Source organism: Flavobacterium melibiosi, assembly GCF_048158545.1.
In the GTDB taxonomy this organism is placed as follows: domain Bacteria; phylum Bacteroidota; class Bacteroidia; order Flavobacteriales; family Flavobacteriaceae; genus Flavobacterium; species Flavobacterium melibiosi.
This window is the reverse complement of the sequence record NZ_JBLNKU010000003.1, coordinates 115,343-173,013: the sequence shown is the minus strand read 5'-3', so window position 1 is coordinate 173,013 and position 57,671 is coordinate 115,343. Positions and strand designations below refer to the sequence as shown.

The 57,671-nt window shown below is 33.1% G+C and carries 51 protein-coding genes, 1 pseudogene and 1 CRISPR repeat array (2 of these 53 running past the window's edge); of the genes and pseudogenes, 21 read left to right on the top strand and 31 right to left on the bottom strand.

Going from position 1 to position 57,671, the window contains the following annotated elements:
* Window positions 1-4,535: a CRISPR direct-repeat array (repeat unit 46 nt; unit sequence GTTGGGAATTATAAGCTAAAATACAATTTTGAAAGCAATTCACAAC) (it extends 294 nt beyond the left edge of the window).
* 394 nt (window positions 4,536-4,929) lie between these two features.
* The 4 genes from ACM55F_RS04730 (at window position 4,930) to hemN (ending at window position 9,527) form a co-directional block, all read left to right on the top strand.
* Window positions 4,930-6,951, top strand: coding sequence for a DUF349 domain-containing protein (locus ACM55F_RS04730; RefSeq protein ID WP_416852583.1), 2,022 nt, complete (start codon window positions 4,930-4,932; stop codon window positions 6,949-6,951).
* A gap of 144 nt (window positions 6,952-7,095) precedes the next feature.
* Window positions 7,096-7,443, top strand: coding sequence for a hypothetical protein (locus ACM55F_RS04725; protein WP_416852582.1), 348 nt, complete (start codon window positions 7,096-7,098; stop codon window positions 7,441-7,443).
* Window positions 7,444-7,555: 112 nt separating this feature from the next.
* Window positions 7,556-8,032, top strand: a complete 477-nt coding sequence (locus ACM55F_RS04720; RefSeq protein WP_416852581.1) for a hypothetical protein — start codon at window positions 7,556-7,558, stop codon at window positions 8,030-8,032.
* A gap of 130 nt (window positions 8,033-8,162) precedes the next feature.
* The gene (gene hemN, locus ACM55F_RS04715) at window positions 8,163-9,527 is read left to right on the top strand and encodes an oxygen-independent coproporphyrinogen III oxidase (RefSeq protein WP_416852580.1); all 1,365 of its coding nucleotides are present in this window, start codon (window positions 8,163-8,165) and stop codon (window positions 9,525-9,527) included.
* A gap of 73 nt (window positions 9,528-9,600) precedes the next feature.
* Here hemN and ACM55F_RS04710 read toward each other — a convergent pair whose 3' ends face one another.
* The 8 genes from ACM55F_RS04710 to ACM55F_RS04675 form a co-directional block, all read right to left on the bottom strand.
* Entirely contained in the window at window positions 9,601-10,302 is a 702-nt protein-coding gene (locus ACM55F_RS04710) for a sulfite exporter TauE/SafE family protein (protein ID WP_416852578.1), read from the bottom strand.
* A gap of 73 nt (window positions 10,303-10,375) precedes the next feature.
* Window positions 10,376-10,828: a FixH family protein gene (locus ACM55F_RS04705; protein WP_416852576.1), complete on the bottom strand. Its 453-nt coding sequence runs from the start codon at window positions 10,826-10,828 to the stop codon at window positions 10,376-10,378.
* Window positions 10,829-10,870: 42 nt separating this feature from the next.
* Window positions 10,871-12,289, bottom strand: a complete 1,419-nt coding sequence (ccoG, locus tag ACM55F_RS04700; RefSeq protein ID WP_416852575.1) for a cytochrome c oxidase accessory protein CcoG — start codon at window positions 12,287-12,289, stop codon at window positions 10,871-10,873.
* A gap of 76 nt (window positions 12,290-12,365) precedes the next feature.
* A complete protein-coding gene (locus tag ACM55F_RS04695; protein WP_416852573.1) occupies window positions 12,366-13,265 on the bottom strand; it encodes a cbb3-type cytochrome c oxidase N-terminal domain-containing protein in 900 nt (299 codons plus the stop codon).
* Between the two features lie 27 nt (window positions 13,266-13,292).
* Window positions 13,293-13,466: a cbb3-type cytochrome oxidase subunit 3 gene (locus ACM55F_RS04690; RefSeq protein WP_416852571.1), complete on the bottom strand. Its 174-nt coding sequence runs from the start codon at window positions 13,464-13,466 to the stop codon at window positions 13,293-13,295.
* Window positions 13,467-13,468: 2 nt separating this feature from the next.
* On the bottom strand, window positions 13,469-15,658 hold the full coding sequence (gene ccoN / locus ACM55F_RS04685; RefSeq protein ID WP_416852569.1) for a cytochrome-c oxidase, cbb3-type subunit I: 2,190 nt from the start codon (window positions 15,656-15,658) through the stop codon (window positions 13,469-13,471).
* A gap of 45 nt (window positions 15,659-15,703) precedes the next feature.
* Window positions 15,704-15,895 (bottom strand): cbb3-type cytochrome oxidase assembly protein CcoS, encoded by a 192-nt coding sequence (gene ccoS, locus ACM55F_RS04680; RefSeq protein WP_416852567.1) that lies wholly within the window; start codon window positions 15,893-15,895, stop codon window positions 15,704-15,706.
* 117 nt (window positions 15,896-16,012) lie between these two features.
* Complete coding sequence (locus tag ACM55F_RS04675) at window positions 16,013-18,418, bottom strand: heavy metal translocating P-type ATPase (RefSeq protein WP_416852565.1); 2,406 nt, start codon at window positions 18,416-18,418, stop codon at window positions 16,013-16,015.
* A 109-nt stretch (window positions 18,419-18,527) separates the two neighbouring features.
* On the opposite strand from ACM55F_RS04675, the gene ACM55F_RS04670 reads away from it, so the two are divergent.
* The gene (locus ACM55F_RS04670) at window positions 18,528-19,208 is read left to right on the top strand and encodes a Crp/Fnr family transcriptional regulator (protein ID WP_416852563.1); all 681 of its coding nucleotides are present in this window, start codon (window positions 18,528-18,530) and stop codon (window positions 19,206-19,208) included.
* Window positions 19,209-19,222: 14 nt separating this feature from the next.
* On the opposite strand, the gene ACM55F_RS04665 is transcribed toward ACM55F_RS04670, so the two are convergent.
* The 4 genes from ACM55F_RS04665 to def form a co-directional block, all read right to left on the bottom strand.
* Window positions 19,223-20,668 carry an APC family permease gene (locus tag ACM55F_RS04665; RefSeq protein ID WP_416852561.1) on the bottom strand — a complete coding sequence of 482 codons (1,446 nt, stop codon included), beginning with the start codon at window positions 20,666-20,668 and terminating at the stop codon, window positions 19,223-19,225.
* Window positions 20,669-20,787: 119 nt separating this feature from the next.
* Window positions 20,788-21,570 (bottom strand): nucleoside triphosphate pyrophosphohydrolase, encoded by a 783-nt coding sequence (gene mazG / locus ACM55F_RS04660; protein WP_416852560.1) that lies wholly within the window; start codon window positions 21,568-21,570, stop codon window positions 20,788-20,790.
* A gap of 81 nt (window positions 21,571-21,651) precedes the next feature.
* Window positions 21,652-22,131: a DUF5606 family protein gene (locus ACM55F_RS04655; protein WP_416852559.1), complete on the bottom strand. Its 480-nt coding sequence runs from the start codon at window positions 22,129-22,131 to the stop codon at window positions 21,652-21,654.
* Between the two features lie 89 nt (window positions 22,132-22,220).
* Window positions 22,221-22,808 carry a peptide deformylase gene (gene def / locus ACM55F_RS04650; RefSeq protein WP_416852557.1) on the bottom strand — a complete coding sequence of 196 codons (588 nt, stop codon included), beginning with the start codon at window positions 22,806-22,808 and terminating at the stop codon, window positions 22,221-22,223.
* 196 nt (window positions 22,809-23,004) lie between these two features.
* Here def and ACM55F_RS04645 point away from each other — a divergent pair, with 196 nt between their 5' ends.
* Window positions 23,005-25,218 (top strand): FUSC family protein, encoded by a 2,214-nt coding sequence (locus tag ACM55F_RS04645; RefSeq protein WP_416852556.1) that lies wholly within the window; start codon window positions 23,005-23,007, stop codon window positions 25,216-25,218.
* 65 nt (window positions 25,219-25,283) lie between these two features.
* Here the strand turns inward: ACM55F_RS04645 and ACM55F_RS04640 are convergent, their stop codons facing one another.
* The 3 genes from ACM55F_RS04640 to ACM55F_RS04630 all read right to left on the bottom strand — a co-directional run bounded on the left by ACM55F_RS04640 (window position 25,284) and on the right by ACM55F_RS04630 (window position 28,075).
* On the bottom strand, window positions 25,284-26,780 hold the full coding sequence (locus tag ACM55F_RS04640) for a malate:quinone oxidoreductase (RefSeq protein WP_416852555.1): 1,497 nt from the start codon (window positions 26,778-26,780) through the stop codon (window positions 25,284-25,286).
* A gap of 120 nt (window positions 26,781-26,900) precedes the next feature.
* Window positions 26,901-27,317 carry a Holliday junction resolvase RuvX gene (gene ruvX / locus ACM55F_RS04635; RefSeq protein WP_416852554.1) on the bottom strand — a complete coding sequence of 139 codons (417 nt, stop codon included), beginning with the start codon at window positions 27,315-27,317 and terminating at the stop codon, window positions 26,901-26,903.
* A gap of 23 nt (window positions 27,318-27,340) precedes the next feature.
* A complete protein-coding gene (locus ACM55F_RS04630; RefSeq protein WP_416852553.1) occupies window positions 27,341-28,075 on the bottom strand; it encodes a class I SAM-dependent methyltransferase in 735 nt (244 codons plus the stop codon).
* A gap of 146 nt (window positions 28,076-28,221) precedes the next feature.
* Here ACM55F_RS04630 and ACM55F_RS04625 point away from each other — a divergent pair, with 146 nt between their 5' ends.
* The 4 genes from ACM55F_RS04625 to ACM55F_RS04610 all read left to right on the top strand — a co-directional run bounded on the left by ACM55F_RS04625 (window position 28,222) and on the right by ACM55F_RS04610 (window position 31,990).
* The gene (locus ACM55F_RS04625) at window positions 28,222-29,037 is read left to right on the top strand and encodes a 2,3,4,5-tetrahydropyridine-2,6-dicarboxylate N-succinyltransferase (RefSeq protein ID WP_416852552.1); all 816 of its coding nucleotides are present in this window, start codon (window positions 28,222-28,224) and stop codon (window positions 29,035-29,037) included.
* A 35-nt stretch (window positions 29,038-29,072) separates the two neighbouring features.
* Window positions 29,073-30,053 (top strand): glycosyltransferase family 2 protein, encoded by a 981-nt coding sequence (locus ACM55F_RS04620; RefSeq protein WP_416852551.1) that lies wholly within the window; start codon window positions 29,073-29,075, stop codon window positions 30,051-30,053.
* Window positions 30,054-30,072: 19 nt separating this feature from the next.
* Complete coding sequence (locus ACM55F_RS04615) at window positions 30,073-31,137, top strand: glycosyltransferase family 9 protein (protein ID WP_416852549.1); 1,065 nt, start codon at window positions 30,073-30,075, stop codon at window positions 31,135-31,137.
* A 64-nt stretch (window positions 31,138-31,201) separates the two neighbouring features.
* On the top strand, window positions 31,202-31,990 hold the full coding sequence (locus tag ACM55F_RS04610) for a glycosyltransferase family 2 protein (RefSeq protein WP_416852548.1): 789 nt from the start codon (window positions 31,202-31,204) through the stop codon (window positions 31,988-31,990).
* Here ACM55F_RS04610 and ACM55F_RS04605 read toward each other — a convergent pair.
* Window positions 31,976-32,683: a lipopolysaccharide kinase InaA family protein gene (locus ACM55F_RS04605; protein ID WP_416852547.1), complete on the bottom strand. Its 708-nt coding sequence runs from the start codon at window positions 32,681-32,683 to the stop codon at window positions 31,976-31,978. The genes ACM55F_RS04610 and ACM55F_RS04605 overlap by 15 nt on opposite strands.
* Window positions 32,684-32,824: 141 nt before the next feature.
* On the opposite strand from ACM55F_RS04605, the gene ACM55F_RS04600 reads away from it, so the two are divergent.
* Complete coding sequence (locus ACM55F_RS04600) at window positions 32,825-33,895, top strand: glycosyltransferase family 4 protein (protein WP_416852546.1); 1,071 nt, start codon at window positions 32,825-32,827, stop codon at window positions 33,893-33,895.
* Here the strand turns inward: ACM55F_RS04600 and ACM55F_RS04595 are convergent.
* Entirely contained in the window at window positions 33,892-34,794 is a 903-nt protein-coding gene (locus ACM55F_RS04595) for a hypothetical protein (protein ID WP_416852545.1), read from the bottom strand. The two genes, ACM55F_RS04600 and ACM55F_RS04595, sit on opposite strands and share 4 nt — an antisense overlap.
* 257 nt (window positions 34,795-35,051) lie before the next feature.
* On the opposite strand from ACM55F_RS04595, the gene ACM55F_RS04590 reads away from it, so the two are divergent.
* From ACM55F_RS04590 to ACM55F_RS04570, 5 genes are all read left to right on the top strand, one after another.
* Entirely contained in the window at window positions 35,052-35,621 is a 570-nt protein-coding gene (locus ACM55F_RS04590; protein ID WP_416852543.1) for an L-threonylcarbamoyladenylate synthase, read from the top strand.
* Window positions 35,622-35,681: 60 nt separating this feature from the next.
* The gene (locus ACM55F_RS04585; RefSeq protein ID WP_416852542.1) at window positions 35,682-37,115 is read left to right on the top strand and encodes a CCA tRNA nucleotidyltransferase; all 1,434 of its coding nucleotides are present in this window, start codon (window positions 35,682-35,684) and stop codon (window positions 37,113-37,115) included.
* Window positions 37,116-37,156: 41 nt separating this feature from the next.
* Window positions 37,157-38,179 carry a COX15/CtaA family protein gene (locus ACM55F_RS04580; protein ID WP_416852541.1) on the top strand — a complete coding sequence of 341 codons (1,023 nt, stop codon included), beginning with the start codon at window positions 37,157-37,159 and terminating at the stop codon, window positions 38,177-38,179.
* A gap of 58 nt (window positions 38,180-38,237) precedes the next feature.
* Complete coding sequence (locus ACM55F_RS04575; protein ID WP_416852540.1) at window positions 38,238-39,011, top strand: CDP-alcohol phosphatidyltransferase family protein; 774 nt, start codon at window positions 38,238-38,240, stop codon at window positions 39,009-39,011.
* Window positions 39,012-39,249: 238 nt separating this feature from the next.
* Window positions 39,250-39,432: a CsbD family protein gene (locus ACM55F_RS04570; protein ID WP_302137346.1), complete on the top strand. Its 183-nt coding sequence runs from the start codon at window positions 39,250-39,252 to the stop codon at window positions 39,430-39,432.
* Between the two features lie 106 nt (window positions 39,433-39,538).
* Here the strand turns inward: ACM55F_RS04570 and ACM55F_RS04565 are convergent, their stop codons facing one another.
* The 6 genes from ACM55F_RS04565 to ACM55F_RS04540 form a co-directional block, all read right to left on the bottom strand.
* Window positions 39,539-40,294, bottom strand: a complete 756-nt coding sequence (locus ACM55F_RS04565; RefSeq protein WP_416852539.1) for a LytR/AlgR family response regulator transcription factor — start codon at window positions 40,292-40,294, stop codon at window positions 39,539-39,541.
* A 67-nt stretch (window positions 40,295-40,361) separates the two neighbouring features.
* Window positions 40,362-40,676, bottom strand: a complete 315-nt coding sequence (locus tag ACM55F_RS04560; protein WP_416852537.1) for a 2TM domain-containing protein — start codon at window positions 40,674-40,676, stop codon at window positions 40,362-40,364.
* Between the two features lie 4 nt (window positions 40,677-40,680).
* Window positions 40,681-40,977, bottom strand: a complete 297-nt coding sequence (locus ACM55F_RS04555) for a 2TM domain-containing protein (protein ID WP_416852536.1) — start codon at window positions 40,975-40,977, stop codon at window positions 40,681-40,683.
* 29 nt (window positions 40,978-41,006) lie between these two features.
* Window positions 41,007-42,341: a histidine kinase gene (locus ACM55F_RS04550; RefSeq protein ID WP_416852799.1), complete on the bottom strand. Its 1,335-nt coding sequence runs from the start codon at window positions 42,339-42,341 to the stop codon at window positions 41,007-41,009.
* Between the two features lie 74 nt (window positions 42,342-42,415).
* Window positions 42,416-43,036, bottom strand: coding sequence for a hypothetical protein (locus ACM55F_RS04545; protein ID WP_416852535.1), 621 nt, complete (start codon window positions 43,034-43,036; stop codon window positions 42,416-42,418).
* Window positions 43,037-43,237: 201 nt separating this feature from the next.
* Window positions 43,238-45,427, bottom strand: a complete 2,190-nt coding sequence (locus tag ACM55F_RS04540; RefSeq protein ID WP_416852534.1) for a TonB-dependent receptor — start codon at window positions 45,425-45,427, stop codon at window positions 43,238-43,240.
* Between the two features lie 179 nt (window positions 45,428-45,606).
* On the opposite strand from ACM55F_RS04540, the gene ACM55F_RS04535 reads away from it, so the two are divergent.
* The 5 genes from ACM55F_RS04535 to gloA2 all read left to right on the top strand — a co-directional run bounded on the left by ACM55F_RS04535 (window position 45,607) and on the right by gloA2 (window position 48,690).
* The gene (locus tag ACM55F_RS04535) at window positions 45,607-46,065 is read left to right on the top strand and encodes a YciI family protein (protein WP_416852533.1); all 459 of its coding nucleotides are present in this window, start codon (window positions 45,607-45,609) and stop codon (window positions 46,063-46,065) included.
* A gap of 4 nt (window positions 46,066-46,069) precedes the next feature.
* Window positions 46,070-46,420, top strand: coding sequence for an MmcQ/YjbR family DNA-binding protein (locus ACM55F_RS04530; protein WP_416852532.1), 351 nt, complete (start codon window positions 46,070-46,072; stop codon window positions 46,418-46,420).
* 18 nt (window positions 46,421-46,438) lie between these two features.
* Window positions 46,439-46,996, top strand: a complete 558-nt coding sequence (locus tag ACM55F_RS04525) for a sugar O-acetyltransferase (RefSeq protein WP_416852530.1) — start codon at window positions 46,439-46,441, stop codon at window positions 46,994-46,996.
* 208 nt (window positions 46,997-47,204) lie between these two features.
* Window positions 47,205-48,173: a lipid A deacylase LpxR family protein gene (locus ACM55F_RS04520; RefSeq protein WP_416852529.1), complete on the top strand. Its 969-nt coding sequence runs from the start codon at window positions 47,205-47,207 to the stop codon at window positions 48,171-48,173.
* Window positions 48,174-48,300: 127 nt separating this feature from the next.
* A complete protein-coding gene (gene gloA2, locus ACM55F_RS04515) occupies window positions 48,301-48,690 on the top strand; it encodes an SMU1112c/YaeR family gloxylase I-like metalloprotein (protein WP_416852528.1) in 390 nt (129 codons plus the stop codon).
* Between the two features lie 51 nt (window positions 48,691-48,741).
* Here gloA2 and ACM55F_RS04510 read toward each other — a convergent pair.
* The 8 genes and pseudogenes from ACM55F_RS04510 to ACM55F_RS04475 form a co-directional block, all read right to left on the bottom strand.
* Window positions 48,742-48,990: pseudogene (locus ACM55F_RS04510) on the bottom strand (peptidase M15); the annotation flags it as partial.
* Window positions 48,991-49,146: 156 nt separating this feature from the next.
* A complete protein-coding gene (locus ACM55F_RS04505) occupies window positions 49,147-49,629 on the bottom strand; it encodes a DUF2798 domain-containing protein (RefSeq protein ID WP_416852526.1) in 483 nt (160 codons plus the stop codon).
* 13 nt (window positions 49,630-49,642) lie between these two features.
* Window positions 49,643-49,960: a MarR family winged helix-turn-helix transcriptional regulator gene (locus ACM55F_RS04500; protein WP_416852524.1), complete on the bottom strand. Its 318-nt coding sequence runs from the start codon at window positions 49,958-49,960 to the stop codon at window positions 49,643-49,645.
* Between the two features lie 272 nt (window positions 49,961-50,232).
* A complete protein-coding gene (gene fbp, locus ACM55F_RS04495) occupies window positions 50,233-51,252 on the bottom strand; it encodes a class 1 fructose-bisphosphatase (RefSeq protein WP_416852523.1) in 1,020 nt (339 codons plus the stop codon).
* A gap of 247 nt (window positions 51,253-51,499) precedes the next feature.
* On the bottom strand, window positions 51,500-53,509 hold the full coding sequence (locus ACM55F_RS04490; RefSeq protein ID WP_416852521.1) for a glycoside hydrolase family 3 protein: 2,010 nt from the start codon (window positions 53,507-53,509) through the stop codon (window positions 51,500-51,502).
* A 260-nt stretch (window positions 53,510-53,769) separates the two neighbouring features.
* Window positions 53,770-55,650, bottom strand: a complete 1,881-nt coding sequence (gene uidA, locus ACM55F_RS04485; RefSeq protein ID WP_416852520.1) for a beta-glucuronidase — start codon at window positions 55,648-55,650, stop codon at window positions 53,770-53,772.
* A gap of 45 nt (window positions 55,651-55,695) precedes the next feature.
* The gene (locus ACM55F_RS04480; protein ID WP_416852519.1) at window positions 55,696-56,517 is read right to left on the bottom strand and encodes an SDR family oxidoreductase; all 822 of its coding nucleotides are present in this window, start codon (window positions 56,515-56,517) and stop codon (window positions 55,696-55,698) included.
* Window positions 56,518-56,582: 65 nt separating this feature from the next.
* A protein-coding gene (locus ACM55F_RS04475; RefSeq protein WP_416852518.1) for a RagB/SusD family nutrient uptake outer membrane protein crosses the window boundary here: on the bottom strand, window positions 56,583-57,671 show its 3' portion. 564 nt of this gene lie beyond the right edge of the window; 1,089 of the gene's 1,653 nt are visible here — the last part of the coding sequence; the start codon falls outside the window, past its right edge — the gene reads right to left on this strand; its stop codon occupies window positions 56,583-56,585.

Below are 57,671 nucleotides of genomic sequence, written 5' to 3'. Positions count from 1 at the left end.
ACATTATTAGGTTGGGAATTATAAGCTAAAATACAATTTTGAAAGCAATTCACAACGAGTCCATGATAATTATATGTTTTAATTATGTTGGGAATTATAAGCTAAAATACAATTTTGAAAGCAATTCACAACTACATCGCTGGATTTCGTAAGTGCAACCTCGTTGGGAATTATAAGCTAAAATACAATTTTGAAAGCAATTCACAACTATCACTAGTCACATGAGACGCGTCATCTAGTTGGGAATTATAAGCTAAAATACAATTTTGAAAGCAATTCACAACTATTTATTACATACGAAAAATAATATTAAAGTTGGGAATTATAAGCTAAAATACAATTTTGAAAGCAATTCACAACCTGCTGTTCCGGTTAAAAAACCTATATCATGTTGGGAATTATAAGCTAAAATACAATTTTGAAAGCAATTCACAACGGGTTTTTTCTTATATTTACAAAAATTTTTGTTGGGAATTATAAGCTAAAATACAATTTTGAAAGCAATTCACAACTTACTTCCTCCAATCCATAAGGAGTTGCCGGTTGGGAATTATAAGCTAAAATACAATTTTGAAAGCAATTCACAACTGTTTATTGCTCCGTTAATCGGAACACTTAGTTGGGAATTATAAGCTAAAATACAATTTTGAAAGCAATTCACAACTGTCTAGTAAATTCATATAAAAATCTAGTTGTTGGGAATTATAAGCTAAAATACAATTTTGAAAGCAATTCACAACTATACCAGCTTCAGTAGTTTCAGATTGTGGTTGGGAATTATAAGCTAAAATACAATTTTGAAAGCAATTCACAACGAAGCTGCTGGAATTAATGTAGAGTGGATTGTTGGGAATTATAAGCTAAAATACAATTTTGAAAGCAATTCACAACTCACTTTCCGCAATATGACCGCCATTATTTGTTGGGAATTATAAGCTAAAATACAATTTTGAAAGCAATTCACAACAGGAATTAATAAATAGTAAGTAATGATTTAGTTGGGAATTATAAGCTAAAATACAATTTTGAAAGCAATTCACAACGAAAGATTCCATGCTGTTAAATACAGAAACGTTGGGAATTATAAGCTAAAATACAATTTTGAAAGCAATTCACAACAGGAACCGCTCCGTTGTTACGGTACAATCCGTTGGGAATTATAAGCTAAAATACAATTTTGAAAGCAATTCACAACAAGATTTCATTTGTCGATGGATTTAAAGGGTTGGGAATTATAAGCTAAAATACAATTTTGAAAGCAATTCACAACTATATACATAATTAAATAATTAACTCTCTCGTTGGGAATTATAAGCTAAAATACAATTTTGAAAGCAATTCACAACCCTGCCCATATCCAAATAAAATAGAATTTAGTTGGGAATTATAAGCTAAAATACAATTTTGAAAGCAATTCACAACCCAAATGATGCCGTTCAGTTTGGGCAACAAGTTGGGAATTATAAGCTAAAATACAATTTTGAAAGCAATTCACAACTATATCCGTTGTCGATATAAAACTGATAATGTTGGGAATTATAAGCTAAAATACAATTTTGAAAGCAATTCACAACATTGAAAGATAAAGCTGACGGGATGATAAAGTTGGGAATTATAAGCTAAAATACAATTTTGAAAGCAATTCACAACCCGCATCTTAAAGTTTATGATGCTGATTCTGTTGGGAATTATAAGCTAAAATACAATTTTGAAAGCAATTCACAACTGAAGCATAAACTTAATATATAGAAAGATGGTTGGGAATTATAAGCTAAAATACAATTTTGAAAGCAATTCACAACAATAAGTCGATTCCTAAAAAGCCCGCTATTGTTGGGAATTATAAGCTAAAATACAATTTTGAAAGCAATTCACAACTTTGACGACCTTGTTGTACGAAGCCCACGAGTTGGGAATTATAAGCTAAAATACAATTTTGAAAGCAATTCACAACGCAAATGGCGTCGGGGATCATCATTAACGAGTTGGGAATTATAAGCTAAAATACAATTTTGAAAGCAATTCACAACAGGTTGCAAACTTCGTCCAAAACCACGTTTGTTGGGAATTATAAGCTAAAATACAATTTTGAAAGCAATTCACAACCAAACGTACCCACACTTGTAAATAAATTGGTTGGGAATTATAAGCTAAAATACAATTTTGAAAGCAATTCACAACGGACTCAGGACCGCTATTTAATTCGTTTTTGTTGGGAATTATAAGCTAAAATACAATTTTGAAAGCAATTCACAACTGCAGCCATGTTTTTAATTGCGTTGGGCTAGTTGGGAATTATAAGCTAAAATACAATTTTGAAAGCAATTCACAACTTGGCACTCGATAAGTATTTACCTTTGCTAGTTGGGAATTATAAGCTAAAATACAATTTTGAAAGCAATTCACAACAAAGCGATTTAGGTAAATTAGTTTTCGGGGGTTGGGAATTATAAGCTAAAATACAATTTTGAAAGCAATTCACAACGGTGGAGGTATGCTCCCCTTCGATATGCTCGTTGGGAATTATAAGCTAAAATACAATTTTGAAAGCAATTCACAACTTAAGGGCTAAAATTGAAGCGGTCATACGTGTTGGGAATTATAAGCTAAAATACAATTTTGAAAGCAATTCACAACAACAACTACATCGGTAATTCCGTTGTTAGGTTGGGAATTATAAGCTAAAATACAATTTTGAAAGCAATTCACAACCTGTTGTTAATGCTATTGCGGTGGAAATTAGTTGGGAATTATAAGCTAAAATACAATTTTGAAAGCAATTCACAACGCAGCGATTCCAGTGGGAGCAAGCACGGCTGTTGGGAATTATAAGCTAAAATACAATTTTGAAAGCAATTCACAACGACATTCTGATTAGCCCTTATCTTTATTTAGTTGGGAATTATAAGCTAAAATACAATTTTGAAAGCAATTCACAACACGACTTCGCAACATTAGAATTAGCAAATGGTTGGGAATTATAAGCTAAAATACAATTTTGAAAGCAATTCACAACCTGATCGGTCAAATAATGTCAGTACATTTTGTTGGGAATTATAAGCTAAAATACAATTTTGAAAGCAATTCACAACTGCAATGCGATAAATTCCTCGAGTTCTACGGTTGGGAATTATAAGCTAAAATACAATTTTGAAAGCAATTCACAACATCGATAGCGTGATTGCGTTCCCGCAGGACGTTGGGAATTATAAGCTAAAATACAATTTTGAAAGCAATTCACAACAAGCATTGATTCAAATGGTTCTCCATTTCGGTTGGGAATTATAAGCTAAAATACAATTTTGAAAGCAATTCACAACTGCAATGCGATAAATTCCTCGAGTTCTACGGTTGGGAATTATAAGCTAAAATACAATTTTGAAAGCAATTCACAACATTCTGTATTGTCTGGTTTAATATAATCCAGTTGGGAATTATAAGCTAAAATACAATTTTGAAAGCAATTCACAACCCTCTTTTTGAAGGTGCAAAGCCACATATCGTTGGGAATTATAAGCTAAAATACAATTTTGAAAGCAATTCACAACATTTACCTTGCTCTGAATATCCAAAGAAATGTTGGGAATTATAAGCTAAAATACAATTTTGAAAGCAATTCACAACTGAATATAGTTATGACCGTCACGGCTAACCGTTGGGAATTATAAGCTAAAATACAATTTTGAAAGCAATTCACAACTGCAAAAACTGAATCAGTGAAACATCGCTTGTTGGGAATTATAAGCTAAAATACAATTTTGAAAGCAATTCACAACACTGGGAGCATTTACCATTCATGCAGGTATGTTGGGAATTATAAGCTAAAATACAATTTTGAAAGCAATTCACAACATGATGCATCTTCGCCCGTCAATGGCTAAAGTTGGGAATTATAAGCTAAAATACAATTTTGAAAGCAATTCACAACAAGTTGATAGCCGAACTCTTAAAGTATCCTGTTGGGAATTATAAGCTAAAATACAATTTTGAAAGCAATTCACAACCTTGCCCTGATGCAACAAATAATATCCATAGTTGGGAATTATAAGCTAAAATACAATTTTGAAAGCAATTCACAACATTCTAACGTTGATGTTTACGATGATGAAGGTTGGGAATTATAAGCTAAAATACAATTTTGAAAGCAATTCACAACTCAGCAGCTCACAAAAACTTTGTTGGAACTGTTGGGAATTATAAGCTAAAATACAATTTTGAAAGCAATTCACAACAGGATTTACCCGCTGAGGTTGACCAAATTTGTTGGGAATTATAAGCTAAAATACAATTTTGAAAGCAATTCACAACACAGTCTGCATACTCACTGAAACCGCCTTTGTTGGGAATTATAAGCTAAAATACAATTTTGAAAGCAATTCACAACCGCTAACTAGGTTCTTGCAATAAAAGTCTGTTGGGAATTATAAGCTAAAATACAATTTTGAAAGCAATTCACAACAGTGCTCCTATTACAGGCTTAGGACAGACTGTTGGGAATTATAAGCTAAAATACAATTTTGAAAGCAATTCACTACGAAGGGAAAATTTGGAATAAATAATAGAAAAACCTCATTTTTCGTACACACACTTATGTAAGTAAAAAAGCCATTTTAAAAGAGTGGCTTTTTGTTTAAAATAGTGAACTGAAGTAAATAAAAAATCCTGATTAATTCCCAAAACCCTAGCCCTGATTACTTCACTTAGCTTCCATTTTTATAGGAGTTCAGTGAACTTCGTTTGCAGCGGCATCCTTTTTTATCCGTTTTTTAGGCGGATAAAAAAGATAGAGCGAATAGCAGGAAATTGCTTCAAAAAAAACAAAATTTTAACATAAAACGACTCTAAATAAAGGATTTATTTTGTAATTTCATGCTCCTTCACTATCTTTCGTGTTCGATACAAAAAATAAAAACCTTATACATTGAAAAAATGTTAGAAGAAAAGAATGATAACCTGCTGGAAGCAGATGGAAGTTTAGAGAATAATTCACTTGAATTAAATCAATCAGATACTATTATGGAAACTGAAACAATCGACGAAAGTAACGATAGCGTAGCTGTTCATTCTATTGGCGAAAATGTTATAACCCTAACAGGGGATGAGTTGGCAAATGATGAACCTACCATAGAAACTGAAAACCAATCGGTATTAAACGCAATTACTGAGGCTAATGCTGAAGAAAGCGAAGATCACACCTTGAAAGAGCGTCACGATATTCCGATGCAGGATTACGACACATTGTCTCTTGAAGCATTGGTAGAAGAATTGAAGAGTTTAGTTTCCAGTGAAAAAGTGATGTCTGTAAAAGATCATATTGAAGAAATCAAAAAAGCATTCTTAGCAAAATATAATCATCTTCTTGAAGAGAAAAAAGAGGATTTTCTTGCAGAAAATCAAGATCCAAATGAAGAATTTCAATATCACTCTCCATTAAAAACACAGTTTGACAAATATTACTCTCTTTTTAGAGATACTAAAAATACACATTTCAAGAGTTTGCAAACGAATCTAAAAACGAATTTAGAAAACCGTTTGGCTATTGTTGAAGAATTGAAAGAATTAATCAATCCACAGGAAAACATCAAGGACACCTTAAAACATTTTAATGATTTAAGAGAGCGATGGAAAAATGCAGGACCCATTCCTAAAGATAAATACAATCACGTTTGGAATAATTTCCATTTTCATGTTGAAAATTTCTATGATTATTTACATCTTGACAGAGAAGCGAGAGACTTGGATTTCAAACATAATCTAGAACAAAAACAAAAAATTGTAGCTCGTGTTGAAGAATTGGTAAAAGAAGCCGATGTCAATAAAGCGTTCCGAGAATTACAGGATTTACATAGAATCTGGAAAGAAGATATTGGACCAGTTTCTAGAGAACATCGTGATGAAATCTGGAATAAGTTTAGTGATTTGACTAAGCAAATGCATGATAAACGTGAAGTTTTATTTGAAAATCAAAGAGGAACAGAACTTGAAAATTTAGAAAAGAAAAAAGAAATTATCGCTAAAATTGAAGTTTTAGCTACTGAGAAAGTCAATGCTCATTCGCAATGGCTAACTCAAATAGAAAAAGTAGAAGCTTTGCGTACTGCTTTCTTCTCAGCCGGAAAAGTGCCATCGGATGTAAATGAGGAAACTTGGGCCAGTTTTAAAACTGCTGTTAGAAATTTTAATTCTTTCAAAAATTCATTTTATAAAGACATTAAAAAAGATCAAAACGACAATTTAAGCAAAAAAACAGCTCTTGTTGCCAAAGCCAAAGAATTACAAGAAAGTCTTGATTTTGCTGCGACTACTCCTATCATGAAACAAATTCAGGATGAGTGGAAACAGATAGGACATGTGCCAAGAAAATATTCGGATAAAATCTGGAAAGAATTTAAAGACGCTTGTAATCATTATTTTGACAAATTAAAAGAGCAAAAAAATGAAGAAAATAGCGAAGAAGTAGAAGCCTTTGATAATAAAAAAGCTTATTTAGAAACGTTAAGAGAATTCCAATTGACTGGTGATCACAAGACAGATTTAGATGCTATAAAATTACATATTGAAACGTGGAAAAACTTTGGAAAAGTTCCTTTCCCAAGAAGACATATTGAAGGGAAGTTCAATAAAATCCTGGATGCACTTTTTGAAAAATTGAGTTTGAGTAAAAAAGACACTGATATGATTCGTTTTGCCAATAGAATGGACAATCTATCCGAAAGTAACGATACGCGCAAACTGGACAACGAAAAGATATTCCTGATGCGTAAAATTGAAGAAGTTCAGAATGAAATTTTCCAATTGGAGAATAACATTCAGTTTTTTACCAATACCAGAAATGCAAAAAAAGAAAATTCTATTGTATTAGAAGTTCGTAAAAACATTGCTATCCATAAAGAAAGCCTTGATGTTTGGAAAGAAAAGCTAAAACAATTGAGAAATTTGAAAATAGAATAATTTTCAATAATAGTTAAAATCACAAACCTCGTTCTTAAATAGTTCGAGGTTTTTTTATACAACAGAGTTTCGGGTTTTAAAATTTTAACTTTCATTTATCAGAAAAAACTACCTAAAGTTAATCGTAAATTTTAAATTTGCAAAATGAATTCGTTCCGAAAAACACTTGTTTTTATTGGGCTTTTAGTAGCCTTTTTATTTGCCTTTAGTGCAAGTGAAGCTCCTATTCATATAACTCAATTAGAAAAATCCAGTTCTTCGATTTCTGATGATGGCATTCATTCTTCAGATTTCATACAACCTCAAGTAAGTAATTCTTTTAACTCCTATCATAAAACTCCTGATTATACCATTGCAAAATATCTAGAAAATTTTCTGATTGCAATTCCGGATTTTAAAATTAATACATTCTTTATTCGTTTCGCGAAACAAGACATCAATCGATGTGAGATGGTTTCGCTCCTACTCTTTCCTTTCCATTTTTTTTGGTGATTTAAAGCACTGAATTCGTAATTAGAAGATATATTTATCTTCCTTTTTGAATTGATTCCTTTTGGTTTCAGTTCAACTTATAATGCTTTACAAATAACTAAAAAATAAAAAAATGGATACATCCGTAACAATAATTGGCCTAATACTAACTTTAATAATTGCTATTCCTCTTTTCTATTCCATCAGGTCTACTTCAATTAACAAGACAAAAATTAAATTTATAAAACAAAAATTCAGCCAAAACAATCGCTTTAATTTTGAATTGACAGAAACACAAAACAAAAAAGTTTTGGCGTTAGACGAAAAAAACAAAGGATTTCTTTTGATTGATTTTAATGCAAAAGAAGAAGTTGTTTCTTTTGTAGATTTAAATACGGTTCAATCTTGCAAACTAGTTCCAACTACGGAGAATAATAGTGATACAATTCTAAAAATTGAATTCGAATTTCAATACAAAGAAGGTAAAAAAGTAGCGTTTATTCCATTTTACAAAATTGAGAATGATCAAATTGGTCAAGTTTGTTTGTATGAGGATCATCAACTAGCCAAAAAATGGGCGAAAATGATTCAGGATTGCATCACCGTCTAAGTAATTGATTTGTTCTGTGAAAGAGGCTTTTGAAGCCTCTTTTTTTTGTAAAAGGTTTTTCAATATGATAATTATCATTTTAATATTTGAGTAGTCGTTCTACTTTTGATTAATGTTAAATGACTCCGCTATGAAAAATTCTTTAATTCAAAAATACAATGTTCCAGGCCCCAGATACACCAGTTATCCAACGGTTCCCTATTGGGATGAAACTGATTTTTCAGATGCCATTTGGACTGAAACGCTAAAGAAATCTTTTATAGAAAGTAATTCTTCCGAAGGCATCAGTTTGTATATCCATTTGCCTTTTTGCGAAAGCTTATGCACTTTTTGTGGCTGTAACAAGCGTATTACCAAAAATCATGGCGTTGAAAATCCGTATATAGAGGCAGTTTTAAAAGAATGGACTTTATATTGTAAAATTCTTGGAGAAAAACCAACCATAAAAGAGATTCATTTGGGTGGAGGAACTCCCACGTTTTTTTCGACAAAGAATTTAGAGGATTTAATAAATGGTATTTTTGTTCATGCCAAAAAAGCCAAAGATCATGAGTTTAGTTTTGAAGGTCATCCAAATAATACTTCGCATGAACATTTGCAAAAGCTTTACGATTTAGGTTTTAGAAGAGTGAGTTTTGGTGTTCAGGATTATTCAGAGAAAGTCCAAAAAGCAATTCACCGTTTGCAGCCTTTTCATAATGTGGCAAAAGTTACATTCTGGGCCAGAGAAATTGGGTATACTTCCATAGGTCATGATATTATTTTTGGATTGCCATTTCAGGAAATAGAGCATATTATAGATACAATTGAGAAAACAAAATCATTACAGCCCGACCGATTGGCCTTTTATAGTTACGCGCACGTTCCTTGGATTAAGGGAAATGGACAACGCGGTTTTAACGACGAAGACATTCCAAAAGATGATAAAAAGAGAATGCTTTATGAAACCGGTAAAAAATTATTGTATGAAAACGGGTATCATGAAATAGGAATGGATCATTTTGCGTTGAAAACAGACAGTTTATATGAGGCTTTTCAAAATGGCACATTGCACCGCAATTTCATGGGCTACAGCTCTTCAAAAACACAATTAATGATTGGTTTGGGAGTTTCTTCCATCAGTGACAGTTGGTATAGTTTTGCACAGAATGTAAAAAACTTGGAAGATTATTATCAAATATTAGAATGGAATAAATTACCGGTTTTCAGAGGGCATTTATTGACGAATGAAGACCTCATCATCAGAAAACACATTCTGAATTTAATGTGTCAATTTGAAACTTCCTGGAAAAACAAAGAGGGTTATTTCAATGAAATTCCAGACGTTATACTTCAGTTGAAAGAAATTGAAAATGATGGATTAGTAATCATTAAAAACAATAGCATTGAGGTCACAGAAAAAGGGAAACCTTATGTTCGTAATATTTGCATGGCATTTGATTTACGCTTGAAAAGAAAAGCTCCGGAAACCGAATTGTTTTCGATGACAATCTAATGTTTCAAAACCTTAAAAATATAAAAGCACGCTGAACGGCGTGCTTTTATATTTTGTAAGATTATTTAAAAAATTAGTGACAATTCGGGTTAGATTGAATATACAAACTCATATTCGACGGGGAAATATAAGGAATCCCCAATCCCAATCCTCTCAAAATGAATAAGCAACCGATAACTACGGCTACATAAGGAATTGCTTTTTGGATTCTGTTTCGAATAGGCATCGTTAAAAATGAGTTGATATACACTACGCTGCTCATCAAAGGAACGGTTCCTAATCCGAATAAAATCATATACAAGACCCCTAGGCTTTCACTTTGCATGGCGATAGCACCAAACAAGGCAACATAAACCATTCCGCAAGGCAAAAAGCCGTTCAGTAAACCAATAGTGAATAGGGATTTATAACTCTTATTTCTAAACTGACTTCCTAAAGCCGTTTTGATTTTAGAAATTAATCTAAAAACCGGTTTTGAAAAATTGTATTTAGCAAAAATTTTATCTGGCGTTACAACTATAAGAATCATGGCTACACCAATGAATATAGATAAATTCTGTTGTAAACCAGCCATAAAAAAACCTTTTCCAAGTAGTCCAAAAACAAAGCCAATAGTGGCGTAAGCTATTAATCTTCCTAAATGGTAGGTGATGATTTGAGTTACTTTTTTAGCCTGATTCGTTCTGTCTACGGGTAACATCATAGCAATTGGGCCGCACATTCCTATGCAGTGAAAACTACTTATTAAACCGAAAATGAAGGCAGTGTAAAGCATTTTTTTAGTCTAATGTCATAAAGTCAAAAGTCTTAAAGCCGATTGATGGACTTTCTGACTTTCGACTTTAAGACTAATTGATATATATCGTTTCTTTAGACAAATACGATTTTCCATCATATTGCCATTCCATATTAATGTCCCATCGACCGCCTGCCAAACTTTTTTTAGGTATGAGCAAAGTAGTAGCATTAGATAGTGAAATTGGAATTTCAAAATCTAATTTTTTGTTAGACGGTCTGTAAAGGGACACTTTACCTTTGATTTTTTTTGGAACAAATACTTTTGGGAATGCTATTTCAACTCCATTTGAAACACTATTTATTGTTGGCTTTTCAGCCAAATTTGCTACATTTTGAATTCGTGCCATTTCATCTCCAAAATGCGCATCATGCTTGTAATATTCTTCTACAACTAGCTCATTATCATATTTTGAATCGGATTGTACCGTAAAAACAAAATACAAAATGAAGGTTATAAACAAACCAAAAGCAATTACAATTCCTGTTCCCCAGCTAATTTTCATGATCTATTTTTTTATAAATTCTAATCCTAGATTAAAAGGATATTAATCAAAACTTCGCGGACTCAAAAAGTTAGTGGTGCTGGTTTCAATTTTTTCATCTCCATTATAAACCTCAATTTTCAGTTTTGTTTTATCGTTGTCCAATAAATTTTGATTGATTTCAACAAACAGCGTTCCGCTATTCATACCTTGTTTTGGGACTTTTAAATCTTGCTTGCCAACCACTTTTAAAGTTCCTTTTATTCCAACAAGTTTAAAATGAATATCATCAAAATCATTGTTAGTTTTATTGATAATTTTAAAAGTATAAATATTACTGATATTCTCCCCTTTATGCTGAAACAATTGCCCTGGCAATCTCAAAATACTGGCTTCAACATCCGAACGTAAAAACAATAATCCAATCAGAATTCCTGTCAAAATGAATAAAACTGCCGAATAGCCTTTCATCCTAGGCGTGAACTTGAACTTTACTTTTTTCTCAATTTCATCTTCAGAAGCGTATCGAATGAGTCCTTTAGGCAATCCTATACCGTCCATAATCGTATCACATTCATCAATACAAGCAGTACAATTGATACATTCCATTTGTGTCCCGTTACGGATGTCAATTCCGGTTGGACAAACGTTCACACATTGTTTGCAATCAATACAATCGCCTTTTCCGGTAGCGGCTCTATCCTCTTGTTTATTGAATTTAGCCCTGCCCACTTCTTTTTCGCCACGAACAAAATCATACGCTACATTTATCGATTTATCGTCTAATAAAACACCTTGTAATCTTCCGTAAGGACAGGCAATAATGCAAACCTGTTCTCTAAACCATGCAAAAATAAAATAGAAAACTCCTGTAAAAATCAATAAAGAAACCAAAGTGCTGACATGGTTTTCTGGTCCTTCTTCAATCATTAAAAATAAGGTATCGCTACTGATAAGATAGGCCAGAAATACATTGGCAATAAAAAAAGAAATGATCAGAAATATAGACCACTTAAATCCTTTTTTCCTGATTTTCTCTGCATTCCATTCCTGTTTTTCCAATCGGATCTGAGCACCACGATCGCCTTCAATCCAATATTCAATTCTGCGGAAAACCATTTCTAAAAAGATGGTCTGTGGACAAATCCATCCGCAAAATATCCGTCCAAAAATCACCGTAAAAAGGATGACAAAAACGACGCCAATAATCATAAAAAGAACGAACAGATAAATATCCTGTGGCCAAAATGGAAATCCGAAAATATTAAATCGTCGCTCCAATATATTGAACATCATGAACTGATTGCCATTTATCTTTATAAAGGGATTCGCAACAAGTACAATCAGTAAAAAATAACTAACCCATTTTCTGTAATCATAAAATTTTCCTGAAGGTTTTTTAGGGAAAATAAATTTTCTGTTTCCTTCTTCATCAATCGTTCCAATTGTATCTCTAAAAGCTTCGTCTGGTAATTTTGACATTTTTTTTTATTTAAAACACAAGTTCAAAATAATTATTAAAATTCTTAAGCTAAATAAAAACGTGTGTTTCTAATTGTTATTTAACTGCAACTGTAACATTTTCTTCTATCCAAACTTCCCCTTCCGGAGCTTTTGGATCTACAGGATTACTTCCCTTCAATGATATAATGTAACTGGCCACTTTTTGCATTTCTTTTGGTTTCAGCGTTCCTTTCCAAGCAATCATTCCTTTTCCATCCCTACCGCCATTTACCAAAGTATGGAATATATTTTTTATGCCACCACCTAAAATCCATTGATCGTCCGTTAAGTTTGGTCCAATTTGTCCACCACCGTCAGCTCTGTGACAAGCTGCACAATTAGTGGTAAAAATTTCTTTTCCAGCTGCTAAATCGGCAGGATCTGTCAACAAGGTCACCGTTTTTTCATCCATCATGTCTGGAGCTGTTTTCATATATTCTGCAATATCAATTTTGGCTTGAGCAACTTCTTTTTTAAGTTCCATTTCCTGATTATCAGCCCCTAATACTTCATATTGCACCATATAAACAACCCCAAAAACGATACAAGCATAAAATAAATACACCCACCATGTCGGTAAATTATTATCTAACTCTTTAATCCCGTCGTAATCATGCTCCAATAACAATTGATCTTCATTCTCTAATGAATCTGACTTAGTCAACATTTTCATTAGATTTTTGTACCACTCACTATCCTTGAAGCTTAACTCATTTGCTGAATCTAACCTTAATTTCTGTTCTTCTGTCAATAAACTATATGTAATAGTATCGACTGCACCCAACGTAATTTCTATCGCTATCAGTAAAAAAAGAAATACAAATAAGAAGATCGAAACCATTGGAAATTTTATAAAAGCAGGTCTATCTCCTGAGTCAATAAAATATTCCATTGCCATCAATACAGCAAAGAAAATAACAGGTACTCTAACGTATACTGGAATTAATTTTTTCATTTTCTAAATTTTAAAAAATTATACTATTTAATTGTCTCTCAATGGAATTTGACTCAATTCATTAATCGTTTCTTTATTGTAAGATAAAACCCACACACCGAGACCTACAAAAAAGACGAAAAAAATTAATAATGATAGGATGGGATATATCGCCACACCTTCAATCGTTTCCATATTGTGTTTTATTTGTTCAAACATCATTTTTATTTTTTAGCAGTATCTTTTACTTTAATATCGGTTCCAAGTCTTTGCATATAAGCAATCATTGCTACAATTTCTCTCTCGTTCATTGGAACAAATTTCTCACCTCTGGCTTCGGCTTTTTTCTTGCTTTCTTCATAACTTTTTACGAAGTCAGGATCGTTTTTCAAGCTTTCTTCAATTGCAATAGCTTGTTTTCTTAAATCATCTAAACCGCTTGCAATCTGAGCTTCTGTGTAAGGAACACCAAGCGTAACCATAACCTGCATTTTCTTTTGAGTCAAAGAGACATCCATTGGTTTATTGTCAAACAGCCATTTGTAACCTGGCATAATGGAGCCAGCAGATATACTTTGCGGATTCCAAAAGTGGTTAAAATGCCAATTGTCATTGTATTTTGCTCCAACTCTTAATAAATCCGGGCCTGTACGTTTTGATCCCCAAAGGAATGGATGATCGTATACAAATTCTCCTGCTTTAGATTGCGGTCCATAACGTTCTACTTCACTACGGAAAGGACGAACTGACTGCGAGTGACAACCTACACAACCTTCACGAATGTATAAATCACGTCCTTCTAGTTCTAATGGAGAATAAGGTTTTACACTTGCAATGGTTGGAATATTGGATTTAACCATAATCGTTGGTACAATTTGGATAACACCACCTATTAAAATTGCGACAGTTGCCAAAATGGTTAACTGAATCGGTTTTCTTTCTAACCAAGGGTGGAATTTTTCCCCTTTTACTCTTCCTGCACTAATTTTTAATAATTCAGGAGCCTCTGCTAATTCATCTTCAATTTTAGAACCTGCTCTTACAGTTTGAATAATGTTATACACCAAAGTAAACATTCCAATTAAATAAAGAGTTCCACCAATAGCTCTCATCCAATACATTGGCATAATTTGAGTTACTGTTTCAAGAAAGTTACCGTACGTTAAAGTTCCGTCCGGGTTAAATTGTTTCCACATAGATGCTTGTAAAAAACCAGCAACATACATTGGAATCGTATATAATATGATTCCTAAAGTACCTATCCAAAAGTGGAAATTAGCTAATTTAAGAGAGTACAAATTGCTTTTGGTCATTCTAGGAACCAACCAATAAATCATACCAAAAGCCATGAATCCATTCCAAGCTAAAGCACCTACGTGAACGTGAGCAATAATCCAATCCGTGTAATGCGCGATAGCATTTACGTTTTTAAGCGATAACATAGGACCTTCAAAAGTCGCCATTCCGTAACCGGTAATCGCTACTACGAAGAATTTCAAAACGGGTTCAACACGCACTTTATCCCAAACGCCTCTCAACGTTAAAAGCCCGTTTATCATTCCACCCCAAGATGGCGCAATCAACATAATAGAAAAAGCAACTCCTAAATTTTGTGCCCAGTTAGGCAATGCAGAATATAATAAATGGTGTGGTCCAGCCCAGATGTAAATAAAAATTAACGACCAAAAGTGAACAATTGACAGTCTATAAGAATATACCGGACGATTCGCCGCTTTTGGAACAAAGTAATACATTAACCCTAAGAACGGTGTTGTCAAGAAAAACGCAACCGCATTGTGACCGTACCACCACTGCACTAAAGCATCTTGAACTCCTGCGTAAACCGAATAACTTTTCATTCCAGAAACCGGCAATGATAAACTATTAAAAATATGCAAAACTGCCACCGTAACGAATGTTGCCAAGTAAAACCAAATCGCAACATATAAATGGCGCTCTCTACGTTTTAAAATGGTTCCAATCATATTAATACCAAAAACAACCCAAATCAATGCAATTGCAATATCTATTGGCCATTCTAATTCGGCATATTCTTTTGAAGAGCTATATCCCAACGGTAATGATATGGCTGCAGCGACAATAATTAATTGCCAACCCCAGAAATTAAGATTACTCAAAAAATCACTGAACATTCTGGCTTTTAACAATCGCTGCAACGAGTAATAAATACCCGCAAACATTGCATTTCCTACGAAAGCAAAAATAACCGCATTGGTATGTAAAGGTCTTAATCGACCGTAACTCAACCACGAAATACCATCCGTAATATTTGGAAAAAGAAACATAAAGGCCAATGTAAGCCCCACTAACATTCCTACCACTCCAAAGACAATGGTTGCGTAAATGAATTTTTTTACAATTTTGTTGTCATAATAAAACTGCTGCATTTCCATATTTAAATTTGTTTTTATTTTAATTTTAGTGTTTAAAGTTGAATATTATAAAGTCGTTGAACTTTCGGTTTTCGGTTTTTTAACTTTCGACTGAATTAGCTCATCGTCAAATAGCATTCTGACGGATGGCGTATAATCGTCGTCATATTGACCGGTTTTTACTGCTCGAATAAAAGCAATAAAGAAACCAATGGCGACTATTATACTGATGGAGATTAATAAATAAATGACACTCATACCTTAATTTGTGTTAACAAAGTTACTTTGACGTTTTCGAGTAAAATATGACATTTGTCATACTTATTGATATATGTTAAATTTATGTGAAAGCGAAACTCAAAAATTTATACAATTCTATTTTTTATTTGCATAATAACTACTCATTACCGTTACAAAACTCACAATGGTTATAGTGCTCAACGGCATTATAATAGCTGCAACCAAAGGCAATAAATTACCGGTAATGGCAAACGATAATCCCACCACATTATACAATAAAGAAAGTGCGAAACTCATTTTGATTGTTGTTATGGAATTCTTAGATAATTTCAAGAAATAGTTCAATTTTTGAAACTCATTGGCATCCAAAATAGCATCACAAGCCGGAGAAAAAACATTGACATTTTCAGAAATTGAAATTCCAACATTACTTTGTGCCAAAGCTCCGGCATCGTTCAATCCATCGCCCACCATCATTACGTTTTTACCTTTGTCCTGCAATTTTTTAATGAATTCTAATTTTTGTTCCGGTTTCTGATTGAAAATCAATTCAGTGCCTTTCGGCAAAAGCTGTTCTAAAGTGTCGCGTTCACCTTCGTTGTCTCCAGATAAAACCTTGATTTGATAGTTGCTACTTAAGTTTTTGAAAAGCGCCTCAAGTCCTTCTCTGTATTGATTGTTAAAAATGAATTTTCCGTAATAAACATCATTTATCTTGATGTGAACCGATGTTTGCTGAATGTTATTTTCTTCTTTTTTATTTACAAAAGCTGCAGAACCTATTTGAATTTGGTGACCAAAAATCTGAGCTTGAATCCCTTTTCCTGTAATTTCTTCAAAAGCATCTACTTTCAACTTTTTAGTGTCATTTGCTGATTTATTTTGCAAAATTGGAATAGGCAAATAGTCATACAACATTCTGCTCAAGGGATGATTTGAAGCCCGCAATACATTTTTTATCAGCAACAAATTCTCATCCGAAAGAAGGGTTCCTTCATAGGAAATATTCGATTTTTTATTGGTGGTAATCGTTCCTGTTTTATCAAAAACAATCGTATCTACTTTTGCTAATTGTTCAATAACTAAAGCATTTTTGAGATAGAATTTCTGTTTTCCTAAAATTCGCAAAACGTTTCCAAAAGTGAATGGTGCCGTCAATGCCAAAGCACAAGGACAAGCAACAATAAGCACTGCCGTAAAAACATTGAAAGCGGTATTGGCATCAATAAAAATCCAATATCCAAATCCCGAAAAAGCAATCAGTAATAAAATTGGCGTGAAATAACGGCTGATGCTATCGGTAATCGTTTTGTGTTTTTGCTCCACATTTTTTTGGAACACATCATTACTCCATAATTGCGTCAAGTAACTTTGAGAAACAGAATATAAAACCTCCATTTCGATTACTTTTCCTATTTGTTTTCCTCCGGCAAATACTTTATCACCAGAATGTTTCGTAATAGGAATCGCCTCTCCCGTGACAAAACTATAATCGATTTCTGCTTTTTCTGAAATTAAAATCCCATCAACCGGAATCAGTTCTTGGTTTCTGATGAGTAATCGATCGCCTTTTTCAACTTCGTAAATCGCAACACTTTCTTCGGAAGCATCCGCATTAATTTTGGTAATTGCGATTGGAAAATAGGATTTAAAATCCCTTTCGAAACTCAAAAAACTATAGGTTTTGATTTGGAACATTTTCCCTAAAAGCATAAAGAAAATCAATCCGGTTAAGCTGTCGAAAAAACCGGAACCATAGTCCATGACGATATCAAACGTACTTCGCACAAACATTACAACAATTCCTAAAGCAATAGGAATATCGATGTTGAGCATTTTGGTTTTGATACTTTTATATGCCGAAACATAATAGCCACTCGCTGAATAAAAGAAACTGGGTAACGCTAAAGCAAAAATCAACCATCTAAAAAAGCCACGGTATTGGTCTAACCAATATTCTTTCACCTCAAAATATTCCGGAAACGAAAGCAACATAATATTTCCGAAACAAAAGAAAGCAACACCTAATTTATATGTCAAACTTCTATCGACATTATTACTTCCCGTTTCATAGTTTTCTAAACTGATGTAGGGTTCATAACCAATAGAACTCAACAAATAAACAATCGTTTTAATAGAAACTACTTCTGGATTGAATGTGATTCGGACTCTTTTTTCAGGGAAATTAACCTGCGAAGTGCTTATTCCTTTTTGAAGACGCTGTAGATTTTCCAAAATCCAAATACACGAGCTACAATGAATATGAGGAATGTTAAGTGAAATAATTGCGGTTGAATTTTCTTGAAATTCCAAAAGTTTGGATACAATACTTTCATTGTCTAAAAAATCATATTTACCATTAATGTCTTGCGGGGTTGCTCCAGGGGATTTTTCAAAATCATAATAACAAGCCAAATCATTGAGACTAAAAATTTCGTACACCGTTTTACAACCATTGCAACAAAAATTTCTCGCGTCAAAAATAATTTCTTCTTCTTTTATAATATCTAAACCACAATGGAAACAGTTTTGTGTGTCCATAACTTTGCTCATTTTACCTGGAACAAAGGTCATCAATTGAATACGTTAAAAATATGATATTTGTCATATTAAAGAGTTAGTTTTGTAATACAAATAAATCACAAACAATATGAGCAAATGCGAACAATGTATCGTCAGAGAATTTAGCTCTTTAAAAGCACTTACTAAAGAAGAGTTAGTAAAACTTTCTGACTGTAAAACATCCCATATTATTAAAAAAGGGGAAGTGATATTTGAAGAAGGAGAAAATGTGAATGGTATTTATTGTATAAAAGATGGTATTTGTAAACTGACTAAACTCAGTGCAAATGGTAAAGATCACATTGTAAAATTGGTTACAAAAGGTGAATTACTGGGCCAACGTTCCATGATTAGTGATGAACCCGTAAATCTAAGTGCTGTAGCTCTTGAAGATATGCAGGTTTGTTTTATTCCAAAATCAGAAGTGATGGGCTATTTTGACAAGAACAATCAGTTTTCGATGAACGTGATGAAAACTATTTGTGGTGATCTAAAAGAAGCCGATGATCACATGGTAAATTTAGCCCAAAAAACAGTCAAAGAAAGATTAGCCGAAACGCTTCTTTATTTACATGATACTTTTGGGAAAAATGAGGATAACTCTTTAAAAATACAACTCTCCAGAGATGAACTAGCCAGTATGATTGGTACTGCCACAGAAAGCTGCATTCGTTTATTATCTGATTTTAATAAATTAGGATTGATTGAATTGAATGGTAAAAAAATTGTTTTGAAAGACATTAATGCCTTAAAAAAATTAGCAGATTAATTCAATCTGCTTTACTATTTCTTGTTCATCACAAAATAATATACCGGAATTCCCAGCGCCACAATACACAATCCCAAGCCCGTATTGAACGTATCATAAATCAATAAAGTGAGACAAATTGCCACTGTAACAACAATATAAAGTGTGGGTACGAATGGATATCCAAACGCTTTATAAGGTCTATCTGCATTAGGTTCTTTTTTCCTAAGGATAAAAACACCCAAAATCGTCAAGATATAAAACAACAATGACGCAAAAGTAGCATAAGTCAACAAATCTCCAAATTTTCCCGAAATACAAAGTATGCAAGCCCAGATACATTGCACCCATAACGCTTTGGCAGGAACCTGATTTTTATTGAGTTCAGTAGCTTGTTTGAAAAATAATCCGTCTTTTGCCATGGCAAAAAACAATCTTCCACCAGAAAGAATCAAACCGCTATTGCAACCAAAAGTGGAAACCATTATTAAGCCAGCCATTACAAAAACACTTACATTTCCCATAATCATACTTGCAGCAGCCGCTCCTACTCTGTCATTACTGGCAAACATGATTCCGTTACTGGCAATATCAGTAGCGTTTGGAGTTCCCTGCATTGGCAACAAAGCCAAATAAGCAACATTCGCTAAAACATAAATAATGGTAACAATCAAGGTTCCAAGAAACAAACTTCGGGGAATATTCTTTTTAGGTTCTTTAATTTCACCTGCAATGAAAGTAACATTATTCCAGGCATCACTAGAAAACAAGGAATTGATTATCGTTGCACCGGCAGCACCCAAAATAGCCATTCCAGCTAATTTTGTTACCGTAATTGTTCCGTCAGGATTGACTACAGTCTTACTGGCTTCCCACATGTTTGCAAAATTATTAGACAAAACATCCGTTTGTAAACCAACATACAATCCTAAAATAATCAGCGCAAAAAGGGCAATTAATTTAGCCGAAGTAAAAATTAATTGAACTGTTTTTCCGCTTTCGACACCTTTGGTATTAATGTAAGTTAGCAGTATAATACTAAAAATAGCCAACACTTTTTGGTACGAAAAAACAAATCCGGTACCAATCGTAAAAAGTGTATGATCTAAAACAGGAAAGAAGATAGCGGCATAATTAGCAAAAGTAACTGCGATGGCGGCAATAACTCCGGTTTGAATTACTGTGAAAACGGTCCAACCATACAGGAAAGAAACTAATCTTCCGTACGCACGTTGTATGTAAACGAATTGTCCGCCCGCATTAGGCATCATTCCTGCCAATTCTCCATAACTCAATGCCGCAGCAACCGTGATTAATCCCGTTACCAACCAAATTACCAATAACCAGGCAGCAGATCCAATATCTCTTGCCATGGCTGATGTAACAATGAAAATTCCGGATCCTATCATCGAACCGGCCACTAAACTCGTGGCATCAATTAATCCTAAAGAACGTTTTAATTCGGTTTTATTTTCTGACATTGGATAATTTAATTATTTAATATTGAAGACTAAAAAACTGAACACTTAACAGTGAGTAACTACAACTTCTTCGCTTCTTCCCAAAATTGAGTTAATTGGAAATCATAGATTTCCAATTCCTATTTGTTAGGAAGACGCTTCGCTTCTTCCCAAAAAACATCCATTTCAGCAAGTGTCATATCCATTAAGGGTTTTCCTAATTCTCCAGCTTTACTTTCTAAGTATTGAAAGCGTTTGATGAATTTTTTATTGGTTCGTTCCAAAGCATCTTCCGGATTTACATTTAGAAATCGGGCGTAATTTATCATCGAAAATAAAACATCTCCAAATTCGGCTTCAATTTTATCTTGGTTACCAGCTTCAACCTCAACTTGTAATTCCTCTAATTCTTCTTGAACCTTATCCCAAACCTGATGCGATTCTTCCCAATCAAATCCAACTCCTTTTACTTTATCCTGAATTCGGCTTGCTTTAACTAATGCGGGTAAACTTTTTGGAACACCTTCCAGAACAGACTTTTTACCTTCTTTCAGTTTTAGTTTTTCCCAGTTTTGTTTCACTTCTTCCTCGTCTTTCACCACCACATCACTATAAATATGCGGATGACGGTGAATTAACTTTTCACAAATTTCGTTGCACACATCGGCCATGTCAAAATCGTTCGTCTCGCTTCCTATTTTGGCATAAAAAACAATATGCAACAACAAATCCCCTAATTCTTTTTTGACTTCGTTTAAATCGTTGTCTAAAATAGCATCGCCTAATTCGTAGGTTTCTTCAATGGTAAGATGACGCAACGTTTGCATGGTTTGCTTTTTGTCCCAAGGACATTTTTCTCGCAAATCATCCATAATGTCTAATAATCTTTCGAAAGCTTGTAGTTGGTGTTGTCTTGAATTCATTAGAAATGGTTTTTGGTAAAAATAAAAAAATCCTGTCCAGAAAAATAGCTGAACAGGATTAAATATTATTTTAAAGTAGAATTACTCTTTTTTAGCTTTTGCTTTTTTTGCAGGAGCTTTCACTTCGGCTGCAGGATTTTCTTCAACAACAGCAGCAACTTCTTCAGCAACTGGTACTTCATCTACAACTAATCCTTTTGCCTGAAGCATGTTATACCAGTTTAAAATTTTCTTGATATCTGATGGGTACACTCTTTCTTCATCATAATCAGGTAAAATTTCTTTGAAATAAGCCGTTAGTTTAGCATTGTCTTCTTTATGTGAAATTGCTTGACCTTTATTTTCTTTATCGGCAATTTTTTGCATGATTTCAGCCAATGGTTTTTCGCCTTCATACGTATAAATTGAAATTTCCGACAATAAACTCACATTGCTTTTCAAGTTTACTGTGATTTTTTTTCCATCTAATAATGATTCAGCAACAAACCCAGTACGTGTTTGTACTCTTAATACATATAAACCCGGTTTCCCAGAAATGGCTAATATTTTTTCTAAATTCATGTTTTGTGTAATTATTATTAAGAATTTGACTTATTTATTTTTTCATTTAGAACCAAAAATCATACCAAGATAAAGCTTTAAAAACTGTTTTATCTTCCTTTTTTAGCAAAAAATTTCATTCGGTAGTCTTGGAATGTTTTTCCTTCCAAAATGTTTTTCAGTTTCTTTTGGATCAATCGTTTTTTTAATGTCGAAATTTTATCTGTAAACAAAATCCCTTCAATATGATCGTATTCATGTTGAATAACTCTGGCGATTAATCCCTCGAAAACTTCTGTTTTCATTACAAAATCCTCTTCGCAATACTCAATAGTTATGGTTGGATTTCGATATACATCTTCACGAACATCCGGAATACTCAAACATCCTTCGTTGAAACTCCACTCTGTCCCTTCTTCTTTTATCATTTTTGCATTAATAAAAGTTCTTTTAAATCCTTTTAATTCCTTTTGTTTAGAATCGTCTAAATCTTCATCATCACTAAAAGGAGTTGTATCGATCACAAATAAGCGAAATGCTAATCCTACTTGTGGTGCGGCAAGTCCCACACCATAGGCATTATACATCGTTTCGTACATATTGGCAATTGTTTCTTTCAAGTTTGGATGTTCCGGTGAAAGAACTTCTCCTACTTTTCTTAAAACAGGATCACCATATCCTATAATTGGTAAAATCATTATTGTTGTATTAAGTATTATCTACTGAGAATCTAAATATAATCGAGTTAAATTCAGTTTGCAAAAATAGTAAAAAAATAGACAATGAATAATCCTCCATTGATAATTAGCTAATATTTACAATTTAGTTTAAAAGACCTCCGTTTATACTTTGAATAATTCGTACAATTCTTACCTTTGTATGTAATCCAATTCTATGATTTACAAAATCCGAAAATTTACCGACAGCACTTATTTTACCAATGCTTTAAAAGTAACAATAGCAGCAGTTATACCCGTTTTGCTTTTTTCCTTTTTTGGTGATTTTGAAATGGGTTTTACAATAGCTCTTGGAGCTTTTTTTACCTATCCAAGTGACATTCCAAGTAGTCTAAAGCATAAAATAAACGGTGTTCTCGTTACCGCTTTACTAGTTGCGGGTGTTAATTTGCTAGTGAATATTGTATATCCGTATTCCTGGATTTTTTATCCTTTTTTGGCCGTATTAATTTTCCTTTTATCTATGATTTCTGTTTATGGACAACGAGCAACAATGGTTTCTTTCTCTGCTTTACTTGCGATATCATTGGCTTTTGCAGATATAAATACAGGTTGGGAAATGGTACAACATTCGGGCTTGATTCTTACTGGAGGTTTATTCTATCTCGGCATTTCACTTACTTTTCATTATATCAGACCTCATCGTTATATCGAATTACAAATTGCAGAATGCATAAAACTTACGGCTAAATATTTAAAACTAAGAGGTGATTTATGGACCATTGACGCTGATAGAAAAGCAATCATTGAAAAGCAATTACATCTTCAGGTAGAACTGAATACCATTCGCCAAAACATAAGAGAAGTTCTTATTAGCAGCCATACTAATTCTGGTTCTTCCAATCAAAACCGAAAGATGCTTATCGTTTTTATTTCCTTGGTGGAAATACTGGAGCTTGCATTGTCTACAGCATTCGACCATGATAAATTGCATCAAAAATTTGACGAGCATCCAAAAGTGTTGCTAACATATCAACGTTTAGCGTACAACCTTGCAGCGAGTTTAAAGCAATTATCCAAAAGTGTAAAAAATCGAACTAAATATATTTCCAAACACACTTTACTTAGTGATTTAAATGCCTTACAACTTGCCATCACCGAGTACGAAAACAACTTAGGAAAAGGTCCCGCTTCCGAAGGTGTTTTTATGTTAACCACTATGCTTCAGTATGCTGAAAAACAAATTGAAAAAATAAAAATTGTGGAACGTGCCTTTACTTTGGCTATCAATTCACTGGATTTTAAAGGAAAGGACAAAGACTTAGAAAAATTTCTAACACCTCAATATTATCCTGTAAGTACTTTGATTCAAAATCTAAGTTTTTCCTCCACTATTTTCAGGCATTCACTCCGACTAACCCTAACAATCCTAGTTGGTTTTGTAGTTGGTCAAATTCTGCCTTTTCATAATGTATATTGGATTTTGTTAACTATACTTGTTATCATGCGACCTGGATATGGTTTAACGAAACAACGTTCATTCCATCGAATTTTCGGTACTATTTTAGGTGGATTAATTGCCTTTGGAGTTCTCTCATTGGTACACAATAACATTACAATCAGTATTCTTTCTATACTTTGTATGCTTTTAGGATTTGCATTTAATCAAATAAATTATAAGATAAGTGCAACATTTGTGACTATGTATATTGTTTTTATTTATGGAATACTGACTCCGAATATCGGTGATGTAATTCAATATAGAATTCTGGACACCGTTGTTGGAGCAACTTTAGCATTTCTTGCCAATTACTTTTTATGGCCTTCATGGGAATTTTTAAATATCCCCATACATTTGGAAAAATCGATTGAAGCAAATCAGAATTACTTGAAGGAAATCTCTATTTTTTACAACAAAAAAGGTTCTGTTTCCACTTCCTACCGATTAGCCAGAAAGAATGCTTTTATCGAAATAGGAAATCTAATGGCTTCTTTTCAAAGAATGATTCAAGAGCCTAAATCAAAACAAAAACAATTACCCCAAGTCTATAAACTAGCCATACTCAATCATTCACTACTCTCCTCTTCCGCTTCCCTGGGCACTTACATCCAATCGCACAAAACAACATCTGCTTCTGAGGCATTTAATGTCGTGGTCGATACCGTAATTAAAAATCTGGATAATGCCATTGCGCTTTTGAAAGAAAATGATTTGGACATCAAAGAAAACATGCCAAAAGAGGATTTAGCCATGCGATTTACGGAGTTAAAAAACATCCGAGAAAAAGAATTAAAAGAAGGTATTGCTATTGATGAGGAAGCATTTCAATTGAAAATGCAGGAAGCACAATTGGTTATAGAACAGTTAATCTGGTTAACCAATTTATCCAAAAACATTGTAAAAACGACAAAAGAATTAATGGATTCATAAATCAAAAAGCGCTGGAATTAGATTAAATATCTAAAAACCAGCGCTTTTTATTTTATATAAAATTTCTAATTATTCAGCTTTAAAATCGCTGCAGTATCTTTTCTGATTTCGGCTAATAAATCTGGATTAGTGTTCAAATTCTGACCATAAGAAGGAATCATCATTTTCAATTTATCTTGCCACTCCGGAGTTCCAATTTCCTCTTTAAAACATCTCCCAATTAAATCTATCATAATAGAAACTGCAGTTGAAGCACCCGGTGAAGCACCTAGTAAAACAGATAATGTTCCATCGGTAGTGGTAATAACTTCTGTACCAAATTCTAGTATTCCACCTTCTTTCTCATCTTTTTTGATGACTTGTACACGTTGCCCTGCACGCTCTAATTTCCAATCTTTAGATCTTGCACTTGGAACGTATTCTCTTAATGCATTAATCCTGTCTTTAGGAGACTGACGCACTTGCTCAATCAAATATTTTGTAAGTGGTATATTCTTTATACCAGCAGCAATCATTGGAATGATATTATCAGTTTTTATCGATAATGGCAAATCTGAATAGGATCCATTTTTTAAGAATCGAGTTGAAAACCCTGCGAAAGGACCAAAAAGTAATGCTTTTTCTCCATTTATCATTCGGGAATCAATATGTGGAACTGACATTGGAGGTGCTCCTACGCTAGCTTTACCGTATACTTTTGCCTGATGTTTTGCAATCACTTCAGGATTCGTACATTTTAACCATTGTCCACTCACAGGAAAACCGCCATATCCTTTTCCTTCAGAAACATCTGCTTTTTCTAATAATGGTAAAGAACCGCCACCTGCGCCAATAAAAACAAAATTGGTATATGCTTTTCTCTTTTGGCCAGTAGCCAAATCCGTAATTTTTATTCTCCAAGATTTATCCTCACGTTGTCTCAATTTTTTAACTTCGTGATTAAAATAAACCGTAACCCCTTCTAATTCTGACAAGTAACCAAAAATATTTCTGGTTAATTCTCCAAAATTTACATCCGTACCAATTGCCATTGAAGTTGCTGCAACTTTGTCAGACTCAGTTCTACCTTCCATAACTAGCGGCATCCATTCCTTTAACTGAGAAAAATCAGTACTAAAAACCATATCCTTAAAAAGAGGATTAGACTGTAAAGCCTCATATCTTTTTTTAAGGTATTCTACATTTTTTTCTCCCCAAACAAAACTCATGTGGGGAATACTTTTTATGAAATTTTCAGGTGATGAAACTTTTTGCTCTTGAACTAAATAAGCCCAAAATTGTCTGGATACTTCAAAAGATTCTGCTATACTAATTGCTTTTTTGGGATCAATAGTACCATCAGCACTTTCGGGAGTATAGTTAAGTTCACAAAAAGCAGAATGTCCTGTTCCGGCATTATTCCATGCATCAGAACTTTCGGCAGCAGCAATATCTAATCTTTCGTAAATTTCAATTTTTATATCTGGTTGTAATTCTTTAAGGATTAGGCCAAGTGTGGCACTCATTATTCCAGCTCCTATAAGAACTACTTCACTTTGTGAACGAATGGTTGTATCAGGCATAACAAAATTTTAAAGCGCAAAGATACTTCATAAAACCATAAAAATTATAACAAATAATTGTTAAAAAGTAGGAAATTACGAAAACATTATAGTCATTTTACTGCCTTAAAAACAACGCTTTTAAAATATTTTTCGAGTCAAATAATCCTGAAGCATTATCGTTGCCGAAATCTCATCAATCAGTGCTTTATTTTGACGTTGTTTTTTGTTCAGACCACTGTCAATCATCGTTTGAAAAGCCATTTTTGAAGTAAACCGTTCATCTACCCGAATTACTTTCATATCCGGAAAATGATTCGTGAAATGCGTTACAAAACCTTTAATGATAGAAGCGCTTTCTGAGGGTTCGCCATTCATTTGTTTGGGTTCACCAATAAGGACCGCTTCTACTTTCTCTTTGGAAAAATAGTCCTTCAAAAAAGCAATTGCAGTTGCGGATGGAATGGTTGTTAATCCTGAAGCTATGATTTGCATTTCATCGGTAACGGCAATTCCGGTTCGTTTTTGTCCGTAATCTATGGCGATAATTCTTGGCATTTTTTTATTTTTTTCAAAGGTAACTATTTTAATTTCCCGATTCTTAGCAACAAAGGAAAAGTCACTTTCTTATCGCTTTTCTGCCAAGAGGCTTTCAAATCATTATAAATCAAGTCCAAAGGATTTTGATTATTTTTTGAAATATAATGTTGTGTTGCTGACCATGTTTCCAGATACCCGATAAGTTCTTCAAAAGTCCATGTTAGCTTATTTTCGAAAGGTTCCACAACAATTTCATCAAATGGGAATGGTATCGTTTTGTAATTTTCATCCAGATACTTTCGCTCCGCATCCCAATACGGCCCTATTATATTGTAATAGAAATCTTTTACTATTTTATCCGACTCCTCATTGGTAGAAAACAATCCATAACCTATAACTGCAAAGATTCCGTCTGGTTTTAAAATTCTGCATACTTCTTTATAAAACAAATCAAAATCAAACCAATGAACCGCCTGTGCTACAGTTATTAAATCAAATTCCTGATTTTTGAAAAAGGTATTTTCTGCAGAGGCTACTTTATAAATTATATTCTCTCTTGGAATGGCATTTTCAAGTTGATTCTGGCTAATATCGACTCCATAAACCGTTTCAAAAAATCTGGAAAGTTTGTGTGCGACTTGCCCATTTCCGGTTGCAATATCTAGCGCAACCCCTTTGTTTTTGACAAATGAAACCAAATAATCAATCATTTCATCTGGATATTCTGGTCGGAATTTAGAATACTCAGAAGCTTGTTTGGAGAAATTATCTTTCATGTTCAGATGATTTTCATTTATTCGTCAAATTTACAACATTTGAAAAACATTAAATACACTACAAGTTAAATCTGTAACATTTTTCAAATCAATTTGCGTTTTTGATTTTAGTTAAAAAACATATCTTTGTCAAAAATCTAACTAAAATGAATCCATTACAAACAATTATAGAACAAGCTTGGGAAAACCGTGCTTTGTTACAAGAAACTACAACTACTGATGCTATCAGAGCAGTTATCGAATTATTAGATACCGGAAAATTACGTGTTGCCGAGCCAGTTGGTGAAGGATGGCAAGTAAACGAATGGGTTAAGAAAGCAGTAGTGATGTATTTCCCTATTCAAAAAATGGAAACATGGGAATCTGGAATTTTCGAATACCATGACAAAATGTTGTTGAAAAGAGGCTATGCCGAAAAAGGAATTCGTGTAGTTCCTAATGCTGTAGCGCGTTACGGTGCTTACATTTCGAGTGGTGTTATTTTGATGCCAAGTTATGTAAACATTGGTGCTTATGTTGATGAAGGAACTATGGTAGACACTTGGGCAACTGTAGGAAGTTGTGCTCAAATTGGTAAAAACGTACACTTAAGCGGTGGTGTAGGAATTGGAGGTGTTCTTGAACCTTTACAAGCTGCTCCAGTTATCATTGAAGACGGTGCTTTTGTTGGTTCTCGTTGTATTGTTGTTGAAGGTGTTCATGTTGGGAAAGAAGCAGTTCTTGGCGCCAATGTCTGTTTGACTGCCTCTACAAAAATTATCGATGTAACCGGTGAAACTCCAGTTGAAATGAAAGGATACGTTCCTGCTCGTTCTGTTGTAATTCCTGGAAGTTACACTAAAAAATTCGCTGCTGGTGAGTTCCAAGTGCCTTGTGCTTTAATCATTGGAACCCGTAAACCTTCAACTGACTTGAAAACGTCATTGAACAATGCTTTACGTGAATATGACGTAGCGGTATAATCCGTTTTCGTTTAAAATCTTTATAAAAAGACCTATTGGATATTTCAATAATTATTGTCAATTACCGTGGTTGGAAGGCCTTACAAGAATGTTTAGAATCTATTGATACAATTATTTCGAAAACATTCTCATTCGAAGTTATCATTATTGATAATTTTTCTAATGACGGACAATTTCCTGTTTTTAAACAAAAATATTCCAAGTTTACATTTATAGAAAATTCTGGTAATAATGGTTTCTCAAATGGTTGCAACTTTGGTGCAAGCATTGCTACGGGAAACCATTTCCTTTTTTTAAATCCAGATACAAAACTTACTCTTGAAGCCTTGGAAACCCTTTTACAAACAGCAGTTTCACATCCTGAAATTGGAATTTTATCCTGTTTGCAAATAAATGAAAATAATGTTTTTTACAAACAGAATAATTTATTTCCAGCTTTGGGACGCTTTTTCGGAATCTCAAGATCTCTTTTTAGAAAGTTGAATAAAGCAAAACTGGAAAGACGTTTTAACAACGACAATAATTTGTTTCATCCTGATTGGGTTACCGGAGCGGTCATTTTTATAAGCCGGGAATGGTTTAACAAAATTAACGGATGGAATGAAGATTACTGGTTGTATTTTGAAGATGTTGATCTTTGTAAAAAAATACATGATACTGGAGGAAAAGTTGCTGTTACCCGAAAAGCAACCATATTTCATCAGCATGGCGGTGCCTCTCGATTAAATGTCAAGACTAAAGCACTGACAAAAACAGAAGTGATTATTTCTAAGCACGTGTATATCAGCAATCAATTTTCAACAGGAATACAACTATATTTGCATAGTGTATTGATTTTAGGAGTACTTAGTGAGAAAATAATTTTGACGATTTTAAGCCTATTTTTATTTTTTATTCCAAAATTAAAAGTGAATCGGTTGATACTTAAAAATCTATCTGTTTATTATTTTAATGCAATACAAAAACAAACCTGGATTAGTCCTCGTGCAATGAATTACTTGAAAACAAAAGCATAATTTTTCAAATTTACTTCGAATGAAAATACTTGTAATTCAACAAAAAATGATTGGAGATGTTTTAGTAAGCTCCATATTGTGCGACAATTTGCGTAAAGCCTATCCAAAAGCGCAAATTGATTATATGGTTTATGAATCTACAATTGCTGTTTTACAAGGAAATACAAGTTTCGATAATCTCATTCTTTTCAAAGAAAAACATCAAAAAAGCAAATGGGAATATTTCAAATTATTGAAATCCATTCGAGCTGAAAAGTACGATGTCGTTATTGATGCGTATTCCAAATTAGAAAGCTGGCTCGTTGTATTATTTTCAGGTGCAAAACAAAAAATATCCTATTGGAAAAAAGGAAGAACCTTTCTTTATACAGATACTGTAAAAAGAAAAAAAACAACCAATTCTAATTTAGGTTTAATTATTGAACAACGATTAGCATTATTGAATCCTTTGCATCTGGATATGGAATTAGAAACTTTTCCCAGAATTTATGTCACCAAAGAAGAGGATGACTTTGCGATTTCGCTTTTTGAATCCCATGGAATAGACCCATCTAAAAAAACGATAATGGTTAGCATCATTGGGAGTAGTGCAGATAAAACCTATCCATTGGAATACATGTCGCAATTAGTGGATTTCATTGCAGATAAAGGTGCAGTGAATATTCTTTTTAATTATTTTCCAAAGCAAATTGAAGACGCAAAAGCAATCTACGACGGATGTAAAGAAAGCACTAAACAGAAGATTCATTTCTCCGTTTTAGGAAAAAACATCCGAGAATTTATAGCCATCATGAATCACTGTACTATGATAATTGGTAACGATGGCGGTGCAATAAATATGGCAAAAGCTTTAGAAAAACCTTCATTCATTATTTTTTCACCTTGGATTGATAAAAAAGGATGGGCTACTTTTGAAGATGGAATTAATCATGTTTCGCTACATTTAAGAGAGTTCAAACCAAATCTATTTGAAGGTAAAACGGCTAAAATAATAAAAAAAGAAACCGTTTTTTTCTATAAGGAATTTACTCCTGAGTTGATTTTCCCTGCATTAAATACTTTTTTAGAAACACATTTAAAATAGTACTTAAAAAAACAAAAAAGGAAGTTCATCACAATGCTTTATTTTTGTAAAACAGCCAAAATTAATGAAATACAATCACAACACTGAAATTTCAGTTTTAATAATCACATTAAACGAGGAAAAACAAATGAAAGCACTTTTAGCTGATTTGGGTTTTGCTGACGAAATTATTGTTGTAGATTCATTCAGTGCAGATAATACTGAGGCGATTTGTAAATCATTTGAAAATGTAAAATTTATTCAAAACAAGTTTGAAAATTATTCGGATCAAAGAAACTTTGCTATTTTACAAGCAAAAAATGATTGGGTTTTATTTCTGGATGCAGATGAAAGATTAACTCCTGAATTGAAAAATGAAATTCTAGTTACTGTAAAAAATAACGAGACATACGCTGCTTTTCTATTTCCAAGAACTTTTATGTTTGAAAACAAAGTATTGCATTTCAGCGGAAATCAAAATGATAAAATATTTAGACTTTTCCATAAAAAGTATGCTGAATATATCTCAGACAGACTGATTCACGAAAAATTAAAAGTAGATGGGAAAATTGGCATCCTTAAAAACAAACTCATTCACTACTCGTATGCGAACTATGATTCCTATAAATCAAAAATAATACGCTACGGTAAATTTAAAGCTCAGGAAAAGTTTATAAGGAAACAAAAATCATCCGATTTACTTCACCTTTTTCATCCGATTTATAATTTTTTATACAATTACCTAATCCGTTTGGGTTTTCTTGATGGAAAAAAGGGAGTGCTCATTTGCTATCTAAATGCGTATTGCATTCACATTAGATATCAAGAACTAAAACAACTTTGGAACAAGAGAAAAAAACTATCTCCAAAATAATAGTTTCTTTTTCCGTGCTATTTTTCTATGAAATTTCAGCTGAAAATCGTTCGTATAAAACCACATTTTGTCAAAAACGGCATCGTATTTCTTATTATAAAGTCTTGCATACTCCTCGCTCATTACAGCAATCATTTCGATTTTGGGCGTAAGCCTGTGAAAATTTTTCATACGGGAATCAAAATCCATATCGTCATGAAAATTCATTCGGTTTAAATCCACCAGGAAAAATTCATACTGATCTTGGGATCCTTTTTTAATCAAAGTATTTCCTGGTGAGTGATCCAGAAATTCGATTCCTTTTTGATGTAAATCAAAAGTAAACTTAGTAAACTGTCTCAATATATTTTCATGATCAGGATAATCAGGGTTTTGCACTAATTCTCTAAAAGTCAGTTCCGCCTGAAGATGTTCACTGCAATAAAAACTTTTTTCTAATCCTAATAATGTAAAATTTTCAGCGTAAGCTAAAGGTTGTGGCGTTCCTATGCCATTTTCAAGCAATTTATTCGCATACTCAAAAGAGCGTTTGGCTTTCGATTTTCTGAAATATTTATAAGCAACCTGATTAATAACGTTAGGTATTTTAAACGATTTAATGTTAACCGTTTTACCCTCCAGATCAAACAGTTTAATCGTATTTCTTTGACTATCACCAAAAAGAACACCACTTGAATCGAAATCTTCAATCATTGTCAACAAATTCGACTTATTTTTCAGGAAATTGGGGTGGATATTTATTTGCATCAATACATTATAAGTGTAAACAAAAGTAGCTATTGCTTTTTATTTATCCAATTTAAGGTTTACTTTTACTTCATTACAATGCTATTTATGTCAAAAACTATATTTTTAGAAACGCATAACCTTAAGAATAAGGCAACTGGATTAGGAACTTTTAATTATGAGCTAATTAAAGGGCTGTACCAATTAGATTTTAATGATTTGAAATTAACATTAAATGCTAAAAACCCAGAAATTCTTGAAGCCGAATTTGGTAACAAATTCAGCTATAACAAGTACAACAATTTATCGCGTCATAGTATTTTCAGAACTCGGAAAAAACATGATCTATGGCATTCCGTAAATCAGAATACAAAAGTAGAACCATTCCGCGTCAATAAGTATTTACTCACAATCCATGATGTGAATTTTGTGGAGGAAATTTCATCTGACATGAATCATAAAGCAAACAAACTCTTTCTTGCAAAATTAGAAAAAGCTACAGCGATTACTTACATCTCAGAATTTGCAAAAAAACAAACGCATCAACATTTTAATGTACCCAATGTTCCTGAATATGTAATTTACAATGGAAATCCTATTACGACCATTTTAGACACTTCTGAATTTATTTCTGAAATCCCTTTAGACAAGCCTTTTTTATACTCTATTGGTGATTTTTTAGAACGAAAAAATTTCTTGTCTATAGTAAAAATGATGATTCACATTCCTGATTTCAATTTAATCATATCAGGAAATAATAATAAGCCCTATGGAATTGAAATATCAAAATTCATTACTGAAAATAATTTGCAAAATCGCGTTTTTCTAACCGGGAAAGTGGATGATATCGCTAAACATTTTTATTTATCAAAATGTTATGCTTTTCTTTTTCCTTCAATTCGTGAAGGTTTTGGATTACCACCCATAGAAGCCATGCATTTTGGAAAACCCGTATTCTTATCCAATAAAACCTCCTTACCGGAAATAGGCGGAGAACATTCTTATTATTGGGATAATTTTGACCCTGAATACATGAAAACCATACTATTTGAAGGTTTAAATCATTTCTATAACAATCAAAACGAAATGGAATTACTTATGAAAGAAAGAGCCGCAAGTTTCAATTGGAAAGTTGCAGCGGCTGACTATTTGAAAGTGTATGAGAAATGTCTTTTTTAAAAATATTTTTCAAAAGTTACTTTCTTGTTTAGTTTGAAAATTTTGAGATGTTTAAACCACTGACCAAAGTTTTTCTTCATCAAAAATGATTTTGAAACTTTCATATCCTCTATTTTATCAAAATAGGCTCTAATTTCAACTGGATCTTTTGTAGGAATGTAACCCAATTCTTTCCATTGTGTTGGTTCTAAATAAAAAACATCCTTGATTTCTTTGTAATTATCCTTGTTGGCTCTCTTCCACTTATCCAAAAAAGTAGGATTTACGTCTTCACGATGACCCCAGTTTTTTAGTTTGTATTCCAATTCATCGACAGACCTGGATAATGATTCGTGAAGAGTTAAAGAATCTACATAAACGATTCGTTCTCTGCTTTGACGAGCCAATTTATAGTTTGGATAATTTGTTGCCAGCAATACTTTACACGTATTTTTTACATACAAAACTCCGTCATCCAAATATTTATAGATATCAATATGGTAACCAGAAATTTGTATCGGATGATTTTGTGGACTATCTAAATATCTGTCGAATTTTCGAAGTGATTTTACATATTTTTTGAAATCTAAAAAATATTCATCACTATCTACCTGAACAAGCCAATTTCCTATTCCCATTTTTAAAGAAAGTAAATGTCGTTCTCGGGTATCCATTTGAATTCCTGTAAGATTTGGAACATAGAAATTATCTCTATAAATTTCAATTTTATTGTCGGTATCAAAAGTTGCTAACCAATCGAAAAAAGAAGAATCAATTTCAAATTTATTACCGGACCAAGTCTTTAAATTTTCATCTATTGCTATAAAAATTCTGTCTGCTTCTTTGTAAACTGGAGGAATCGACAACTTTAATTTATCATAATCGTATGACAATAAAAAACCTACGTGAATTTTTTTCATAAACTATTTTCTAGAAATCTCAATAATAAATTTTAATTTAATTTATTATTTGAAATCTTTGTAAACTTAATATTAAATTTTTGTTTAAAAAAACAAATGCAAATTCCAAAAGAACTAATCCTAAAAAAGACATACTAATAGAAATATAAAGAATAAAATTAATTAGGATATAAAACCTCAAATGAAGTAATTTTACAAGCTATAAGCTACAATAATAAATCGTTAAGATATTTGAATATTATTACTAATAAAAAAATATGGAAAATATATCAGAAGAAGTTCACAAAGCCTACGAAGTCATAAAAGAAGGCGGAATCATCCTATATCCTACTGACACCGTCTGGGGAATAGGCTGTGACGCCACAAATGCTGAGGCTGTTGCTAAAATATACAAACTCAAGCAAAGAGCCGAAACCCAAAGCATGATTGTTTTGATGAATGGTGAAAAAATGATGTACAATGTTTTCAAAGACATTCCAGAAGTAGCCTGGCAAATCATTGATTTATCCGAAAAACCAACTACCCTGATACTGGACAAACCCAGAAATGTAGCTCCCAATATAATCTCTTCAGATAATTCACTGGGAATCCGTGTTGTGAAAGAACCTTTTTGCTTTAAATTAATGGAAAAGATGAAAAAACCATTGGTTTCGACATCTGCAAATATCTCAGGACAACCCACCCCTATTGCCTTCAAAGATATTAGTCCGGAAATTATAAAAGGTGTGGACTATGTTGTAAATTTGCACCGTGAAAAAATTGGCGGAAAACCGTCAACAATTATAAAATTGACGAATGATTCACAGGTAAAAGTGATTCGAAAATAGATTGCAGTATTCAGTTTTAAGTTTAGCAACTTTAGACTTTAGACTTTAAACATTTTAAAAATGAGCATTAAAACTTCATATAAAGAAGCATTAAATAATAAAATTTTCGAAGTCATTTCTCAAGCTTCCCAAGAACTTAACATTGAAAGTTATGTTATTGGTGGTTTCGTGAGAGATTTACTTTTAAATAGAGACTTTAAAAAAGATATTGATATTGTTGCTGTTGGCAGCGGAATCGAATTGGCTTTGAAAGTTTCGCAATTACTTCCAAAAAAGCCAAAAGTGCAGGTTTTCAAAACTTACGGAACGGCAATGTTGCGTTTTGAAGATACTGAAATTGAATTTGTAGGTGCTAGAAAGGAATCCTATCATTTTGAGAGCCGCAATCCTGTTGTAGAGAACGGAACGCTTGAAGATGACCAAAATCGTCGTGACTTTACCATAAATGCGTTGGCATTATCATTAAACACGACTAATTTTGGAGAACTTTCAGATCCTTTTAACGGATTGGAAGATTTAAAAAATAAAATAATTAGAACACCTCTGGATCCAGATATTACTTTTTCTGATGATCCGTTGCGCATGTTGAGAGGCATTCGTTTTGCAAACCAATTGGGGTTTGAAATCGAAGGAAATTCGTTAAACTCCATTACCAAAAATGTCGAACGAATTAAGATAATTTCGGGGGAACGTATCGTTGACGAATTGAATAAAATCCTTTCGACAGATAAACCTTCTGTTGGTTTTTTACTATTGTTCAAAACAGGACTTTTGGATATTATCCTTCCCGAATTGACGGCATTAAATCAAGTTGAAGAAATAGAAGGCCATACGCATAAAAATAATTTCTATCACACGCTGGAAGTTGTCGACAATATTTGTCCGCATACAGATGATGTTTGGTTGCGCTGGTCGGCATTATTGCACGATATTGGAAAAGCACCAACGAAACGCTTTAATAAAAAACAAGGCTGGACGTTTCATGGACATGAATTTCTTGGTGGAAAAATGGCAAAGAAAATATTCGAACGCTTACACATGCCTTTAAATCACAAAATGAAATTTGTGCAGAAAATGGTCATGATGAGTTCGCGTCCCATTGTTTTATCACAAGACACAGTTACGGATTCAGCGGTGCGCCGTTTGGTTTTTGACGCTGGAGAAGATGTTGAGAATTTAATGACGTTGTGCGAAGCGGACATCACTACCAAAAACCCAAATAAATTCAAAAAATACCACAATAATTTTGAAATCGTCCGCAAGAAAATTGTGGAAGTCGAAGAGCGCGATCAGGTACGTAATTTTCAACCACCAATATCAGGTGAAGAAATTATGGAAAAATTCAACTTAAAGCCTTCAAAAGAAATTGGAATGCTGAAAGAAGCAATAAAAGAAGCTATTTTAGAAGGAGAAATTCCAAATGAATATGAAGCTGCTTTTCAATTTATGCTAAAAAGAGCAGCAAAAATTGGATTAAAGATTAACGCTTGTTGAATTAACATTTAAAATATCTTTGCAAAAATTAATTTCATACGATGAAAAAGGAGAATAATTACGTTATTATTTGGTTGTTATCAGGATGCTTATTATTGTTTATGATGGTTGTAGTGGGAGGAATTACCCGATTGACCAATTCCGGTTTATCAATGACCGATTGGCACTTAGTAACCGATACTTTTCCGCCTTTAACAGAAGAAAAATGGTCACACGCTTTTGAAGAATATAAAAAATTTCCGGAGTATCAAAAAATAAACATCCACAATGATTTTACGTTAAGTGATTACAAATTCATTTATTTCTGGGAATGGTTCCATCGTTTTATTGGGAGAATAATTGGTCTTGCGTTTATCGTTCCATTTGTGTATTTCTTGTTCAAGAAACGTCTTTCGACAGAAACCATAAAAAAATGTGTTGTTCTACTATTCATGGGCGGTTTTCAAGGATTCCTAGGCTGGTTTATGGTACGTAGCGGATTAATCGATAATCCAGACGTAAGTCATTTTAGATTAGCATTACACTTAACATTTGCTTTTATCACGTTTGCTTATACACTTTGGGTGGCTTTAGACTTACTGTATCCAAACAAATCATCTGTCATAGTTCCATTGCGAAAATTAGCACGCGTTGCATTAGTATTTCTAGTCTTACAAATTATCTACGGCGGGTTTGTTGCCGGTTTAAATGCGGGTTTAATTCACAATCACTGGCCTTTAATGAGTGACGGGCAATTCATTCACGACAGTGTTTTCATAGAAAAAAGCACCTTATTTTTGAATCTAATCGAAGGAAAAAGCGGCGTTCAGTTTGTACACCGAACCATGGCATATGTTGTAGTTGGATTAATTCTTGCACTTTATTTCACTAGTAAAAAATACACTCTTTCCTCGTTACAGAAAAAAGGAATCAACATCTTGGTATTAATCGTATTTTTGCAATTCACATTAGGTGTCTTTACTTTGCTTTACAGTGTTCCACTTTGGTTGGGATTATTACATCAAATAATGGCTTTCTTTTTACTGACGGCAATGACATTCACTTTACATCGATTATCAAAATAAAAGTATAACAACTATTACACCTGACTATATTGTCGCATTTCTTTGTTCATAAACATAAATGTCTAAACTTGCCGCTCAAGATAAATTTTTAGATTTATCAGATTATGGAAGACCATTTGGAAAATTTCTTGCCAATAAATTAAAAAATACTCGGTTCACGCCTATTCATGTCACCTTACTTTTTGGTGTTTCGGGCTTGATTGCTATTTACTGTATTCTGCAAGGAAGTTACTATTTAGCCAGTTTTTTTATCATTCTAAAATCAATGATTGATGCTGCCGATGGCGAACTGGCACGATTAAAAAACACGCCTTCTTATACCGGAAGATACTTAGACAGCGTATTTGATATCATCTTGAACTTTCTGTTTTTAATGACCATTTGTTATGTTTCAAAAACATCATTTTGGTTTACTATTTTGGCTTTTATTGGTATTCAATTACAAGGAACTTTATACAATTATTACTATGTAATTTTAAGAAATAAATCAGTTGGCGGAGACACAACCAGTAAAATATTTGAATATAAATCTCCGAAAGCTTTGCCCGGAGAAACCCAAAAATCAGTTGATATTTTATTCCGGATTTATACCATTGTCTACGGTACTTTTGATAAAATAATTCACACACTTGACAAAGAAGCTTACAAAGTAAAAACGTTCCCAAACTGGTTTATGACCGTACTTTCTATCTACGGTTTGGGTTTTCAACTATTGATAATTGCGGTAATGTTACCTATGGATTTAATAGAATATATCATTCCATTTTTTATAATTTACACCGCACTAATTTTTGTCATAATTGGCATCCGAAAAGTATTTTTCAAGGTTTAAATTCACCATAGATATAATCTATATCTAAAGCACAAACAACACGTTATCAATTTTTTAAAAATTAATACCTTTAGTTATAATTTAACATAAATATCATTTGTATTCAGTAACGTATTACAAAACACAAACGCACAATTTATTAGAATTATACAATAATCCCCCAGAATTGTATAACATTTTTACAATTTAAAATTCCCAAATTTGTAAAGAACAAATAGTAATTTAAAACTTAGATATTATGCCGAATTCAAAAGAGATTGAAGGAAACTGGAATGAGTTAAAAGGAAAACTTAAACAAAAATTTGCCGATTTAACAGATGACGATTTGCTGTATGACGAAGGTAAGGAAGATGAAATGTGGGGTAAATTACAACAAAAATTAGGCAAGACACAAAAAGAAATTAAATCATTATTTGATTAATTCTTAAACCTAAACTTACTTAAACTGTTTCAATTGCTAGAGTCAAAATCTTTTTTTTTAGATTTTTTGAACATGCATTTGAAACAGTTTTTTTTATAACCTAAAACTACCCAATCCAATTCTTAAAATCAGAAACTTTTTCCCTGCTTACAATCACTTCATCTTCTTTATAAGAAGGTAAAATCACCTTTAAACGGGAGTTACTATAGACTACAATTTCTTTAATTGCTTTAAGAGGAACTATGAATTTTCGACTTACTCGATAGAAATCTTTTGGATCTAATTCTTGTTCCAAAAGCTCTAAAGTCGTTTCAATCAAATAATTTCTATTGTCGAAAGTATGAAGATACGTTCCTTTATTTTCACTAAAAAAACATTCGATTTCATCGGTAGCAATCACTTTTAAGTGTTGCCCTATTTTTACGGTAAAACGTTTTTTATGATTCTTCTCAAACGGATTAGAGAGCATTTTTTTAATCTGCTCAAAATCCAATTGCAAGGTTTCTTGTTTTGGCAAACGCGCTTTAAATTTAGAAACAGCAATTTCCAAATCATCTTCGTCAATGGGTTTCAAAAGATAGTCGATACTATTCAATTTAAAAGCCCGTAAAGCATATTCATCATAAGCCGTTGTGAAAATCACCGCACTCTTAATCTCAACTTTTTCAAATATTTCAAATGACAATCCATCCGACAATTGAATATCAAGAAAGATCAAATCCGGATGTTCATTTTTGGAAAACCAATCAATGGCTTCCTCCACGGAATGTAACATGACTCCTACTGTCAGATTTAGTTTTTCAAGTTTCCGCTGCAGCAAACGTGCTGCAGGCTTTTCGTCTTCTATTATTATTGTTGTCATGTAATATTGAATCGTTTATTAGGTTATTTGGTTAACTGAAAATAAAATTAGTACTGAACACTTACTTTTATTCCCATTTTTCACTTTTCTCTTTCTCCATAAATTCCTTGATTTTTTTCTCTTCCCAATTCTTTCCAAAAATCCAATTAGGCATAAAGGTAGAAAGCGCATGAGATGTTAATCCGATTCCCCAAAAGAATGCCGTGGTGAAATTCCGCCATTGCCAGTAGCTTTCGCCAACATCTAAATCTTTAATATTTAGCACCACTATCATTAAATTAACTACTATATAAACAATTAAATGGGTGTAAAATCCTTTTATTTTTTTTACACGTGCGATCGCTTCCTTATACTGTAACTCTGCTATTGCATCTGTTTTCATGATATTAGCGGTTTTGACTTTTATCTTTTTCCATCAACTCATTAATCTTTTTTTGTTCCCAGTTTGTTCCCAGAAAAGGCATGTAATTGAAGACCTTCATACCATGAAAAACCAATCCGATTCCCCACCAAAATAGCGGCCAAAAAAACCATAAATATTGAGGTGATGTGGTCAAGTTAATGATTGCCAAAGAAATTATTACGATACAATAAGCCGTTAGGTTCCTATAAAATCCCTTTATTTTATCGACCTGTGCTTTCGCTTGAAAATATTTTTCTGATTCGTTATTACTAATTTTCATAATTTATTTATTTTGAATGATTTTAGGATTTAATTCCATTTACTGTTTTGATTGTCCTTTTTTAAAATTTCATTAATCTTGCGTTCTTCCCATGATTTCCCATAACCAAAAATTTCCATCGCATGCAAAGTAAGTCCCATTCCCCAACCCAATAATGGAAACCAAAACCATTGAAATTTAGAGCCATAACTCAAATTGATAAATATCAAAAATGGGATTACAAAACAATATGAAATTAAATTCCCGTAGAATCCTTTCAATTTTTTTACGTATTCTGTTGCTCTCAAATAAGCCCCAGTTTCGTCGTATCTATTTTGTGCTTCCATAACCGTAATTTGTTTCGTTAAAATGGGGATTTTGACCGTAAATGTTTTTTCGTTTTGAATAATCAAGACTTTTCTAGTAGTAATGATTCCGTATCTGTTGACGATATTTTGCAAACCTACACCTTGCCGATCCTGCAAGACTTCTTTCTTTTGATAATCGTTTTGAACAGCCAGATAATCACCCTCAACATAAATCCGAATGTGCAACGGTCTTTGTTCACTAACTACATTATGTTTCACTGTGTTCTCTAATAAAAGTTGTAAAGAAAGCGGAACTACTTTGGCATCTGGATTTATAGCTGTCGTTGGTAATTCATAAAATAAACTGTTCTCAAAACGCATTTTCAATAAATTCATATAGGTTTTGGCGAAAGCCAATTCTTCTTCAACCGAAACCAACTCTTTATCTTTTTGTTCCAATACATAACGATAAATCTTGGATAACGAGGTTGTAAATCGTTGCGCATTATCTGGATTTTCTTCGATCAAAGAACTTAACACATTCAAACTATTAAAAAGAAAATGAGGATCTATTTGATTTTTTAAACTTTCAAACTTCGCCGAAGCGGTTCCTGCAATGATTTTTTGTTCTTTGACTTTATTTTCATTGTAAGCTTTGTAAAAATGTAAAGCATGAACTCCTAACAATACGATAAAAGCAATAATTGAAGATTCAATATAATTTGAAGGAGTTTCATTTGCTAAAAAATCTGTCATTGATTTTTTTTCTACGATAACTTTCAAAAAGATACGAAGCAAAAAAATTACAAATAAGGAAATAAAGAAAGAACTGACAAACCCAATAATTATTCGTTTTGTAGAATACATATTATCTTTAAATGTTTTGTCCAAAAACATAAACAACGCTGCATTAACAAGGTATAATGTAACACTATAAATCATACAGTATAAAAAATACGTATATAACTTAGGACTAATAGCCTCATTTCCAAATGTAATGAATTCAATTAGAAAGGACACTAAAAAAATCACAACCCCTATAAACAAAGCTTTAAGCAAATGTGGTTTTATATACATCATTCTCTTTTTTCAATAGTTACTATTCTCTATTTTGTTTCTTAAAAACGAATAATTAGAAACAATCAATAAATTTATTTACAGTTTTTCAATGCTGCTGTAGCTCTTTCTAAACCCCATTTTGGAGAGAAAGGCGTTTCAGGTTTAAAAGTAGCAAAAAGTCCAATAGCTTTTTCAATTTGTACACACATTGGTTTAGTGTCCGTTCCCCAAAATTTAGCGCCACCAATTTCAAATTCTGCTTTACCAAAAACAACTCTTGGGTTTTCCGGAGCAATTGCCTGTGCTTTTCCGTACAATTCCATAACCGTTCCGGATAATTTTTGTCCGTTTGTCATTGGGTCAAAAGCAATCCAAGCGGTATGAATCATCGCTTGCATAATCAACAATTCGGCATTATTTGGATTTTTATCCATTTCTATATCCAATGATTTTTGTGCTTTCGAAAGTAATAAATTCATTTGATCTTTATCTTTTGTTCTAAAAGCAGTCGTGGTATTCACTAATGCAACATAATAATTTGGCAACCAACTTGTTTTTTCAGCACCAGCAATTCTTTCGAATAAATCAGAAGCTTCCGTGTTTTTTCCTTCGCCCCAAAGTTGGAATGCTTTTCCCATTCCTTGCTGGAATTGCCCTTGAGCCGATAATAAACTACAGATAAAAAATGCGAGTGTGGTGATAATTTTAGTCATGATTTCTTGTTTTAAAATGGTTGTTTTTTGATGATTGAAACGTTGTGTTATTTATACTTCAAAAGTATCTCGGTTTTTATTGGTTTAAAATTTATAGATACTGAACTGTAGAATTTGATGGATGAATTGTTATTGGAATTAAATTTCGAATAGTGTCATTGCTATTCTTATTGTTATTGTCATTGTTATTGTTATTGTCATTTATAAATTCTTCAACTGATTGTCTTTTTTATCATTGCTGATCGTCCAAAAGAATCCTACAAAGAAAAAACGATCAGCCGTGGGAACGATTTCCTTTCTGTTGTAAAAGCCTGCATTATCTGGATTGTTGGCGTATTCGTATCCAAATACATTTTGACTTCCTAAAACATTAGAAACCGAGAAATATAAAATCTTTTGCTGTGACACTAAATACGCCCAGTTGAAACTCAAACTGTTGTACGATTTCGTTTTTCCATTCATGAATTTTGTTTCATTTGGGTTGTTGTATGGTCGTCCCGAACTGTATAAATTCGTAAAACCAATTTGTGATTTCCAGTCGTTTATCCAGTATTTAGTAACAATTGACAAACTGTGATCCGCAACAAAACTAGGTGTCACTTGGGAACTGAAATTTTTATAATTTCTCTCTGTGTCGATGTACGAATAAGAAACCCAATATTCTAAGTTTTTGATTGATTTTCCGTCTCTCCAAAATAAATCCAAGCCTTTCGCATAACCAGAACCCGTATTATCATAAATCGAATTATAAACGGCTCTTTCTGTGTCGAATTTCACTAAATTGCTATAATCTTTAAAATAGGTTTCAGCACGGAACGTTTTTCCATTTTTATTGTATTGAAAATTCAAAATGTAATGTGACGCTTTTTCGCTTTCAAACTGATGGTTGTTAGAGTATTTAATGTATTCCGCATTTGGAGTTTGGGTAAAATCGCCATAAGCAAATGAAAACTGACTATTTTTAGCCATTTTATACGCAAATGAAATTCGGGGTGAAATAGCAGTTTCGTTCAGAAAATCGTTATTCGAAGCTCTTACTCCTACTTTGGCAGCCCACTTTTTAGAGAAGAAAATATCAGCTTCCGTATAAACAGCTGCAATGTTCGCATCGTACCCATTGGTGAAAACCGAACCTGAATTTTCCTTGAAATCTTCATTGAATTGGGTAACAAAATAGTCGGCTCCAAAGGATAATTTCAATCGGTCAGAAAAATTTTTTTTCAATTTTAATTTCAAATGAGCCGTATTTTCATCATTGGCCACTTTATCTAAATCCAAATTTATTTTGTTGTTGCTATAACCATAACTCAACCCGGAAGTAATTTGCCAGTTGTTCCCAAAAACGCCTTTGTAAGACGAATTCAAATAGAAATTATTATTGTTTAAATCGACTCTGATTTTCTCTGGCGAATTGATATTTTCCTGATTAATATCAAATTTTGAAGAGTCAAAAGCAGCGTATACTTTCAAAATTCCATTATTGAAATTATAGCGATACACCGTTTCTCCAGACAACGATTGAAAAGGACTGTTCCAATCTGCATTTTGTGGAATCAATGTCTGATACGGCGCTAAATTCATGTAATTCGCATTGACGCTCAACGAACTTTTTGTCCATTTTTGGGTATTTCCAATTCCTAAACCTACTGTCATGAGTGCTATTTCAGTTTTATTTTGGTCTGGATCATCTTGAGTATTCAACAATAAAACACTGGATAACGCTTCGCCATATTCCGCTGAATATCCGCCAGTAGAAAATGACATTCCACTAAATAAAAAGGGTGAAAATCTGCCGCGTGTAGGTAAATTATTTGTGGTTGCACCATACGGTTGCGCCACCCGAATCCCATCTACAAAAGTTTGTGTTTCATTGGCCTCGCCACCACGAACAAACAATCGCCCGTCCTCGCCTACCGTTTGTGTTCCTGGCAACGTTTGCAAAGCCGCAATAATATTTCCCGCAGAACCCGCTGTAGTTACGATGTCTAATGGTTTCAAAACCGAAACTCTTGCTTTATCGCCCGCTTCTAATGTTCCTGCTGTAATCACAACTGCATCGAGCGACGTCACACTTTCTCTTAATTTGATGGTTTTATTTTGGAAATTAGCCACATCAATTACTGTTTTTGAAGTTTCATAAATCAGGAAACTCACTACCAAAGTTTGATTTCCAGTTGTTGTGGTCGTAAAACTAAAATCACCCGTTTCAGTACTGGAAGCGCCATCATAAGTTCCTTTAATAAAAATATTAGCACCTGAAACCGGTTTTCCTTTCTCATCTACCACTTTTCCCGAAATTGTATTTTGTGAAAAAATAGTCAAGCTGAATAATAAAACAGCAAAAGTGAAAATCGAGGTAAGCCTTCTGTTCGAATGATTTGATGGTTTCATGATATTTGATTTTGATACAGCAAATATCTATTGGAAAAATCAGAATCAAAAAAAGTTAGTACTGAACTGTTGAAATTACAGGATGAGTTGTTTTACCCAATATATTTCGAATTTGAAATCATGTATTTTTTATTTTATAATGAAAACCTTAGATTTGTGTTCAATCAAATTTTGAAAAAATGAAAAAATCAATCTTATTCCTTTTATTGTTCTCTTTTAGCACTGCGATATTTTCTCAGGAAACCGAATCAACATTTGATGAAAAACTGGCAAAATCTTTAAATGCCGACGAATATGGCATGAAGAAGTATGTTTTTTGCTTGTTAAAAACAGGAAGCAATACAACTGCAACAAAAGAGGAAACTCAAAAACTATTTGAAGGACACATGGCTAATATTAATCAATTAGCAAAAGAAGGAAAACTGGTTGTGGCGGGTCCTTTCATGAAAAACGAACGGAATTATAGAGGCATTTATATTTTTAATGCCAGCAGTATTGAAGAAGCTAAAACATTTGTGGTGACAGACCCTGCAGTACAATCGAAACTTCTGGAAGCTGAACTAACGCTTTGGTACGGAAGTGCGGCACTGCAAGAAACATTAAAAATTCATGATAAAATAGCTAAAACTAAAATCTAATTTCATGAATATTGAAGAATTACAAGTTATTTGTAAATCAAATGAAGCGGTGACTGAAAGCATTAAATGGGAAAATGATTTGTGTTTTTGCATAGGCGAAAAAATGTTTTTAGTTATTGGCTTGGACGAATCTCCAACATCAGCAGCGTTTAAAGTTTTGGACGAAGAGTTTGAAGAAATCAGCAGTCGAGAAGGTTTTAAACCTGCGCCTTACACTGCACGTTACAAATGGGTTATGATTAACGACATTAATGAAATGACCAAAAAAGAATGGCAGTTTTACATCAAACAGTCTTATTCATTAGTCAAAGACAAACTTTCTGTCAAAATAAAAAAACAACTTGGTTTTATATAAAAGCAAAAAAATTAAACTATGATAACTGAAAAAGAAAAAATGATTGCCGGAGAATATTATTTGGCAGGCGATCTTGTTTTAGTAAAAGACAGAAGAAAATCTAAAAATTTGCTCCACCGATTAAATGTTACAGAATATCGGGTCACAAAAAAAGCGAGAGAAATATTAAAAGAACTCATTCCTAATGCAGGAGCAAATCTTTATATTGAACCTCCATTTTTTTGCGATTACGGATACAATATCAGTTGTGGCGAAAATGTTTATTTCAATGTAAACTGTGTTGTTTTGGATTGTGCCAAAGTCACTATTGGTTCCAATGTCTTTTTTGCTCCAGGAGTTCAATTGTACACCGCCACACATCCGCTGGATGCTGAACTAAGAAAAACGCTGGAAAATGCATTACCAATAACCATCGGCGATGATTGCTGGATTGGCGGAAATTCAGTTATTTGTCCAGGTATCACTATTGGAAATGGTTGTGTAATTGGCGCAGGTTCAGTAGTTACAAAAGACATTCCTGACAATTCTTTGGCAGTTGGAAATCCGGCAAAAGTGATTCGGAAACTGAACGAATAAATTCTTTTGGAGACACTCAAAAATGTTCCTTCAAAAACCATAAAAAACGATTAGAAAAACAAGGCCTATCTTGTTTTACGGGGGAGATATATTATTGCAAATTAATTTCTAATATTTTAAAAATGAAACACTTATAACATTTTAAATGATTAATTTTGTTATTTACATCTAGGTAAAAAAGTACTGTTTTTTTTTACATAAGTGAATAATGGAAAGTTTACCCAAAAAATATTACACCATTAGTTTGCTCGTTTTATCTGTACTATCATTTGCTCAAAGAATTGACAACACAGCATCTTTTAGAGAAATAAAAAGCAAACACTATTTTCGTTATCATTATGATAACGACTATTTTACTGCAACTGATTATTTCTACACCCAAGGTGCAAATTTTGAATTGGTAAGTCCAAAACTGATTCAGAATCCAATAAATAAGTTGTTTAAACAATTAAAAAACGGTGAACAGCACTATGGATTGGCGTTAGAACAAATGGGCTTTACGCCAACAAGTCTCAAATCTGATAAAATTCTTTATAATGACAGGCCGTTCGCTGCAGCGGTAATGCTAAAATCATTCTTAGTTTCGACCAATGCAACTCATAAAACCAAACTTTCCTCTATTCTAAGTATTGGAATCCTTGGTCCTTATGCTTTTGGTAAGGAAATACAAACTGAAATTCATAAATGGATCAGTGATGAAGTTCCCCATGGTTGGCAACATCAAATCAAGAATGATGTCATACTAAATTATGAAATTGCACACGAGAAACAATTGTATCGCTTCGATAATTTATTTGCATTAAATTCTAATGCAAAGCTTCGATTGGGAACGATGAACACAAATATATCTGGAGGCTTAACAACTACTTTCGGAAAAATCAATTCCCCTTTTACTTCCCTGAAAAACAAAAATGGTTTTCAAATTTATGCTTATTTACAAGCTTTTGTAACTATCATCGGATATGATGCCAGTTTACAAGGCGGACTCATTAATCAAAAAAGCGCTTACATCATTACTAGTCAAAACATTAACAGATTCACTTTTCAAAAAAATTTTGGGATAGTCATGCAATACAAAGCCATTTATCTTGAATATAGCCGTTCGGAGCTTTCAAAGGAATTCGAAACGGGAAAACCTCATAAATGGGGCGGATTTAGAATTGGGTTCAAGTTATAATTTTTCAAACCAAAAAATCTAAATATAAATTTTACCTTTGTTTTTCAATAAATAATAACTTCAGGTTGAATCCTTTAAAGAGAAAAACCGTAAGTTATTTATTATCAATAACTTATTTAAAAAAATTATGCTCGTTATAAACAAAGTACACCATATTGCTATCATTTGCTCCGAATATCAAAAATCTAAAACTTTCTATACGGATGTTTTGGGACTAACAATTATTCGAGAAATTTATCGTGAGGAAAGAGAATCCTACAAACTTGATTTGGCTTTAAATGGCGTTTACATCATTGAACTTTTCTCATTTATAAATCCACCGCAACGTACTTCAGGACCTGAAGGTACTGGATTACGTCATTTGGCATTTGAAGTAAATGACATCGATCAAACGATTGATTTTTTATCTTCAAAAAATATTGAATCTGAAGCTATTCGAATAGATCCTACAACAAATAAACGCTTTACTTTCATTGCTGATCCAGATAACCTTCCAATTGAGTTTTATGAAAAATAAGGGTATCTTAAGGACCTAAAAAAGCGTAATTCTTAAAAAAATCATAAAAAATAATGATTCCACAGTTTTTAATCGTAAGAAACATTCGGCACAATCATAGACCTTTGCCTTTAAAAAATTATCCTGTGTGGCATATTTCATATAATAAACAAAATCGGCGCTGTACGCCTTCAAATTTACAAATGTAGTATCACTAACTACTTTTGAAGTCTCTAATACAGAAACAGCAATTTGCGATTTACTGGAAACAAACCAAAAAAGAGAACACAGAAGAATAAATGTTTTCGGTTGGAAATTCATAGGTACTATTTTTTATAAAAATAGGGGATAAGTAAAAACACAAAACCCTTCTCGATTAAGAGAAGGTTATTGTGAACCATATGGTACAAAATTCGAACCTTTTACTCGAAGATTTAAAACTATTGAACGAGATATTATAGATTTGAAGACGATGTGTTAAACCTCTTCACTAGGCACAACTATCGTTCCAATGGGAAAATATTTTCTAAATACAAACCCTACTAAAGGTCCTGCAATAATTAGTTGAAGCGGAAAAGCCATAGCGAAGTTAATTGGTATACCTTTTACCCATATTTCAATTAAATCTGATGACAACCCATTGGCAATTAAAGGCCCCAAAAATGACATCAGAACAACCATTCCCGTAACGAAGCAAAGAGCTGTTATTAGTATTTTTTTTAGCAATAAATCATCCTCTTTTAAAAAGTTATGAGAGAGCTTCATGGCTAATTTACCGACCAAAAACCACTCGCATAAAAAGGCTGCAACAAATGTAAAAGGAAAGGTCAACCATGCTATTTTCAAACTTTCAACTGAAAGTCCGTTATGTAATACTACATTATAAGTTGTCATAACACTGGCCATAAATAGAACCATCAGGAATGTATATACTAAATGTTCAGTCTTGTTAACTGGCATTTTATTCATATTCTTATTTTGATATTAAAGTTTCAGCAATTTGTTTTAATTTATCTAGCGAGTCGTAAAAATCTTTCAACTCTTTATCAGTTAGCACTTTTATTTTATTAGAAAAATGACTTTCCATACTATCCTCCACTTTTTTAGTAAGTAATTCTCCTTCTTTTGTTAAAAACAAGCGAACTACTCTTTTATCTGAAGAAGATAGTACTCTTTCTAATAATCTAAGTTTTTCTAATTTATCAACCGTTTGAGAAAATGGACCTTTTTCCAAGCCTATAGCTCTTGAAATGGATACCATAGATACATTAACAAAGTTTTTTACAGTCATTAAATTCTTTCTTGGGTAAGATTGAGGTATACTAACTCTTCTGGCAAAGAATAATCTTTGAACAATGCATATTTTATAAGATCTACACTATTGAGCTCAACAGATACTTTTCTTTTCATTTTTTTAAATTAGTTATAATTATAATGGTTACAAATACAACTAAAATTAAATAACTAAAAAAAATTAATCATTCTTTCAAAAATTGTGCGAGAATTGAATTAGAAATAGCAAACACAATTCAATCTATGTAGCTTTTTATGCAACTGTTTCAACTAATATTTGCTCAATTTTGCTTTGTGCATAAATTCTTCTGCTTTCTCAACCATGTTATAGCTACCGCAAAAGAAAGAAGTCCTCTCATGTAAGGCCGTTGGTAAAATTTCCATTACTCTAGAAAATCCATCAGAAGCTTTTCCTCCTGCCTGTTCTACAATAAATGCCATAGGGTTACATTCATACAACAATCGCAATTTACCTTTGGATGCATTTAAACTCGTTGGGTACAGATAAATTCCTCCTTTGATCATATTCCTATGGATATCGGAAACAAGACTACCAATATATCTCGAAGTGTAAGGTCTATCTTCTTCTTCTAATTGGCAATATTTAATATAGTCCTTGACACCTTGTGGGAAATGAATATAATTACCCTCATTTATCGAATAAATAGTACCATCAATTGGAAATTTCATATTTGGATGAGAAAGATAAAAAGTGCCAATGGCAGGATTTAATGTAAATCCGTTTACGCCATGACCCGTAGTGTATACAAGCATCGTCGAGGTCCCGTAAATCACATAACCGGCAGCAACCTGATTGATTCCAGGTTGCAAAAAATCTTCCAAGGTTACTGGCGTTCCATTTGGCGTTATTCTTCTATAAACAGAAAAAATGGTACCTACAGAAACATTAACATCAATATTTGATGAACCGTCCAGCGGATCTATCAGCACGATATATTTATTGTTGTGATCATTATTTACACCTCCAACAGTAATGAAATCATCGTTTTCTTCAGAAGCAATCCCGCAAACAATTTCTCTATTTATTAGAGTTTGAATAAAAGTCTCATTAGCATAAACGTCTAATTTTTGCTGATCTTCACCTTGTATGTTTTTCTCCCCTACAGCTCCAACAATATCTACCAGTCCCGCTTTATTAACTTTATAACTAACCACTTTTGCGGCCAGTCGAATAGAATTAAAAATTCGCGATAATTCACCAGACGAATATTTAAAATCATTTTGGTTTTCAATAATAAATTCTCCTAAAGTTTTGTTGCTTTCGTCCATTTTTTAAGCCTTTATGACATTTTTTTTAACAATTCGTAGTCTGGGTTTACTATATTTTAGGTCTAAACGTAATAAATAAAAGCGGCTTAAAAAACCGCTTTTATACTAACAAAACATAAAAACCAAACCAAACATCAATTTTAACCTTTCTATTAGTTTAACCTATTTATACAAACCTTATTCTTATTCTCAAACCTATTTAATGATGGGTATAAATTTTATTTTTCATTTTCTAATAATACAAAGATTAATACCCTAACCCTTCATTAAACTTAAATAATGCGTAACCACTTGGTTTTAAATACCCTGGAACATCTGATTGATTATCCAATACTGCCTGACGAGATTTTGGAGTAGTAAAAGGCATTTTTCCGGTTGGATTATATTTTCCCGTTAAAACATCCAATAAGGCATCTGAGGAAGTTCCAAAAGTAGCCAATACCGTTTGTAAATTTTTAGTGTCAATTTCGTCAATCACCCATGGATTCGAATAATTTATAACGACTACTGTAGGTTTGTTGGAAGTAACTTCATTGATATACGCGACATCAATTTTATTATCTGATAATTGTAATTTTATTTCAGCACCTGTACTGCTAAAAAGACTGCCAGCAGTAGGTGTAAGCCATAGGACAACTAAATCAGCATCTTTTTTATCTTTGACAAATTCAATACCTAATTCATTAGCCAGACTAGTTGAAACAGGAGTATTTGTTTTACTATCATTATATATTGACTCCAGATATACTTTAGTTCCTTTTTTAATTGGCAATAATTTCGTATCATTTCTTAATAACACAATAGATTTTCTAAAGGCTAGATCTCCCCTTTTCTGAAATTCACTGTTTCCAACCATTTTTTCGGCATAAGAAACATCAACATACGGATTTTCAAATAAACCTAATTTAAATTTTTCGGTTAAAAGCCTTTCTATCGATTGATTGATTCTCGATTCAGATACCATACCCTTTTTAACAGTCTCCAACAATAAAGTAGGATCTCCCGTACCTGAAAATAGATCTACACCACAATCAATTGCTTTTTGATAACGTTCTAAAATAGTTAAATTTTCAACACCCCAAGGCATCATTTCTATAGGTCCAGTATCCGAATTGATAATACCCTTGAAGCCCATTTTAACCCTTAAAAGATCATTAATAATAGCTTTATTATAAGCAAAGGCAACCGCTTCATATTGTGTATTTATAGGCTTTGCATAATAGGGCATAATAGATGAAGTACCCGCATCGATAGCTGCCTGAAAAGGTTTTAAATGATAATCGAACATGCTCCCTGGATAATGTTGATCTTGACCCCAAACAAAATGCGGATCTTGACCATCTACTTGTGGACCTCCACCTGGAAAATGCTTTATCGTTAAGGCGACAGAACCTGTTTCTAATTCATTCTTTTGAAAACCTAAAGTTATTTCTCGTATCATTGAAGCTGCCAAATCGGCATTTTCACCAAAAGTCCCTTCTACTCTTTGCCAGCGTGGCTCTGTAGCAAGATCAGCCATATACATATATCCTTTACGAAGACCAACTGCAGCCCATTCTTGTCTCGCAATATCTGCAAACTCTCTTGTCAATTCTAAATCCCGCATGGCAGCAAGTCCCAATTCTCCGGGCCATTTTGAAAAAATTGTGGTTCCTACGCTTAGACCTAAAGAGGCATCCACTGTGATATGATTTCTTGGATTTGAAGCAACTATAGCCGGAATTCCCAATCTTGAAGATTCACAAAGTCGCTGCAGATTATTACTCCATTCCGCCATGTTTTTTGCGCTAGTATTAGCTCTAAGAATAAAATGCCTAAGATTATATTGCGTTACAGCCTTTGTAGTCCCAACAGCTGACATTACTGGCACTGGTAATGGTTTTTTGGAAAACATATTAATGTTTTGAACCAAGTCCTCTTCATTAAATCCACTTTTTATTTCTACTTTTGGAGCATCCTGTTGAAATGCGTAATCACCTTCCATTCTTGTGGTACTGATTAGCATAAAACCTATTTTTTCTTCCAAAGTCATTTGAGAAATCAAATCTTTAACCCTAGTTTCATTTGGTAATCGCCAATCTTCATATCTATCCAGTTTACCATTTTTATTCAAATCTTTAAATTCGAACCCTTGTGATTTGATGATTTGAACCCCTTGGTTTCCTAATTTTAGTTGCACAGGACTTTGAGCAAAAGTGACAAATGAAACCAAAGTAAATGATAAAATTCTTGTAATGTTTATGTGATAATTAGTCATAATCGTGTTTTATGAAATTAATGTCTTAAAAAAATTGAAATACTGTTTTAATTTCAATTTTTAATATAATGGTTCTACCAGAAAAGATGTGAAACATTTTTAAGTGTAGTATCTTTTTTTAAGCATGTTAGGAATTTAAGGACATGCATTATAAAAGCATAAAAATGATTTTATTTTCACAAAAAAACCAGAAGAACCAATATAATATTAAGAGTTATAGCGCATATTTTATAAGATGTTTTTTAAACTTGTAACCCTTGCTATTTTTTATCTTCCGGCTTTTTTGTCCATCTTTCTCTTAAATAATGAGCTGCCATTTTGGGTTTTCTGTCCCTTGTGAACACCCCTTTGTAATTAATTCCTCCAAATCGAATAATCGCCTGACCGGTTTTAAAATCTGAAAAAGCCCAAACATGCATTCCTGCCACAAAATCTTTTGTATCTGCTACATCAAGATAAGCCTTAATGAATTGCACCTGATACTCTTCCGTAAACATCTCTGCCTGATCCGCATGCATTCCAGGAAAGGTGTCTGCTCCAAACTCCGTAATAACGATTGGCTTCTTTAATTTACTATATAAATCATCTAATTCATCGCTAAGCATTTTAGCTCCGGTTTTAATATCGCCTTGATTCGTATACCAACCCCAATAGCGGTTAATACATACCACATCCGATAATGCCAACCATTCTACTGGTCCACCCATTACTCCAACAAGTGTTTTTAGTCTGGTAGGATCCAATTTTTTTACAAGGTCAAATAATTCTTTAAACAAAATCACTGATTGTGGATCTGCTTTTTTTACATCTACAGGTGATAAATTAATCCCTTCTGGAAAAGGTTCATTAGCAACACTCCACATCACTACTGATGGATGGTTTTTATCTCTGGTAATAAGTTCCTCGATATACTTTTTACAGGCAATTTGTCTCAATCTTAATTCTTCTTTATCACCATGAAAATACAAACCAACAGCTGGAATTTCATTGATGATTAATATTCCTTCTCTATCGGCCATATTCATATATTCTTCATCATAAGGATAATGCGATGTTCTGTAAGAGTTCGCACCTACCCATTTCAACAAGGAATAATCTTTTATAATTATCGGGTTTGCCGTCCCTCTTCCAAAAACAGGAAAATCTTCATGTTTACCAAATCCTTTTAGAAACACAGGTTTTCCATTTAAAAGTATTTGTTTATCATTAGTCGAAATGGTTCTTACCCCTGTTTCCAATTCATAAGTATCTATAATACGATTGGCATCACTGATACTAACTGACACTTTATAAAGAAATGGGTCTTCTGTGGACCATAGTCGTACTTCAGGAATTTTAACAAGCACATTTGCAGTGTTGCCATTTAGAACAAATTCAGATTCGTATACTTTGTTATTTCCAGAAATAGTAACTTTACCCTTGGTAGCTTTTCCTTCAGTATCTACTTTTACATTAACAGAACCTGTCGTGTTTTCAAATCCTGTTTGTACGGTTAGATCCTTAATATTAGCAACTGACTGGACGCTATACAAAAATACATCACGCTGTAAACCTGCATAAGGGAAAAAGTCGAAATTAGCTTTTGGATAACTATTGAAGAATCCTCCAGCTACACCACCACCAGTGGGAACACGAGTTGGTTTTAATACATTCTCCAATTGAATCGTTATTCTGTTTGCTACATTCCAATTTATAAGTGTCGATATGTCAAAAGCAAAAGGCAAATTCCCTCCTTCATGTGTACCTACCGGTTTTCCATTGAGATACACTTTAGAAGCATAATTAGCGGAACCAATTCTAACATAAATTTTTTGACCTTTCCAAGAACTAGGTATAAATATTTCTTTTTCGTACCAAGCAGTCCCAAGATAATCTCTACTATCCGTAAACTGCTCGTTCCAGCTTCCCGGAACGGCTATAGAACGAGTATTAGGCAAACCATTCTTCCAATTTTGAGCTTCTCCAACATCTAGAGAATCTTTCTGAAATTTCCATATACCTGAAATATTCTCTTTATTTCTGAACTCATTTTGTTGCGGAAATAAAGCAATATCTTTGGTCTCAGCTGTTTTAAAATCCTGGCCTACCGCCTTAATGAACGAGACAAACAGAATCGCTACTATTAAAATTTTATTTTTCATAAGTAATCTAATTTTATTAATTAATTGATTGTTTCTTCTTTTATTTTAAACCCCGCTATTTATTGTAAATCCACCGTCAACACCAATATCCATTCCGGTTACAAATTTAGATGCATCACTTAACAACCATACCAAAGCTCCAGCTAATTCTTCTGGTTTCCCAAAACGTTTAAATGGCGTTTGTCTTATAATTGAATCCGCTCTACTGGTATAAGACCCATCAGGATTAGTTAGTAAGTTGCGATTTTGTTCCGATAGAAAAAAACCCGGTGCGATAGCATTTATTCTGATGGAATCCTGATATCTATTAGCCATTTCAACGGCAAACCATTTTGTATAGTAATCTATAGATGCCTTACCCATACTATATCCCAAAACTCTGGTTAGAGCTCTTTTTGAACCTACTGAGGAAATATTGACAATAGAACCATTTCCTGTCTTAGCCAGAGCAGGTCCAAAAACTTGATTGGGTATAATAGTGCCCCACAAATTAAGTTCCATAGCTTCCTTCATCCCTTCAATGTTCAAATTGAAAACATCATCGTCTGGATTTAGAATCCCTTCTGGGACATTACCTCCTGCTGCATTAACTAGACCGTCAATCTTACCGTATTTTTGAGTTATTCTTTCTTTTGCATCCACTAGTTGCAGTTCGTCTAGCACATTAACCTTTAAAAATATAGCTTCTCCACCATTTAGCTTTATTTCTTCAACTTGAGCATTTCCTCTTTCTTCATTCAATCCCAATATGATTACAATACCTCCGGCTTGAACAATTGCATTTACAAAATGGCCTCCCAAAACACCCGTTCCTCCCGTAACAACAATCACTTTATTGTCAAGCGAAAAAATATTCTTTTTTGTCATTTTATCATATTTTTAATAATTAAAACGAAACAGATTTAAATTGTTTCGTTTTAATTAAACAACTTTTAATATCCAGTATTTTGCTCTAAAACAGCATCTTTATTCAAATTAATTTCCGTTTGAGGAATTGGCAATAGTAAATTAGTGGCACTAATTCCTGTAATTTTTTGACCTCTCCCAATTACTCTATTTACAAGTTGACCCGTACGCATCAAAGTCATTCTACGATTTTCTTCGGCAAGAAGTTCTCTTGCTCTTTCATCAAGAATAAAATCTATTGTAACATCACTACCAGTAACCGGAGCGGCATTGGCACGGCTTCTCAAAATATTGATTGTTTGGGCTGCTTCTGAAAGTTTTCCCTGTTTAAACTGTGCTTCTGCTTTTAGCAGGTAGGTCTCTCCCAATCGCATAATAATGATATCTTTTATCATAGCAGATCCAAAGGGATCTTTAGGATCGTATTGATTCCACTTATTGGTCTGAGGCACAATAAATCGCTGGGTATTCACTGATGGATCATTGATATCTACTTTTTGCCCAAACTTTGCAAAAGTAGGGTCGTTATAGTAATAATCTCTTCTTAGATTGTATTTTGAATTTCGCATGTCACCAGGGGAATAAAGACTGTTCAATACCCAATTAGTCAAAGCAATTCTGCTGATTCCTCTTCCTCCCAAAGAATCACAAAGCAACATCCCTTTTTGTTGGTGGTAGCGAGATCCCCAAACTCTTCGGTGTTGTGGAAATCCAATTTCATCGGTTGTTCCTGCAGGCAAACTTGATCCTGTACCTCCTACCACTGATGATGGGTTTTCAATCTCTAATACCCAGATTGCCTCTTTGTTTCCTTGAGATCTCCTTTGGTTTCCATAAATAAACATATCAGAAAATGGATCTCCAGGCTGATTTGCTTTAACACCATATCTTTGGTTTACCAAACTGAAATCACCGCTATTTATAATCGCATCACAGGCAGCCTCTGCAAGACTGTTTTGTCCCATTCTCAAATAGGCTTCGGCAAGTACCTGCGAAGCCATTGCAGAATGGGCTCTTGAGTACATCTTTCCTTTTACATTACTGCTGACATTGTTGACAGTAGGCAAATTTGTTTTTGCAAATACTAAATCATCCACAATAAGTTGGTTCAAATC

What these genes read in the sequence shown, in the direction of transcription:
- ACM55F_RS04545 (WP_416852535.1), bottom strand. Translation starts at nt 43,036, where the DNA reads ATGACTAAAATTATCACCACACTCGCATTTTTTATCTGTAGTTTATTA.
- ACM55F_RS04710 (WP_416852578.1), bottom strand. Translation starts at nt 10,302, where the DNA reads ATGCTTTACACTGCCTTCATTTTCGGTTTAATAAGTAGTTTTCACTGC.
- fbp (WP_416852523.1), bottom strand. Translation starts at nt 51,252, where the DNA reads ATGGACGAAAGCAACAAAACTTTAGGAGAATTTATTATTGAAAACCAA.
- ACM55F_RS04535 (WP_416852533.1), top strand. Translation starts at nt 45,607, where the DNA reads ATGAAAAAATCAATCTTATTCCTTTTATTGTTCTCTTTTAGCACTGCG.
- ACM55F_RS04655 (WP_416852559.1), bottom strand. Translation starts at nt 22,131, where the DNA reads ATGAATTTAGAAAAAATATTAGCCATTTCTGGGAAACCGGGTTTATAT.
- ACM55F_RS04605 (WP_416852547.1), bottom strand. Translation starts at nt 32,683, where the DNA reads ATGATTGAAGATTTCGATTCAAGTGGTGTTCTTTTTGGTGATAGTCAA.
- ACM55F_RS04645 (WP_416852556.1), top strand. Translation starts at nt 23,005, where the DNA reads ATGATTTACAAAATCCGAAAATTTACCGACAGCACTTATTTTACCAAT.
- ACM55F_RS04480 (WP_416852519.1), bottom strand. Translation starts at nt 56,517, where the DNA reads ATGACAAAAAAGAATATTTTTTCGCTTGACAATAAAGTGATTGTTGTT.
- uidA (WP_416852520.1), bottom strand. Translation starts at nt 55,650, where the DNA reads ATGAAAAATAAAATTTTAATAGTAGCGATTCTGTTTGTCTCGTTCATT.
- ACM55F_RS04505 (WP_416852526.1), bottom strand. Translation starts at nt 49,629, where the DNA reads ATGCCAGTTAACAAGACTGAACATTTAGTATATACATTCCTGATGGTT.
- ACM55F_RS04610 (WP_416852548.1), top strand. Translation starts at nt 31,202, where the DNA reads ATGAAATACAATCACAACACTGAAATTTCAGTTTTAATAATCACATTA.
- ruvX (WP_416852554.1), bottom strand. Translation starts at nt 27,317, where the DNA reads ATGCCAAGAATTATCGCCATAGATTACGGACAAAAACGAACCGGAATT.
- ACM55F_RS04555 (WP_416852536.1), bottom strand. Translation starts at nt 40,977, where the DNA reads ATGAAAATTAGTAATAACGAATCAGAAAAATATTTTCAAGCGAAAGCA.
- ACM55F_RS04570 (WP_302137346.1), top strand. Translation starts at nt 39,250, where the DNA reads ATGCCGAATTCAAAAGAGATTGAAGGAAACTGGAATGAGTTAAAAGGA.
- ACM55F_RS04630 (WP_416852553.1), bottom strand. Translation starts at nt 28,075, where the DNA reads ATGAAAGATAATTTCTCCAAACAAGCTTCTGAGTATTCTAAATTCCGA.
- ACM55F_RS04560 (WP_416852537.1), bottom strand. Translation starts at nt 40,676, where the DNA reads ATGAAAACAGATGCAATAGCAGAGTTACAGTATAAGGAAGCGATCGCA.
- ccoN (WP_416852569.1), bottom strand. Translation starts at nt 15,658, where the DNA reads ATGGAAATGCAGCAGTTTTATTATGACAACAAAATTGTAAAAAAATTC.
- ACM55F_RS04540 (WP_416852534.1), bottom strand. Translation starts at nt 45,427, where the DNA reads ATGAAACCATCAAATCATTCGAACAGAAGGCTTACCTCGATTTTCACT.
- ACM55F_RS04580 (WP_416852541.1), top strand. Translation starts at nt 37,157, where the DNA reads ATGAAAAAGGAGAATAATTACGTTATTATTTGGTTGTTATCAGGATGC.
- ACM55F_RS04525 (WP_416852530.1), top strand. Translation starts at nt 46,439, where the DNA reads ATGATAACTGAAAAAGAAAAAATGATTGCCGGAGAATATTATTTGGCA.
- def (WP_416852557.1), bottom strand. Translation starts at nt 22,808, where the DNA reads ATGATTTTACCAATTATAGGATATGGTGATCCTGTTTTAAGAAAAGTA.
- ACM55F_RS04640 (WP_416852555.1), bottom strand. Translation starts at nt 26,780, where the DNA reads ATGCCTGATACAACCATTCGTTCACAAAGTGAAGTAGTTCTTATAGGA.
- ACM55F_RS04615 (WP_416852549.1), top strand. Translation starts at nt 30,073, where the DNA reads ATGAAAATACTTGTAATTCAACAAAAAATGATTGGAGATGTTTTAGTA.
- ACM55F_RS04585 (WP_416852542.1), top strand. Translation starts at nt 35,682, where the DNA reads ATGAGCATTAAAACTTCATATAAAGAAGCATTAAATAATAAAATTTTC.
- ACM55F_RS04550 (WP_416852799.1), bottom strand. Translation starts at nt 42,341, where the DNA reads ATGTATATAAAACCACATTTGCTTAAAGCTTTGTTTATAGGGGTTGTG.
- hemN (WP_416852580.1), top strand. Translation starts at nt 8,163, where the DNA reads ATGAAAAATTCTTTAATTCAAAAATACAATGTTCCAGGCCCCAGATAC.
- ACM55F_RS04665 (WP_416852561.1), bottom strand. Translation starts at nt 20,668, where the DNA reads ATGTCAGAAAATAAAACCGAATTAAAACGTTCTTTAGGATTAATTGAT.
- ACM55F_RS04490 (WP_416852521.1), bottom strand. Translation starts at nt 53,509, where the DNA reads ATGACTAATTATCACATAAACATTACAAGAATTTTATCATTTACTTTG.
- ACM55F_RS04565 (WP_416852539.1), bottom strand. Translation starts at nt 40,294, where the DNA reads ATGACAACAATAATAATAGAAGACGAAAAGCCTGCAGCACGTTTGCTG.
- ACM55F_RS04695 (WP_416852573.1), bottom strand. Translation starts at nt 13,265, where the DNA reads ATGAAAAAATTAATTCCAGTATACGTTAGAGTACCTGTTATTTTCTTT.
- ACM55F_RS04725 (WP_416852582.1), top strand. Translation starts at nt 7,096, where the DNA reads ATGAATTCGTTCCGAAAAACACTTGTTTTTATTGGGCTTTTAGTAGCC.
- gloA2 (WP_416852528.1), top strand. Translation starts at nt 48,301, where the DNA reads ATGCTCGTTATAAACAAAGTACACCATATTGCTATCATTTGCTCCGAA.
- ACM55F_RS04595 (WP_416852545.1), bottom strand. Translation starts at nt 34,794, where the DNA reads ATGAAAAAAATTCACGTAGGTTTTTTATTGTCATACGATTATGATAAA.
- mazG (WP_416852560.1), bottom strand. Translation starts at nt 21,570, where the DNA reads ATGAATTCAAGACAACACCAACTACAAGCTTTCGAAAGATTATTAGAC.
- ccoG (WP_416852575.1), bottom strand. Translation starts at nt 12,289, where the DNA reads ATGTCAAAATTACCAGACGAAGCTTTTAGAGATACAATTGGAACGATT.
- ACM55F_RS04500 (WP_416852524.1), bottom strand. Translation starts at nt 49,960, where the DNA reads ATGACTGTAAAAAACTTTGTTAATGTATCTATGGTATCCATTTCAAGA.
- ACM55F_RS04575 (WP_416852540.1), top strand. Translation starts at nt 38,238, where the DNA reads ATGTCTAAACTTGCCGCTCAAGATAAATTTTTAGATTTATCAGATTAT.
- ACM55F_RS04530 (WP_416852532.1), top strand. Translation starts at nt 46,070, where the DNA reads ATGAATATTGAAGAATTACAAGTTATTTGTAAATCAAATGAAGCGGTG.
- ccoS (WP_416852567.1), bottom strand. Translation starts at nt 15,895, where the DNA reads ATGAGTGTCATTTATTTATTAATCTCCATCAGTATAATAGTCGCCATT.
- ACM55F_RS04690 (WP_416852571.1), bottom strand. Translation starts at nt 13,466, where the DNA reads ATGATGTTTGAACAAATAAAACACAATATGGAAACGATTGAAGGTGTG.
- ACM55F_RS04675 (WP_416852565.1), bottom strand. Translation starts at nt 18,418, where the DNA reads ATGGACACACAAAACTGTTTCCATTGTGGTTTAGATATTATAAAAGAA.
- ACM55F_RS04625 (WP_416852552.1), top strand. Translation starts at nt 28,222, where the DNA reads ATGAATCCATTACAAACAATTATAGAACAAGCTTGGGAAAACCGTGCT.
- ACM55F_RS04600 (WP_416852546.1), top strand. Translation starts at nt 32,825, where the DNA reads ATGTCAAAAACTATATTTTTAGAAACGCATAACCTTAAGAATAAGGCA.
- ACM55F_RS04730 (WP_416852583.1), top strand. Translation starts at nt 4,930, where the DNA reads ATGTTAGAAGAAAAGAATGATAACCTGCTGGAAGCAGATGGAAGTTTA.
- ACM55F_RS04590 (WP_416852543.1), top strand. Translation starts at nt 35,052, where the DNA reads ATGGAAAATATATCAGAAGAAGTTCACAAAGCCTACGAAGTCATAAAA.
- ACM55F_RS04720 (WP_416852581.1), top strand. Translation starts at nt 7,556, where the DNA reads ATGGATACATCCGTAACAATAATTGGCCTAATACTAACTTTAATAATT.
- ACM55F_RS04705 (WP_416852576.1), bottom strand. Translation starts at nt 10,828, where the DNA reads ATGAAAATTAGCTGGGGAACAGGAATTGTAATTGCTTTTGGTTTGTTT.
- ACM55F_RS04520 (WP_416852529.1), top strand. Translation starts at nt 47,205, where the DNA reads ATGGAAAGTTTACCCAAAAAATATTACACCATTAGTTTGCTCGTTTTA.
- ACM55F_RS04670 (WP_416852563.1), top strand. Translation starts at nt 18,528, where the DNA reads ATGAGCAAATGCGAACAATGTATCGTCAGAGAATTTAGCTCTTTAAAA.